Below are 57021 nucleotides of genomic sequence, written 5' to 3'. Positions count from 1 at the left end.
TGGACCGCGCTAAGAATAGTCACTTAGAGATCGTGGTCCAGCGGCAACTCTGCCTCGACCGTCACGTAGGTGCGCGCAAGAATAGTCACTTAGAGATCGTGGTCCAGTAGAGGGACTTCCTGGCGGATCGTGTTAATCCGACATGACAGCGCTCTTGAGCGATGGTTTTCGATTACACTTGCGGCCAATGAAATGGCAGCCGAGATCCCAACCTTTCCGGCCTGTCGAACAACGCGTTTCCAGATCTTGGGGGAGAAGGAACTCGCACGGTAATCGGCGAGCTGGACCTCGGTGCTGCGTCTCGGAACCGGTCGTTCCGGGGCGCCCGGATCGGCCGAGAACCACCATTCGTTCAGCGATCGCGGCGCGGTTATCACCATGGCCGCGCGACCACCCAGGGAGCGGTTCAGGTTTCCGTCCGGAACCGGTCGCCTCCATGGCGTGCATTTGTGGATGCCATGCGTAGCTGTGATGGCGACATGCCCAGGGTTCGCTTGAACATTGTCGCAAAGGCGCTGGGGCTGTTGTAGCCCGATTCGAAGGCGACTTCGGTGATCGAGGCGCCCGCGCTGAGCCGGGAAACCGCTGCGTTCAGCCGTGCCCGGGCGCGCCAGGTGTTGAAGCTGATGCCGATCTCGCGCCGGAACGACCGGGTGAAGGTTCGCCGTCCCATTCCGGCGACCCGCGCCGCCTGGTCGATCGTCCAGTCGCGCTCCAGCTGGCCCAGCGCTTCCTGGCAAAGGCGCAGCAGCCGCGGATCGCGCGGCGCCGGAATCTGAAGCGTCGGCGCGCCCTGCTGGGACATCAGCCACAAGACCTCTTCGGCGATGAGGTCCATCAGCAGGCCATCGCGGCTTTCCTGCACATAGGCCTCGGGCAGGCTGGCGGCGGCCATCATCATTTCGCGCAGGAGCCCGGAGACCGGTATCGTGCCCAACCTGCCGGCTTTCGCCTTGTCGGGCGGCAGCGCCAGGTAGAGCGTCATCACGCTCGAGTCGCGATGCACCCGCATGTCGTGGACCGTGCCTGCCGGGATAAGCAGCGTCGTCTGCGGCGGGACGTTGTAGATCGCGTCGCCCGCGGTGAACGAAAGCATGCCCGAGAGCACATAGGCCAGCTCCGCGCGGCGATGCGAGTGGCGCAGGATCGTCAATTCAGCGGGCAGGGTAGAGGTCCGCACAAGAACGCGGCGCGGCGCATTATCGCAATTAAAGGCCGGGTGGAATCGCTCCATACCGAATTTTTATCATGCGCGTTCGCGAGGGCTATCACCTTCTTGCGTCGCAACGGAAATATTGTGGCGATGCAGCAAAAATGACGCACCGTTCATGTTCTGATGAATCCGCAAAATAGCTATTAAAAATCAGTAAGTTAACAGGCGAAAAATACACTCCGAAATGGTGCTATTGCACCGATTGGAGCGTGTTTCGCGGATTTGGGTGCCGGGTCATGGTCGGATTGTGCAGGTGCAAAAATTGGCCCGCACGCGAAGAATAATGGCCCGCCGGCGAGAGCGGCGCACGGAATTGTTACTCATGATGTCCGGGCTTGAAATATGATGTCGGGACGAAGGCCGACTCAGAAACAATATAACGCCGAGCAATAAAACCGGCCGCCTGCGCAGCATTCGCGCAGTTGATGGCGGCTGCACTTAGGGGATTCAAAATCAAAAGTCGAGCCCGTGGGTGAATGTGCCCATGGATTTCGATGTCTATTGAACAAGGGGGCAAATTTTGAAGAAGAGCTTCTATGGCGCCGCTTCCGTCGTCGCGCTGATCTGCGCATCGTCCGCCCATGCACAGCAGGTTGACGAGCAGACGGAACCCGCCGCCGCGCCGACCGAGATCGTCGTGACCGGGTCGCGCGTTGCCCGCACCGAGTTCGACAATCCGACCCCCACCACCGTGATCGGCGCCGATCGGATCGAGCAGACGGGCCTGAACGACGTCGGCGACGTGCTGCTCCAGATGCCGCAGATCAGCGTCGGCCTGGGCGCCAGCAACGATACCTTCCAGCGCGACATCGGCGCCAGCTTCATCAACCTGCGCGGCCTCGGGACCAATCGCACGCTCGTGCTGGTCAACGGGCGCCGGCGCGTGTCCGGCTCGCGCGACGGTTCGCAGGTCGACGTGTCGTCGATCCCGTCGTCGATGGTCGAGCGGATCGAGATCATCACCGGCGGCGCTTCGGCGGTCTATGGCGCGGACGCCGTCTCTGGCGTGGTCAACATCATCCTCAAGGATGACTATGAAGGGCTCAACCTCGCCGGCCGGTATGGCATTTCGGCGCGCGGCGATGGCGCCACCTACATGCTTTCGGGCAGCGGCGGCGGCAAGTTCGCCGACGGTCGCGGTTCGGCCAGCCTCGGCCTGACCTACCAGAAGAGCGACATCCTGCGGTACACCGACCGCGACTATACCTATGGGGACGGCGCGCTGAGCTTTGTCAGCAACCCGGCCAATACCGGTCCGGCGGACGGCATCGCCGACCGGATCGTGATCAACTCCCCGCATACGATCGGCAATTCCTATCAGCCGACCTTCGTCGTCGGCGGCCGCCGTTATTTCTACGACAACGGCCTGGTGCCGCTTAACAACCCCAATTGCTACAGCACGGTCTGCAGCGGCGGGAAATATGGCTATGACAGCCGCGAGCGGAACCTGCGCAACCCGCGCGAGGCGTTCGCCGCGATGGGCTCGGTGAACTACGAGATCACGCCGGCGATCACCGCCTATGCCAACTTCGAATTCTCCTATTCGAGCTCCGACACCAACGGGCAGAGCTATTTCGACAGCACGCTGACGCTGCGCCGCGACAACCCCACGCTGCCCAGCGCGGTGACCGCGCTGATGGATGCCAACAACCTCTCGACGCTGACCGTCGGCTATGAGGGCGAGGACATCTACGGCAACAAGCGCTATGTGAATTCGCGCTACACCTACACGGCAGTCGGTGGCCTGCGCGGCAAGCTGACCGACCGGTTCAACTGGGAGGCCTTCTACCAGTACGGACGGCGCGACCAGAACTACAAGGTCTTCAACACCCGCATCGAAAGCCGCTTCTTCGAAGCCATCGACGCGGTCCTCGACACGACGACGAACCAGATCGTCTGCCGCAGTGCGACGGCGCGTGCCGCCGGCTGCACTCCGATCAGCATCTTCAACGGCCGGCTGACCGACGCGCAACAGGCCTATTACCAGTACACCTTCCAGCGCGACGTCACCAACGAGCAGACGCTCGCGGGCATCCAGGCGACCGGCTCGCTGTTCGATCTGCCCGGCGGGCCGCTGAGCGTCGCGGTGGGCGCCGAGTACCGCAAGGACCGGCTCCAGTCCGTGGACGACGGCATGGGTGCGCGCGGCCTGCTGTATCGTACCGACAATGGCGGCGGCCCGGTCGATGCCAGCAGCGACGTGAAGGAGGTCTTTGCCGAGCTCGTCGTCCCCGTGCTCAAGGACGTTCCCTTCTTCCGCTCGCTCCAGGTCGAGGGCGCGGCGCGCTATTCCGACTATAACACGATCGGAAGCACGATGGCGTGGAAGCTGGGCGGCGAATGGGCGCCGATCGATGCGCTGCGCTTCCGCGTTACCCGCTCGCGCAGCGTCCGCGCGCCGAACATCGTCGAGCTGTACAGCCCCGACACGCTCGGCACGCTGAACATCACCTTCGATCCGTGCGACGCCACGCAGATCAACCTGGCGCCGAACCGACTGGCCAATTGCCGTGCCCTGGGCGTTCCGGTCGGCTGGGTCGATCCGGCTGCGGCGCTCGCGCTGCCGACGGCGCTGGGCGGCAACCCGGACCTGACCGAGGAAACCTCCAACTCCTGGACCGCGGGCGTGGTGTTCAACCCCGTGCGCAACCTGCGCCTGTCGGTCGACTATTGGCAGATCCGGATCGACAACGCGATCCAGACGCTCGACGGAAACACGATCGTCGACAATTGCGTCGACTCGGCGAGCCTCGACAACGCGTTCTGCGCGCTCGTCACGCGCGGCGGCCTTGCCGGGGTCAACGATCCGTATGTCGTGTCGAACATCGACCTGCGCCAGATCAACATCGGCCGGCTCGATGCACGCGGCATCGACGTGGCGCTCAACTATAGCACCAAGCTGGATGGCATCAGCTCGAAGCTGGGCGGCCGCCTGAGCCTGGGCGCGACGGTGACCTATCTCGACAAGCTGGAAGAGCTGGTCGACATCAACGATCCGGCGAGCCTGCTGATCGAAGATGGCGAGTTCGACGATCCGACTTGGCGCGGTACGTTCAACATTGCCTACAGCGATGGCGGCCTGAACCTGGCCTGGAACACCCGCTATGTCGGCAAGTCGAGCCTCGATGTGCAGCGCACGTCGGAATATAACGGCTTCCTGAAGGTCGATCAGCGCTTCTATCACGACGTTTTCGCCAGCTATAAGCTGCCCAGCGACTTCACGCTGCAGTTCGGCATCAACAATCTGTTCGACACCAAGCCCCCGCGCACGCCGTCCACCTACACCGGCGCGTTCGATGGCTCGCTGTACGACAATATTGGCCGTTCCTTCTACATCGGGTTCTCCAAGAACTTCTGATCGATCGATCGCTCGCCGGATCGGGTGGCGCACCACTCCTTCCGGCGAGCGCCCTGTCTAATTTCCGGCCCGCAAGCCTCTGCCGGCGGGTGCAATGTCGAGGATAGTCGATGATGAGATCAACCCGCCTGGCTGCTCTGCTGGCCGCCACTGCCGCGATTGCGCTTTCGCCTGCCGCTCAGGCGCAGGACAGCTATCGGCTTCCGCCCAAGGAAGTCGTCGACATCCTCGATATTGCGCCGCCGCCTGAGGCCAGCGCGAGCCCGGACGGCCGCTGGCTGGTGCTCACCGCGCTCAAGGGCATGCCGACCATCGAAGACCGCGCCGCGCCGATGCAGAAGCTCGGCGGCGTGCGCGTCAATGTCGCGACCAACGGGCCCTATGATCTCAAGCCCTACGACCTGAACTCCTCCTATACCGGGCAGGGCACCGGCTATCAGCTGGTCGACCTGAAGAGCGGCAAGAAGCTCGACCTGAAGGTGCCCGACGCGAAGCTGGGGCCGCCGATGTGGTCGCCCGACAGCAGCCGCTTTGCGTTCCTGCACACCACGGCCAAGGGCATCGAGCTCTGGATCGCCGATGTGGCGACCGGCGTGGCCAAGCCGCTCTCCGGCCCGACGATCAACGCCGCGCGCAGCATCGACTATCAGTCCGATGGTCCCTGCCAGTGGCTCGGCAACGCCAAGCTGATGTGCCATTTCGTGCCCGAGGGCCGTGGCGCGGTGCCGGTCATGCCCGTGCCGACCGGCCCGGCCGTCCAGGAGACGGATGGCAAGAAGGCGCCGGTGTGGACCTTCACCAACCTGCTCACCAGCAAGTTCGATGAAAAGCTGTACGACTATTACATGACGTCGCAGCCGATGGTCGTCGATGTGGGCACCGGTGCCGCTACGCCGTTCGGCAAGCCGGGCATCTTCCAGGAGCTGACGCCGTCGGCCGACGGGAAGTATCTGCTCTCGGTGCGGATCGTCCCGCCCTATTCCTATCTCGTGCCGGCCAGCCGCTTCCCCAAGGAAGTCGACATTCTGGCGCTAGACGGCACCGTGGTGAAGCATGTCGCCAGCGTCGCCACCAACAATGGCGGCCCGGAGAGCCTGGGCTGGGCGGGCAGCGGCGCGCGCGGCTTCCAGTGGCGCCCCTCGGCCGATCCGGCGCTGCTCTATGTCACGACGCTCGACAACGGCAATCCCAAGCAGGAAGCCAAGGATCGCGACAGCGTGATGCTGCTCGAGGCACCGTTCACCGGCGCGCCGAAGGAACTCCTCCGCACCACCGATCGCATCGAATCGAGCGGCCCCGGCTATCAGGCGCGCGAGCTGTTCGCCTTCACCGAAGACGCCAAGCAGGCGCTGGTCAAGCAGTTCGCCTGGGGCACCCGCGAGACCAAGATGTGGCTGATCGGCACCAGCGGCGAAGGCGCCAAGCCGGAGCTTCTCTGGTCGCACAATGACGATGACTGGTATGGCGATCCCGGCACGCCGGTGACCAAGACGGTGAATGGCCAGACCGTGCTTCGCCAGGACGGCAACACGATCTACCTAGCCAGCGAAGGCGGATCGCCCGACGGCGATCATCCCTTCCTGTCGCGCTTCGACCTCGGCACCAAGAAGACCGAGCGGCTGTTCACCACCAAGGGCGAGAACTTCGAAGAGATCGTCGACGTGCTCGACGACAAGGCCAGCCAGATCGTCACGCGCTACGAAACCAGCCTGACGCCGGCCAACTATTATCTCCTCAACCTGGGTGCCGGCGCCAAGAAGACTGCGCTGACCGCGATCGCGCGGCCGAAGACGGCGCTCAGCTATTCGAGCAAGGAGCTGATCAACTACACCCGCGCCGACGGCGTTCCGCTCAGCGGCACGCTGTACCTTCCGCCCAACTACAAGAAGGGCGATCGGGTGCCGACGATCGTGTGGGCCTATCCGCGCGAATTCGCCGATCTGAAGGGCGCGGGGCAGGTGCGCGGCACTTCCTATGCCTATTCGGGCGTCTCGCCGCGCACGCCGACCGACTATATGCTGTTCCTCACCCAGGGCTATGCGGTGCTGGCCGATGCCTCGATGCCGATCGTCGGCGGCCTGCAGGCCAACGACACCTATGTCGAGCAACTGGTGGCCAACGCCAAGGCGGCGACCGACATGCTCGTCGCCAAGGGGGTTGCCGATCCGAAGAAGATCGGTGTCGCCGGCCTCAGCTATGGCGCGTTCATGACGCTCAACCTGCTGGCCAACAGCGATCTGTTCGCGGCGGGCTATGCGCTCAACGGCGCGTACAACCGCACGCTGACGCCGTTCGGCTTCCAGCGCGAGCGGCGGACCTATTGGGAAGCGCCCGACGTCTATACCAAGATGTCGCCGTTCATGAACGCCCCGAAGATCAATGAGCCGGTGCTTCTGTTCCATGGCGAGGCCGACAGCAACACGGGCACGTTCCCGATCCAGACCCAGCGCCTCTACCATGCGCTGAAGGGCCTGGGCGGGACGGCGAAGGTCGAGATGCTGCCGCTCGAGGATCATATCTATGCGGCGCGCGAGACCCGTCTCCACGTGCTCGCAGAAGCATTCGACTGGTTCGACAAATATGTGAAGAATGCGAAATAGGCCGGGCAAGGCCTAGTCGTTGATCCACTGGCGAGCGGCGGTCCGGTGGCCGCCGCTCGCTTCGCTTACAGCACCCGGGCGGAGCCTTGCCGCCGATGGAGGAAATCTGCCCATGTCAGTGCGCACCCTGCTTCTTGCAACGGCGCTCGTCTCGGCTCCGCTGGCCGCCGCCGCGCAGCAGGCGGCCCCGCCTTCGGTGACGGCGCCGGCCAGCTTCTTCAAGCAGCCGGTGGGCAGCGACTATTTCCTCGCCAACTATTCGGAATACGAAGCCTATCTGAAGCGGCTGGCGAGCGAATCCGATCGGATGAAGCTGGTCGATATCGGCAAGACCGCGGAAGGGCGGACGCAGTGGGTCGCGATCGTCTCGTCGCCGGCCAATCTCGCGCGCCTCGAAGAATATCGCACGATCGCCGAAAAGCTCGCCCGCGGGCGGCCCAGCGAAGCCGAGGCGCAGCAATTGGCGCGCAGCGGCAAGGCGATCGTGTGGATCGACGCCGGCATGCACGCCACCGAAACGGTGACCTCGCAGGGCCAGATCCAGGTCCTCCACCGCATGCTCAGCCAGTCGGATCCCGAGACGATGCGGATGCTGGACGACTGCATCATCCTGTTCGGCCACGACAATCCGGACGGCATGGAGCTGGTCAGCAACTGGTACATGCGGCACGCCGATCCTAAGGCCCGCGAGTTCGCCACCTTGCCGCGGCTCTACCAGAAATATATCGGCCACGATAACAACCGCGACAGCTTCATGGCGCAGATGCCCGAGACGGAAAACGTCAACCGCATGCTGTTCCGCGAATGGTATCCGCAGATCGTCTATAACCAGCATCAGACCGGGCCGGAGGGCATGGTGGTGTTCGTCCCGCCGTTCCGCGACCCGTTCAACTTCAACTATGATCCGATCGTGATGTCGCAGCTGAGCGAGGTCGGCTTTGCGATGCATTCGCGGCTGATCTCCGAGGGCAAGGCGGGGTCGGGCATGCGCAGCGCCGCGCGCTATTCGACCTGGCACAATGGCATGGAGCGCTCGATCTCCTATTTCCACAACGCCATCGGCCTGCTGACCGAGATCATCGGCGGGCCGACCCCGGCGAAGATCCCGCTGGTCCCGTCGACGCAATTGCCGCGCGGAGACGAGATGATGCCGATCGCCCCGCGCGACTGGCGCCTGCAGGATTCGCTCGACTATCAGTGGAGCCTCGATCGCGCGGTGATCGACTATGCCTCGCGCAACCGCGAAAGGCTGTTGTTCAACATCTGGCGGATGGCGGCGAACAGCATCGCGCGCGGCAGCCGCGATAGCTGGACCATCACGCCGGCCAAGGTCGACCGTCTGTCCAATGCGGCAACGCTCAAGGCAGAGGGCGGGGAGGGGGCCCGCGGCCCGAAGAAGATCGATCCCGCGCTCTACGACAAGCTGCTGCGCGTGCCGGAAGAGCGCGATCCGCGTGCCTATGTGATCCCCGCGGCCCAGCGCGACATGCCGACCGCGATCGCGTTCCTCAACGCGCTGATCAAGGCGGGCGTGGAAGTCGAACGCGCGGATCAACCCTTCACGGCCGGCGGAAAGACCTATGCGGCGGGCTCCTATATCGTGCGCGCGGCGCAGGCCTATCGGCCGCACGTGCTCGACATGTTCGAGCCGCAGGATCACCCGCACGATACCGAATTCCCCGGCGGCCCGCCGACGCCGCCCTACGATATCACCGGCTATACGCTCGCCTATCAGATGGGCATCGGCTTCGACCGGCTGCTCGACGAAGCCCCGCCGCCGCAGACGCCCGTCACCGGGTTGATGACGCCGCCGCCCGGGCACGTGACGGGCTCGGGCGCGGCGGGCTGGCTGGTAGGCCACGAGACCAACAACAGCTTCATCCTCACCAACCGCTTGCTCAAGGCGGGCGTCCAGGCGCGCTGGCTGTCGCAGGCAACGACAGCGGACGGCGTCACGCTGCAGCCCGGTGCCTTGTGGGTGCCGGCGTCTCCGGCGGCGAAGGCGACGATAGAACAGGCAGTGAAGGAGCTGGGCATCGATGCCCTTGCGGTCTCCACGGCGCCGACGGGGCCGAGCATTGCGCTCAAGCCCGTTCGGATCGGGCTGGTCGATCGCTGGGGCGGCCTGATCTCCGCGGGGTGGACGCGGTGGCTGCTCGAGCGATTCGAATTTCCCTTCGAGCAGGTGTTTCCACAGCGGCTCGATGCGGGGAATCTGAAGCGCGACTATGACGTGCTGCTGTTCACCGACGATGCGCTCCCGGCCAAGGGCGCATGGGGATCGGATCGCGCCGCAAAGCAGCCCGAGGCCAAGGACACGCCGGCCGAGATGCGGGCGATGCTCGGCAGCATAACCGACGAGAAGACGGTGCCCGTGATCGCGCAGTTCGTGAAGCAGGGCGGCGCGGCAGTCACGATCGGCAGTTCCGGCCGGCTCGCCGAGCTGCTCGACGCACCGCTTGCCGCCGCGCTCTCCCGCGAGGAAGAAGGCAAGCAGCGGCCACTGCCGACGACCAGCTTCTACATCCCCGGATCCTTGCTGCGCGCGCGCGTGGATACCACGCAGCCGCTGGCCTATGGCCTGCCGTCCGAAGTCGACATGTTCTTCAACTCTTCGCAGAGCTTCGTGCCGGTCGGCAGCCAGGCCTCGGCGCGCAGGGTGTCCTGGTTCGAGGGGAGGAACCTGCTGCGGAGCGGCTGGGCGGTCGGGCAGGAGCGCCTGGCCGGCACGATCGTGGTCGCCGATGTCGATATCGGCAAGGGCAAGCTGTTCGTTATGGGCCCCGAGGTCGCGCAGCGCGCCCAATCCTACGGCACCTTCAAATTCCTGTTCAACGCGCTGCTTTACGGTGCCGCGGAGCGGTGATCGCGAAAGGCGCCATGTCATAAGGCATTGGCGTCGCCCCGGCGCCGCGTAAGGCGCCGCGCTTCGGCGCGCTCGGCGCCTTGCCGGCGCGCCGGGCGCAGCCATTTTCGTCAAACGCCCTCGATTTCATCGCAAGGCATAGCGACGAAGCGATAAATTCAGCGACTTCCAAAAGATGGCAGGGGCGCTCGGATTCGAACCGAGGGCCTTCGGTTTTGGAGACCGACGCTCTAACCAGCTGAGCTACGCCCCTGTGCGGTGGGTGGCTCTAGCGGGGACTGGCGGCCGGGGCAAGCCAGTTCCGCCAGCCTTTTTTCAGGCAGCCGCGCTTGCGCCGCCTTGCGGACGGATCGCCAGGGCGCGGGCTTCCTGCACGGGCAGGGGACGGCCGAAATAATAGCCCTGCACCTTGGTGCAGCCGAGCTGCTGAACCATGTGGTGCTCCTCCTCGGTTTCCACGCCCTCGGCCGTGGTCGCCATGCCCAGGCTGTCGGCAAGCGCCACCACCGCGCGGATGATCGCGATCGCCTCCTTGGTGCCCTTCGATGCGCCCTGCACGAAGCTGCGGTCGATCTTGATCGAACTGAACCGGGTGTGCGCCAGATAGCCGAGCGAGGAATAGCCGGTGCCGAAATCGTCGAGGCTCAGCCGCACGCCGAGCTCGAGCACCTTTTCCAGCACATGGATCGCCTGGGTGCCCTCGCGCATGAACACACTCTCGGTCACTTCCAGCTCGAGCCGCTCGGCGGGCAGGCCCGACTGGGCCAGCGCCTGCGCCACCATCGTGGCGAAGCTCGGCGAGTGGAGCTGCTCGGGGCTGACGTTCACCGCGACGCGGATATGCGTGTCCCACTTGGCCGCTTCCTGGCAGGCGGTGCGCAGCACCCATTCGCCGATCTGCGGGATCAGCCGGGCATCCTCGGCCAGCGGCACGAACTTGGCGGGCGAGATCACGCCGAACTCGGGGTGCGTCCAGCGCAGCAGCGCCTCGAACCCGGCCAGCGAGCCGGTGTCGGCCTTCACCACCGGCTGGTAGTTGAGGTGCATCTCGCCATTCTCGATCGCGGTGCGCAGCGCGATTTCGAGCACGCGGCGCTCCTCGGCGGCCATGTGGAGCTGCGGTTCGTAGCAATGGAAGGCGCCGCCGCCGCTATCCTTCGAGCGATAGAGCGCGAGGTCGGCCGAGCGGATCAGCATCTCGGCGGTGCGCCCGTCGCGCGGGCCGACCGCGAGGCCGACCGAGGCGCCGATGAACAGCGTGTTCTGGTCGATCTCATAGGGCCGCGAGACCGTGTCGATGATCGCCTGCGCGAGCCGCTCGATGCCCGCGGTGTCGGTCGCGTCGCGCACCACCACGGCGAACTCGTCGCCGCCGAGGCGCCCGACCATCTCGTTCTCGCTCATCAGCTGCTTCAGCCGTTCGGAGACGCGCATCAGCAGCCGGTCGCCCACCGGGTGGCCCAGCGTGTCGTTCACTGCCTTGAAGCGATCGAGGTCGATCATCATGAAGGCGCAGCGCGAGCCCCATTTCTCGGCCTCGCCCATCGCCCGCGCCAGCGTCTCGTTGAGCAGAAGGCGGTTGGGCAGGCCGGTCAGCGTGTCGAAGCGCGCCATCTTGCTGATCTGGTCGGCAGACTTGCGCGCCTCGGTCACGTCGGAGCCGACGCCGCGGAAGCCGATGAACGCGCCGCCCTCGTCGAAACGTGGGCTGGCGGACATTTCCCACCAGCGCTCCTCGCCGTTGACGAGCACGGGCAGCAACAGGTCGTGGAACGGCTCGCGCGTCTTCAGCCGCTCGGCCAGCTCGCGCAGGCCGGCGGCGAAATTGCCGTCTTCCCAGGTTGGTCCGGCCAGCACCTGGAGAAAGGGGGTGCCGTTGATCGTCTTGGGATCGACGCCCAGCGACTTGGAGAAGCGTGGATTGGCGCGGGCGACGCGGCGCTGCGCGTCGATTTCCCACAGCCAGTCGGCCTCGCCCTCGCGCTCGGTCTCGCGCAGGAGCAGGCTCAGCGTCTCGTCGCGGTCGGCAATGGCGATCTCGCCCGCGCGGATCACCACCAGCGCCTTGCCGCGGGCAAAGGTCGCCATGGCGAGCAGCACGGTGAACAGCGCGGCGGCGGCGGCCAGCATCGGCGAGGCGATCAGCGACAGCGTCACCACGAGCGCGGTGCCGACGATCGAGACGAAGGAAATGGTGGCGAGCGGCAGCGCCGCCATGGCGACCGCGCTGGCGGTCATCAGCAGCGACAGCACGATCCACAGGCCGAGCGCGGCGCTGGCGTCGACCGCATGGCCAAAGGCGAGGGGCGGGATCGACCAGACCGCGCCCAACGCGATGCCGTCGAGCAAGGTGTCGCGCACATCGCCGATCGAGGCGGTCACTGCCTCGCGGTGGCGGCGTGCGAGGCGGCGAAAGGCCACCGCGACGGCCACTGCCGCCACCAGCGCGCCCCAGCTCGCCAGCTGCCAGATCGGCACCAGCGGCGCGAGGATCATGGTGACGAGCGATGCGCCGATCACATTGGCGGCGAGCATGAACAGCGCCAGCTGGCTGCCGGCGTGCAACTGGGCAGCGCGGATCGGCCCCCAGTCGGTCGTATCCGCCGGGTCGTACAGGCCCAGGAGCGCTCGCGCATCGATGCGCGGCCGGGCGAATTGCGAGGTCGTCTGGCTGGTCACCCAAAGGGTGTAGCGCGGCGGTGGTTAGCGAGAGGTTAGGCGGGCACCCGGAAAACGCCGATTTTTCTCGTCCTTATGCCGGATTGCCGGCTTCCGGCATCAGCCGCGAGGGCCAGCCGATGCGGATCAGCAGCCCGTCCGGCCCGGCGATCCCCACTTCGTACAGGCCCCATTCGCGGTGCCGCAGCACCCCGCCGGGGCGGATGATCAGGTCGTCGACCCGGGCGGCGATGGCATCGACTTCGGGCGTGCGGATGAACACGCCGAACGGATTGTTCTCCGTCGGCACGCGCCATGGCCCCGATCCTGCCTGGGTGAGATGCAGCTCGCAGCCCCAGCCCTGGAGGATGTAATATTGCCCGTCGCCGCCCACCCGTTCGAAGCCCAGCCGCTCCCAGAAGGGCAGCGCGCCCGGCAGGTCGTTATGCGGCACGATCGCGAACGCGCCTGTGGTGGTGGGAATCGGCATCGAGAGGTCTCCAAGAACCTTGGCTCTGCCTAGCGCTCTCGATCGTCACCCCGGCCTTGTGCCGGGGTCCACCATGCCGTGTGCGTTGGGGCAGGAGCCTCTTGTCCAACATGTGCCGCGCAGTGGACCCCGGCACAAGGCCGGGGTGACGGGAGAAAAGCATATCTCGCGTCCGGCTCCTGGTCATTGTGTTTCAAATATATGATCCATATACGCTACATATACGAATCATATATGGAGTCGCCCGATGGGCATCGTGAACATCGAAGAGGAACTGCACGACCAGCTGCGCCGCGCGAGCAAGGTGTCGGTCCGCTCGATCAACGCGCAGGCCGCGTTCTGGATACGGATCGGCATGCTGTGCGAGACCAATCCCACGCTAAGCTTCAACGAGATCATCGAGCGCGAGCTGCGCGAGGCGGGGGTCTCGGCGCCACCGCTCACCTTGGTGGCGCATGACCAAGCAGCCTGAGGAAGTCGCGCTGCTGGCCGAATCCGGCCGGCTGCTCGCTTCGGTGTTCGGCCTGCTCGATCGCACCCCGCTGGCGGGCAGGTCGACGCTCGAGATCGATGCGATGGTCGAGCGGTTCATCACGGACGAACTGCACGCACGCCCTGCGAGCAAGGGTCAGTATGGCTTTGAATTCGTGCTTAATTCCTCGGTGAACGAGGTGGTCTGCCACGGCGTGCCCTCGCCATCGGACGTGCTGTGCGACGGCGACATCGTCAATTTCGACATCACGCTGGAGAAGAACGGCTACATCGCCGATTCGAGCAAGACCTATCAGGTCGGCGAGGTCGCGCCAGCCGCCCGGCGGCTCGTCCAGGGCACCTATGAGGCGATGTGGCTGGGCATCGCCGCGGTGCGCCCCGGCGCCCGCACCGGCGATATCGGCTGGGCGATCGAGCGTCATGCCAAGCGGCTCGGCTATTCGGTGGTGCGCGAATATTGCGGGCACGGCATCGGCCGCGAGATGCACGAGGACCCGCAGATCCTCCATTTCGGCCGCCCCGGCACCGGGGTGGCGCTGCGCGAAGGCATGGTCTTCACGATCGAGCCGATGCTCAACCGCGGCCGCCGCGGCGTGCGTACCGAGGAGGATGGCTGGACGGTGGTGACGCAGGACGGCTCGCTCTCCGCCCAGTTCGAGCACACGGTGGCGGTGACCGCCACGGGCGTGCGCGTGCTGACGCTGCGGCCGGAGGAAGCGGGCATGCTTCGGCGGATGAAGCTGGCGGCCTGAGCCGAGGCAGCAGTCGTCATCCCGGCGAAAGCCGGGATCTCATGCGGCTCTTTTTCCCGCGCCTTCGCCTGAGATCCCGGCTTTCGCCGGGATGACGACTGGATTGCAACGTGGGTCAGCAAAGCAAACCCCGTCATGCTGAACTCGTTTCAGCATCCAACCTGCCACAAACGATATCGCTCGTGGAGGTTTGGACCCTGAAACAAGTTCAGGGTGACGATGAAATTGACAGGAGGCGCCCCGACGGCGACCGTCGGGGCCTATGCCTTACGCAGCCAGCGCGTAGGGCTTGATCTCGCCGTTCAGATATAGGTTGCGCGCCTTGGCGCGGCTCAGCTTGCCCGAACTGGTGCGGGGCAGGGTGCGCGGCGGCACCAGTTCGATCACGCAGTTCATGCCGGTCACCGAGCGGACGCGCTCGCGGATCTCGTCGCGCAGGCGCAGGCGCTCCTGCTCGTCCGAAGTGCGGCACTGCACCAGCACCGCCGGCGTCTCTTCGCCGCCCGGGGTGGTGATCGCGAAGGCGGCGACGTCGCCCTGCTTGAACGCCGGCAGCTGCTCCACGGCCCATTCGATATCCTGGGGCCAGTGGTTCTTGCCGTTGATGATGATCATGTCCTTGGCGCGGCCGACGATATAGATGTAGCCGTCGCTCATGTAGCCCATGTCGCCGGTGTCGAGCCAACCGTCCTTCAGGCAGGCATCGGTTGCCTCCTGGTCGCGGAAATAGCCGACCATCACGCTCGGGCCCTTGCACCAGACCTTGCCGATCGCCTTTTCGGGAAGCGGCGTGCCGTCTTCCTCGCGGATCTCGATCGTCATGTCGCGGGCAGGCACGCCGCAATTGACGATCGCGCGGAAGCGCTGCGGGCGGTCGCCGCGGGCGACTTCGCCGCCGGAGAGCTGGGTCTCCTCGACCAGCTCGACCATGATGCCTTCGCCCGGCGGCATGATCGAGACGGCGAGGGTGGCTTCCGCAAGGCCGTAGCTCGGCAGGAAGGCGCTGGCCTTGAAGCCCGCATCGGCGAACGCGTCGACGAACGACTGCATCACGTCGGGGCGGATCATGTCGGCGCCGTTGCCGGCGACGCGCCAGCGGCTCAGATCGAAGCGCTCGCTCGCCTTGGTCTGGCTCGACATGCGGCGCGCGCAGATGTCGTAGCCGAAGGTCGGCGAGTAGCTGAGCGTCGTGCCCGGGTTGCGGCTGATGAGGTCGAGCCAGGCGAGCGGGCGCCGGGCGAAGTCCTCGGTCTTCAGGTAATCGGTCGAGACCTGGTTGGCGACGACCGAGAGCAGGCAGCCGACCAAGCCCATGTCATGGTACCAGGGCAGCCAGGAGACGCAGCGATCGCCTTCGCCGACGTTCATGCCGTGGCTGTGCGCGGCCAGGTTGTTGAGCAGCGCATGGTGGGTGATCGCCACGCCGTGCGGGAAGCGGGTCGAGCCGCTCGAATATTGGAGATAGGCGATGTCGTCGGTCTTCGCCTTGGGCAGCTCGGTCGCCACCGCCTCGCGCTGGCCGAACTCGGACCAGTCGATGCCCGGAACGTCGTTGGCGCGCGCGGCCTCGGCGCACATCGCGCCGATTTCGGGCGGGTAGATCAGCATTGCCGGGTCGCAGCTCTGCAGCTGGACGCTGAGCTGGTCGATATAGGACTGGGCGCCGCCGAAGCTGGTCGGCAGCGGCAGCGGCACCGGCCAGGCGCCGGCATAGATGCAGCCGAAGAACAGCGAAGCGAATTCGGTGCCGGTCTCGGCGATCAGCGCGATACGGTCGTCGGGCTTCACGCCGGCCGCGATCAGGCGCTGGGCCTGCTTCAGCGAATCCTCGCGCAGCTCCGCGAACGGATAGGGGCGCACGAGATTCCCGCGCGCATCGTGGAAGTTGAGCCCGCGCTTGCCCTTGGCGGCATAGTCGAGCGCTTCGCCCAGCGTGTCGAAATCCGCGAGGCGACGCGGCAGGCTGTCGTCGGTGGGCGTAGGCGCGAGCATTCCCGCTTCCTTTTCAGCCTCGAGCGATCCCGTAACGTCCAATTCCATTCTTTATTCCGTGCCCCTGCGTGGTAGCCAACGTCGTGCCCCCACGACATATTTTGAGGCTAGCCTCTGCTACGCACTGTCGTTCAAAATCGGTTGCCACTGTGGCACAATCATGGCGCATGCCTGCCCCGAGACGCCCCCTGCCACCGCTGAATAGCGCCGATCTGGAGCGTTACGCGCTCCGCTATGTCGAACGTTACGCTACGACAAGGGCTAAACTGGCGGCCTATCTGTCCCGCAAATTGCGCGAGCGCGGCTGGGCGGAGGAAAAAATGCCCGAGGTGGAGGGGCTTGCCGATCGGTTCGCCGAGCTCGGCTATGTCAACGACCGGCTCTACGCCGAATCCAAGGCCGGCGCGATGGCGCGGCGGGGGCTGGGCGCGCGCCGGGTGCGCGAGGCACTGCGCTTCGCCGGGGTGGAGGAAGCCGACACGGCGGCGCTCGCGCCGGCGATCGAGGCCGAGGCGCGGGCCAGCGCGCTCGCCTTTGCCCGGCGCAAGCGGATCGGCCCCTTTGCCCGCGAGGCGGCCGATCGCGCGCTGATCGAGAAGCAGATGGCGGCGATGATCCGCGCCGGCCACGCCCCATCGCTGGCCCGTGCGATCCTCAGAATGGCGCCGGGGGATGACCCGGAAGCCACACTTTTCGACGACTGATACCTGCCAGCAACAAATGCAATTCCATTTATGGAAAATACTATGTTAGGGTCTCCCTCCGGGGGAACGGAAAATGCGTGCTGACCAACAGGTTGCGCAGAACGAGTATATAGACGCACCGAACTTGGCCGAGGGGATTGGCGAGGACCGCGCGGATGACGGTCAGGTCTTCGCCGGTGTCGTAAAATGGTTCGACGTCACACGGGGATTCGGCTTTCTCGTCGCCGACGACGCCGCCGTGGGCGACATTCTCATCCATTTCACCGTGCTCCAGGATCATGGCCGTCGCTCGCTGCCCGAGGGGGCTCGGGTCGAGTGCACCGTGGTCAAGCGCCAGCGCGGCCTGCAGGCGCGCGAGATTCTCTCGATCGACCTCAGCCAGGCGGTCGAGGTGCCCAAGCGCCCGGCCGAGCGAGTCGACCGGCTGCGGATGATCGATTCCGCCGGCCCGTTCGAATCGGTGACGGTCAAGTGGTTCAATCGCCTAAAGGGCTATGGATTCCTGGTGCGCGCGTCCGACTCGGCGGATATATTCGTCCATATGGAGACCTTGCGCCGCGCGGAGATCGAGGAAGTCGAGCCCGGCCAGCCGCTCAGCGCGCGCATCGTCGATGGCGAAAAAGGGCCGCTCGCGGTGGCGGTCGAAAGGACCGGCTGATCAAATGACGTTCGTGCGTGGGTTGGGGGCGGTGCTTGCCGCCTCGGGGTTGCTCGTCTCCGGCGTATCGCGGGGCGAGCCGCTGGGTGCGCCGGTCGCGGCGCAGGGCGTCCGCAAGACCGACGTGACGATCGACAGCGCCGGCGGACAGCACGTCTTCCATGCCGAACTTGCCCGGACCGCCGCCGAACAGGAGCGCGGGCTGATGTTTCGCACCAACATCCCCCAGGACGGCGGCATGCTGTTCGCGCCCTATCCGGCGGACGGCCCGCCGCGCGAGGCGCGCTTCTGGATGAAGAACACGCCCACCGCGCTCGACATCCTGTTCATCCGCGGCGACGGCACCATCGCCCGCATCGCCGAGAATGCCGTGCCCTATTCGGAGGAGACCCTGGTCTCGGGCGAGCCGGTGGCGGCGGTGCTCGAGGTGAATGCCGGCGTTTCGGCGCGGCTCGGCATCAAGGCCGGCGACAAGGTGCGCTGGGCGAAGCAGTAAGCATTGCCTCGCCCGGCACTCCCGGCTAATCGGCGGCCATGGGTCTCAATCTCAATCCCTTCACCTGGTGGAACGGCGCCACCTTCGGCACCTGGATGGGCCTGCGCGGCAAGACGCGCGTGGGCGAGGATCATCTGGGCAACGTCTATTATGAGGGCGGCAAGGACCCCAACGGCATCACCCGCCGCTGGGTGATCTACAACGGCTCGAACGACGCCAGCCGCGTGCCGCCCGAATGGTTCAGCTGGCTGCACCACCAGATCGATTCGGCGCCCGATCAGGCGTTGCCGGCCGCCAAGGCCTGGGAGATTCCCGGCGAAGTGAACCTTACCGGCTCGCAGCTCGCCTATCGCCCCAGCGGCGCGCTGGAGAAGGGCGGCCGCCGTGCCGCTGCCACCGGCGATTACGAGGCCTGGACGCCCGGCGCATGACCGTGCGCCACGCCGGAGCTGCCGCGGCCGGGCTGCTGCTCGCGCTCGGCGCATGCTCGGGCGGGGGCGGCGTGGCCAACAACACGACGAGCGACGAAGTCGTCACCACGGGCGGCGACTCGGACAAGGCCGAGGACGTCATCACCGTCGGCCGTGACGGCAAGGCGGTCGACGATGCGGCGCTGACGCCGATGAAGGACCGCGTCGCGGTGCTCGGCATCCTCAACAAGCGCAACGGCGAGGCGCGCGAGTTCAAGCTCAAGCCCGGCCAGGCCGTGCGGATCGGCGACGTGATCGTGCGCCTGCGCGCCTGCGACAAGACCGCCCCCTGGGAAGCGGACCAGCTCACCGGCGCCTTTGTCCAGGTGGACGTGCTCGAGCTCGACAAGCAGTGGCACCGCGTCCATTCGGGCTGGCTCTTCGCCGAGCGTCCCGCGCTCAACGTCGTCCAGCATCCGATCTACGACGTGTGGCCCAAGAGCTGCGCGATGACCTTCCGCGACAGCGGTCCTGATACCGTGCCGGCGCCGGCTGCGGGCGGATCGGGATCGGGCAACGTGTCGAGCGCGAAGAAGTCGCCGTCGACCGAAGGTGCGCCGAGCGAGAGCCCGGCGGCCGAGTCGCCCAGCGCGCCCGCCAGCAACGCGACATAGTCGTCGCGCGGGATCTCGATCGCGCCGAGCGTCGAGAGGTGATCGGTGATGAACTGGCAATCTAGCAGCGTGAACCCGCCGGCCTGAAGCCGCGCGACGAGGTGCGCAAAGGCGACCTTGGACGCATTTGGTACGCGGGTGACCATCGATTCGCCGAAGAACGCCCGTCCCAGCGCGAGGCCATAGAGGCCCCCAGCGAGTCGCTCGCCGTCCCAGCATTCGATCGAATGGGCGAAGCCGCGGCGGTGCAGCTCGAGGAAGACGCGCTCGATCGGGCCGTTGATCCAGGTGTCCGGCCTGTCCTCGGCACTTTCGGCGCACAGCCGGATGATCGGGCCGAACGCGGCGTCGACGGTCAGGCGGAAGCGGCCGGACTGGATCACCTTGCGCAGCGAGCGCGCGAAGTGGAAGCCGTCGAGCGGCAGCACCCCGCGCAGCTTGGGCTCGACCCAATAGACGCTCGCCGCCTCGCGGTGATCGGCCATCGGGAACACGCCCATGGCATAGGCGCGCAGCACCAGGTCGGGATCGAGCTCCTGCTGCGGGGGATGGGCGCGGCTCACCGATGTCTGCCCTGTGGCGCGGCCGGTATCGTCTGTCCCACGCCGTCCTTCAGGCTGTAGATCGCCACCGTCGCCAACGCGCGCTCTCCTTTCGGTTAGCCTCGCACGAAAAAGGGCCGGCGGGAATGCCCGCCGGCCCTTGATGAAACTCGGACTGCCGCGATCAGGCGTGGCAGACGCGCGAGCCCTTGCCGGGGATCTCGATCGTGGCGTTCTTGGAGGTGCCGGTGACCTTGAAGCCGCCCTCGGCGACGAAAGGCTCGCCAGCGGCCGGCGCCTTGAGCATCGTGCCCGGGCCGTCCTTGGTCTCCTTGATCAGCACCTGCTTGTCGCCCTGGTAGAAGTCAGCGAAGACGATGCTGTTGTCCTTGCAACGCATCGAGACCGAGGCGGCGATCGACGGCGGCAGCTCGACCTTCGGAGCGTTCTTCAGCGCTTCGGCCTGGGGGTCCTTGCTGACCGAGGTGACTTCCTCGGGCTTCTGTTCACAAGCCGCGAGCGAGAAGAGCACGGCGGCGGCGGCGAAAATGGGGGCTTTCTTCATAACGGGCGGGAGCTTTCGTTTACCTTGCAAGAATCGTCAAGCGATTCGTGTTATAGAGTTACATTCGGATTGTGCAGCGCAATAAGATCGCTGGTTTGTTGCGGATCAGTGACATCCACCGGTGTCATTCATGGAATTCGCTCATTTCCGGGATTCTTCCGAAGGCAATTTTTGTGCCGGCACGATCGATTCTGCCGCCCTGCAGCGGGCCGACGGACACAGCGTTGCGCCCGAACTTCTGGTTAATCCGGCCCATCGCGCGGCTGAGCGCGAGCGTGCGAGTCTCGCGCGCGAGCGGATCGTCTGGGGCGAGCGGCCGACGGTGCTTCGGGCCGGCCGGGGAAGGGCGATTCGGATCGGGTATCGACAAGGAACAATGCATGAACACATTCCCCCAGGACAGCCATTTTGGGTCATCCCAGGGTTGACCGGGTGCGGACAGGCTGTGCAGGGTCGGCGGCAGGAGGATGGTTAATGCGCGCACTCGCCCTGGCCTCGTTGCTGGCGCTTTCTGCTTGTGGTTCCAAGGAAAAGGCGGAGGAGCCGGTCGCCGCCACGCCGAGCCCGACCGGGCCGCATCTGGGGGATGTCTCGCTCGATCAGCCGCTGCGCGCCACCGACAATGCGCTGACCTGGTCGCTGGAAGTGGCGCCCGGATCGATCATGATGACGCGCTTCGCCGGGCACGGATCGCAAGGCAGCGTAAGCCAATTCTATCCGGTCGCGCCGCAACTGAGCGACGACAAGGCGGTGTGGACCACCAAGGACACGGCGGGCGCACCGGTGACGATCACGTTCACCAACACCCATTGCACCGAAGGCGGCGATCCCGCGATCGACCGGCCGCTGACCGCCGAAGTGAAGATCGGCGAGACGATGCTCCACGGCTGTGCCGGCGCCCGCCCGGCCGACGGGCTCAACTCGCAGCCGCTCGCCGAGCCGGGGAATGTCGCACTGGCGAATGACTCGGCGGCGGATGAAGTGGTCGGGAACGGGCATTGAGCACCCTTTGAGCCTTTCCCCGGCCTTCGCCGGGGAAAGAAGGTTGCGTCTTTCCGGGGAAGGGAGCCGCGGCCCGGCCTCCGGGGGGAGTAGGCCGGACCGCGGCGGCCGGCGGCGCCCTGGATCGCCGCCGGGAAGCCTTGCACCCTAGAGCGGGCGATCCTGCAGCGGCAGCGACGCGGTGCGGCCCTGCTGGCCGGCGGCGAGATCGACGAGATGGAGGAACTCGCTGCGCCAGCGTGCCTGCTGGCTGAAGCCCCATTGGCTCCCCGCCAGCCGCTTGATGTCGGCGTAGCTCCAGTCGCCGAGCAGATCGTCGCCGCGCAGCTTCTGGGCGAAGCCGGCGACCGCCACGGCAAAGGCCATGTCGCCGCGGGGCAGGGGCGCACCGCGCAACTGGCCGGCCTCGACCGGCCGGGTGATCAGCCGCGAGGCGCCGCCTTCGGGCAGCTTGTAGCGCAGCCGCACCTGGGCCAGCTCGCCGCCTCCGGCACCCAGGCCTTCACCGGCTGCCTGCGGGGCGCGATTGGCGGCGAAGTGGCGATCGGGCAGCCAGCCCCTGGTGCCCGCCGGCACGATCTCGTAGATCGCCGTCACCTGGTGCCCGGCACCGATATCGCCGGCATCGACCTTGTCGTTCTGGAAATCCTGCTCGCGCAGCGCGCGATTCTCATAGCCGATCAGGCGATACTGGCTAACCAGCGCGGGATTGAACTCCACCTGGACCTTCACGTCCTTCGCGATGGTGAACAGCGTTGACGACAGCTCGCTGTCGAGCACCTTGCGCGCCTCCTCGGCCCCGTCGACATAGGCATAGTTGCCGTTCCCCTTGTCGGCGATCGCTTCCATCATCGAGTCGTTGAGGTTGCCCTGGCCAAAGCCCAGTACCGTCAGGGTGACGCCGTCGTCGCGGTTCTTCTCGATCAGCTGTTCGAGCTGGCCCTGATCGGTGATGCCGACATTGAAATCGCCGTCGCTGGCCAGGATCACGCGGTTGATCCCATCCTCGCGGAAATTCTCGCGGGCCAGCGCATAGGCCAGCTCGATGCCTTCGCCGCCCGCAGTGGAGCCGCCGGCGCCGAGCTCGTCGAGGGCGCCGCGCACTTCGGCGGCGCTCGAGGTCGGCTCGAGCACCACGCCCGCGGCGCCGGCATAGACGACGATCGAGACATGATCCTGCGGCTTCATGTTCTCCGCGACCATTCCCAGCGCCTGCTTGACCAGCGGCAGCTTGTCGGGCTCGTCCATCGATCCCGAGACGTCGACCAGGAAGACGAGATTGGCGGGCGGGCGCTGGCTGCGTGCCAGGTCATAGCCGCGCAGCCCGACGCGGAGCAGCCGCGTCTCGGGGTTCCACGGCGTCTGCGCGACATCGGTGGTGACGCTAAACGGTGCACCGCGATCGCCCGGGGCGGGATAGTCGTAGCGGAAATAGTTGATCAGCTCCTCGGCGCGGACCGCGTCCTTCGGTGGTGTCTGGCCTTGGGTGAGGAAGCGGCGGACATTGGCATAGGCAGCGGTGTCGACATCGACGGCGAAGGTGGAGACGGGCTCCTGGGCGACCGAACGGATCGCGGCGACGTCGTTCTTCGCATAGCGCTCGCCCGGCTCGGCGGCAGCGTCGGTGGCTTCCACCATCTCCTGCGAGCCCGCCTGATAGGTCGATGTGCCCTCGTGGCTGTTGCAGCTTGCGAGAAGGATGGCCGGAATGGCCACGGAAATCAGCAACTTGACGCGCATGCAATCTCTCCTGCCTCAATCTTGCCATAAATGTGGCACGATTAAGGCAAAAGCGGCAAGCGGAAAATTCACAGGCTTTTGATGGGATTAAGCCACCAGGCTGCGCAGCGCCTCCCATGCCGGAAGCTTCCGGTCGAAGCCGATCGTGTGGAGCGGGCTGGACGACGGCAGGGCGATGATTCGGTAGTGCGCCGCCGCCGCGCCGAGCTGCCTTGTGCCGGTGCGGTGCGCGGTGCCGCCGTTGAAGGCGATGGCGCGCAGATCGGGCAGGGTGGCGGCGAGCGCTGCGATGTCGTGCCCCTCGACCTCGCGCAGCGCGGCATCAGTGCTGCCGGCTCGCCGGGCGCTGGCGACGACGTCCCACAGGCCGATATGCGCGGCACGGAGCGCGGCGAGGCGCGCGTCATAGTCGAGCGCGGTAAGGTCGCGCCCGGCGGCAGGGGAGATCAGCCGCCAGAACTGGTTCTGCGGATGCGCGTAGTAGCGCTGCTCGGCCAGCGAGCGCTCGCCCGGCAGCGATCCGAGGACGAGCAGGCGCGTGGTGGCGTCGACAACGGGCGGGAAGCTGTGCTTGCGGTCGGTCACGCGGCGATAATATCGGTCTTCGCGAAATCGTCGCCCTTGTAGAGCAGGGGCTCGGCAGTAGCCTTTGCCAGGGCGTAAGCGAAGCAGTCGCCGAAGTTCAGGCGGGCGGCGTGGCCGGAGCCGATGCCATATCGCTTATAGGCGGCATGACCGATCCGGGCTTGCACTTCGGTGACCGGCTCGATCTCGATCGAGCCCCGTTCCATCAGCAAGGCGAGCTGGTCATCCAGCTGGTGATTGCGTCGCACCAGGACGGCGGAAAGCTCGATCCAACTACCGCCGGAGATCACGCAACGCTCCGCGTCAACGATGGCTTCGACGAAGGATCGCGCCTCGGCCTCGCCGAGCAGGATAGCCATGATCGCCGAGGTATCGACGATCATTTGGGCAGGCCATGCTCGTCGTAAATCTCGTCCATGATCTCCTTCGAGGTCTTGCCGTGCCAGTCTGCAGGCATGGCCGCGCGGAACTCATGGCTGATCTCCATGATCTTCGTGATCAGCTCTTCGCGCTCTGCCTCGCGCCTGCGCGCCTTTTCCTCGAGTGCCTCGCGGATCGTGGCAGTGACAGATATGCCCAGTTCGTTCGAGAGTTCACGCGCCAGGCGGATCGTCTCGGCGTCCTTGATGTTGAGCTGCGCGCCCATCCTTCTACCTCCGGTCGCTGCCTTTCTACCATGGCTTGCACGGCCATGAAACGGGTGTAGCGTGGCGCCATGGCAGCCAAGATCACCCGCTACAGCGATTTCTGGCCCTTCTATCTGCGCGAGCATGCCAGGCCGTGGACGCGCGGCATGCACTATGTCGGAACCGTGCTGACGCTGTGGTTCCTGCTGCTTGCGCTCGGCGGGGCGGGATGGTGGTGGTGGCTGGCGATCCCGCTGGCGGGCTACGGCTTTGCCTGGGCCGCGCATTTCGGCGTCGAGCACAACCGGCCGGCGACCTTCACCTATCCGCTATGGTCGTTGGCGTCGGACTATCGGATGTTCTTCCTGTGGTTCGCCGGCAGGCTCGATCCGCATCTCCAGCGGGCAGGCGTGGCCGCCTAGCCCTCGGCCAGCACCTTGCCGCCCAGCCGGGTGAGCGCCGCAGCGAGCGGGCTGGCGGGATAGGGCATCGGTTCGGAAAGCAGGATCAGATCGGCGGCGCCGTCATGCTCGGCGGCGAGTGCGGCGATCGGCTCGGCGATGTCGAAGGTGAGGCTGGTCGAGGGATGGGCGTCGCGTTCGGCCTGCCAGCGGGCGTGGCGGATGCCGGCGGTCCAGAGCGACACGCCGCGGCCCTCGATCGCGACGAAGCCCAGTTCGCGGGCCTTGGCGGTGGTGCGCAGCAGGCGTCCGCCATCGGCGCAGTCGAGGTCGAGGATGCGCACCGAGCGGTGGCCGTGATTGCGAAGCTCGGCGAGCGCCTTGGCGATGCGGGCGTCGCAGGGGCCGTGTCGCGGTCCCTCGGGCTCGGTTGACAGGCCCGCGCGGCGCAGCAGGCCGCCGAGCGAGAATTGGGTGGCGGTCATCGGTTGTTCTCCTGGGTGTGGGATCCCGTCCTCAGCGACAGGGATCCCGGAATCCGGCGGTGGGCCGGGGTGCGCCATTCGTCTGCACGCGGACGAATGGCGCGAGGACGCGGGCGAGCACGATCCACATGCATCAGTGCGACAGGATCGAGCGGAGCGGATCGGTGGCGAGCACCATGCGCGATCCCGGGAAGGCGCGGCACTCGGACATCGCGAAGCGGATCGCCGCCTCGCGCGAGCGGAACAGCCCTTCGAGCAGGCCGTCCGCTTCCTGGACGACCCAGTGGCCGGCGCGGTCCTGGCCGACGCGCAACACATGTTCGGAACGCTGCACCATATGCACTCCTTCAGAGGTACGGAGGGCGAGATAGGAGCGGGCGCCATTAAGCTTCGAGAGGGAGTTTGGGCGCGGGCGTAAGCAAGGCGTAAAGCTCGTGGGGGGCGCCGGCTCAGTAGACGGGAGAGTCCCGCCGGGTCAGCACATATTGTTCCGGCCCGACATGGGTTCTCGACCAACCATCGCCTTCCGGCGGCTGGCTGGCGCTGCTGCCCGAGAGATCCATGCTCCACACATAGAGTTTGCTTGCCAGCACCTTGCGCAAATAGGCGGTCAGGGCAAAGGCGAGCGCCATGCCGAGCAGCGCAGAGCCGATCGGTTCGGGAAGGCCGAGATTGGGAAGGGCCAGGCGATGCCGCGCCAGCCACGGCCCATATTCCTGCGCCACCAGGCCCGTCGCCCAGCCGACGATGCACAGCCAGAAATAGTCCAGGCTCCGCGTCATCCAGATCTGGCTTCGCGATACCGAATAGACCCGGCTGCCGCGCTTGGAGAGGAATATCTTGTGGAGGTCGCCTTCGACTTCGCGCTCGAGCATGTCGATATGGTGCTCCCATACCTGCTGCCAATGGCGTCCGCCAGGTGCCCGAAATGGGAGATCAGCAGGCCTAATATGGCGAGCAGCAGGATGACGGGCAGGAACTGGCGTGCTTCGGGCCGAAAGGAGAGGCCAAGGGCTGCGAAGATGGCTGCCTGTGTCGTGAAGAAATAGGTGCCGCGCTTCCAGATCAGCTCGATCTCTGTCGTGCGCAATTCATATGCTCGGTCGAGCGCCGCTGCTTGCATCTCAGGTGTGAATAGCGCCGGATCGCCCGGATAGAGCAAACTCCGATACGCATTTCTGTTTTCGCTGAGATCTTCGAGCATCGCTCCACTCCCTCCGACCTTATCGCGGATCGAAAGCCCTGATAGCAATCCTTGTCGTGCGGAAGCTCTCGCTGCGCTTGCTCCCGCACCCATTCCCCTCCATCTAGCGGCCATGCATTCCACATCCGATACGCTGGCACTGATCGGCAACACGCCCTTGGTGCGCCTGAAGGGGCCGAGCGAGGCCACTGGCTGCGACATCTATGGCAAGTGCGAGTTCGCCAATCCCGGCGCCTCGGTGAAGGATCGGGCGGCGCTCTACATCGTCAACGACGCCGAGGAGCGCGGCGCGATCCAGCCGGGCGGCACGATCGTCGAGGGCACGGCGGGCAATACCGGCATCGGCCTGGCGCTGGTCGCCAACGCCAAGGGCTACAAGACGATCATCGTGATGCCCGAGACGCAGAGCCGCGAGAAGATGGACACGCTGCGCGCGCTCGGCGCTGAGCTGGTGCTGGTGCCGGCGGCACCCTATTCGAACCCGGGGCATTTCGTGCACACCTCGCGCCGCATCGCCGAGGAGACGCCGAACGCGATCTGGGCCAATCAGTTCGACAATATTGCCAACCGCAAGGCGCATATCCTGGGCACCGCCGAGGAGATCTGGGCGCAGATGGACGGGCGGATCGACGGCTTCACCTGCGCGGCGGGCACCGGCGGCACGATCGCCGGCGTGGGGTTGGGGCTCAAGGCGCGCGACGAGAAGGTGTGCATCGCGCTCAGCGACCCGCATGGCGCGGCGCTCTACAGCTATTATCAGTGCGGCGAGCTCAAGGCCGAGGGCAGCTCGGTGGCCGAGGGCATCGGCCAGGGGCGGATCACCGGCAACCTCGAAGGCGCGCCGATCGACGCCCAGTTCCGCATCTCCGACGAGGAAGGCCTCGAATGGGTCGAGCGGCTGCTCAAGGAGGAGGGGCTGTGCCTCGGCCTGTCCTCGGGCATCAACGTGGCGGGCGCGGTGCGGCTGGCGAAGCAGCTGGGACCGGGCAAGCGCGTAGCCACCATCTTGTGCGACACGGGTTTCCGTTATCTTTCAACGCTCTATAATGCCGAATGGCTGGCCGCCAAGGGATTGCCCGTGCCCGAATGGCTCGCGCGCGGGTGAACGACACGTCTCGACAATGGGGCGGTTGGGCGTTACATTTATGCAACAGATATGAGTGTGGGATCGCCTGAAGCCGCCCAGATGATGCAACGCGTGTTCGTTGGTCTGACCGGGCTCGCCGTCGTGACGGTGCTGATCGTGCTGGCAAGCGCGGTCGTCGCCTGGCGTTCGCAGGACCTGCCGGTCTCGGCGATCGGCGGCGCCAACAGCAGTGTCGTGGCCAACATCACCGGCGTGGGCAATTCGCTCGGCGAGAAGACCAAGGAAGAACCGCTCGCCGAACTCGGCGCGGCGCCCAGCACTACCTCGACCGAGAAGGTCGACGCCGCGGAGATCGCGCGGCAACAGCAGCAACAGGCGCAGCAGCAATAGGTAGCTGTTCCCCGGCGAAAGCCGGGGTCCAGGGTTTCTCTACCGTGTTGCTTGTGACCCTGGGCGCCGGCTTTCGCCGGGGAACTGCAGGGTAGGCTGCTCGCCTATTCCATCCACAACTGCTTCGAAAACCCGGCCGAAAAGCCTTGAATAGCTAACGAAACTGGTTAACGCGCGCCGATTTTCGCGGCGACTCGCCGGATTTCTGCGGTTTTTCGAAGATAGGCATCTGTCCCGCCGACTCCGCCTCTGCTATGCCTGATCCAGCGAAAAACGGGGAAATTGCGCCACTTGGCCCATTTTCCCGGGATGGCCGGGGATTTGGCCCCACTTCAGGAATTACCCTTAGCGATTGCGGGTTTCCCGTACCCGAATGCGAGAACAGATGCGAACAAAAGACGATTCAAACTGGTATATCGCCCAAAAACGGGGCTGAGTGGGGGAAATTCCCGCTCTATCCCCAATTCTCCCGTTGTATCCCCGAGCGCTTGTTGGTAAAACGAGATGCTTAAGAGGGGGCACACCCTTTTCATCGTCATTTTAAGCGCCGGAGCGGCCGTGGGGGTTGATTCCGGAGACGGGAAAGCTGTGCCCATTGGGGTTTTGGCGTGGCGGACAGGGAGCTCTTCGAGGGATTTGCGCTCCAGGCGGTCGACCAGAAGGGTCGCGTCGCCATTCCCGCAGACCTGCGCAACGCCGCCGAGCGCAATTCCGACATCCGCCAGATCGTCGTGGGCCTCCACCCGTTCGATCCGTGCCTCTCCGCGCACGACCTGAGCTGGTCCAAGGAAAAATACGACCGCATCGATCGCCGCGAGCAGCTCGACGCCGATCGCGGCACCGAGGTGGACTATCGCGCCAAGCGCCGCGCCTTCGGCCAGGTCGAGAAGGCGCCGTACGATGACTCGGGCCGCTTCGTGATCCCGCCCTTCTTCAAGATGAAGGCGGGCATCCAGAAATGGGCGCTGTTCTACGGCAGCGGCGAGACCTTCGACATCTGGGCGCCCGAGCGCCTGATGAGCGATCCGCAGGCAGACCCCACGCTGCGCGAGATCTGCGAGTATCTGTGCCAGGCGAAGGGAGTGACGCTGTGAGCTCCCCGACCGAGCCCCATATCCCCGTGCTGATGACCGAAGTGGTCGACGGCCTCGCCCCTGTGCCCGGCGAGCGCCATGTCGACTGCACCTTCGGCGCAGGCGGCTACACCAACGCCATCCTCGAGCGGGGTGCCGAGGTGGCCGCCTTCGATCGCGACCCCCGTGCGATCGAAGGCGGCCAAACTCTCGTCGCCCAGGCCAATGGCCATCTGATCCTGATCGAAGCCCCGTTCAGCCAGCTGGAGAGCGAGCTCGAGCGCCGCGGCCTCGTGCCCGTCGACGGCGTGACGATGGACATCGGCGTGTCGTCGATGCAGCTCGACCAGGCCGAGCGCGGCTTCTCCTTCCAGCAGGAAGGGCCGCTCGACATGCGCATGGCCGGCGAGGGGATGACCGCGGCCGAATGGCTGAACGAGGCGGACGAGGGCGACATCGCTGACGTGCTCTACGAGTTCGGCGAGGAGCCGCGCTCGCGCCGCGTGGCGAGCGCGATCGTCCGCGCGCGCCCGCTGGCGACGACGACCGACCTCGCCAATGTCGTCCGCAAGGCGCTCGGCCACAAGCCGCACGACAAGAAGGACCCGGCGACGCGGACCTTCCAGGCGGTGCGCATCTTCATCAACCGCGAGCTCGACGAGCTGGCGGAAGGCCTGGCCGCGGCCGAGCGCGTGCTCAAGCCCGGCGGCCGGCTGGCGGTGGTGACCTTCCACAGCCTGGAAGACCGGCTGGTCAAGCGTTTCCTGCGCGAGCGCAGCGGCAGCGAGCCCGCCGGTTCGCGCCACCGCCCGGCCGTCGGCCCGCGCGCCGAGCCCAGTTTCGAACCTCCCGCCAAGGCCGTGAAGCCGGGCGATGACGAGGTTGCCCGTAATCCGCGTGCCCGCTCGGCCACGCTGCGCGTCGCGCGGCGGACTGCAGCGGCGCCGTGGTCCAGTGAAGGAGTTGCGTGAGATGTCGGTTCAGAGCTTCAAGGGACTTGGGTGGTTCCTCTGCGGCGTTGTGGTGGCGCCGGCATGCTACATGGTCAACTCGCACGGCGCGGCCGAGCAGGCCCGGCTCAACGGGATGAAGACTGCGATCCTGCAGGCGCAGAAGGACATCCGCAGCCTGGAGACCGAGTTCCAGACGCGCGCGAACCTGGCGCAGATCGAGCGCTGGAACGGCGAGGTGCTGGCGCTTGCGGCGCCGGCTCCCGGCCAGTATCTGGCCGGCGAAACTGCGCTGGCCAGCCTCGACCAGCCCGCGCAGATTCAGAACGCTTCGCTGATCGTTCCGACCGGCGCGCCGGCGGCTCAGCCCGTCGCAGCGGTGGCGACGGCATCGGTCCAGCCGGTGCAGGCGGCCCCCGCAGCAGCGGCGCCGGCTTCGGGCAAGAGCGTGGCGCAGCAGGACAGGGAACTTCACGCACTCATGCAAAAGGCGGACAAGCGGGTGGCGATGGCCGACAAGGGCGTGCTCAGCACCTCGACCATCGATGACCTGAAGAAGCTGGCGCAGCGCGAGAAGCTGGCGCTCCGTTGATCGTCGTCGTCGCCCCGCCGGCCCGCAAGGGCCGTACGGGCGATGCCCGTCAGGCGCTTGTCGCCACCGCCCAGGTCCGCCTGATGATCCTGTCGATCCTGTTCGGGTTCGGCATGCTGCTCGTCGTCGGCAAGCTCGCCTTTCTCGCGATCTGGGCAGAGCCGGCGACGGCGCGCGACATCGCGACCACGCTGGTGCCGCCGCGCGGCGACATCGTCGACCGGCGCGGTGCGCCGCTCGCCCGCTCGATCGATGCCTGGACGATCGCGATCCACCCGAACCAGGTGATCGGCGACAAGGCCGAGCTGGCCAAGCAGCTCGCGGCGCTGATCCCCGATCAGAGCGCCGAGCGCTATTATGCGATCCTGAAGTCGAACACCGGCTTCGCCTATCTCAAGCGCAACGCGATGCCCGAGCTGGTGAGCCAGGTGAACGCGCTGGGCCAGCCGGCGGTCGAGTTCCAGCGCGAGAATGACCGGCTCTATCCGCAGTCGACGCTCGCTGCGCACGTGCTCGGCTATATCGATAGCACCGGCCATGGCCGCTACGGCATGGAGCAGGTGCTCGACGCGCAGCTCTCCGATCCCGCCAAGCGCGGCGAGCCGGTGGCGCTGTCGCTCGATCTGCGCGTGCAGGCGGCGCTGGAGAACGAGCTGGGCACCGCGATGACGCAGCTCCAGGCGCGCGGCGCCGCGGGCGTGATCCTCGATGTCGAGACCGGCGAAGTCATTGCGATGACGTCGCTTCCCGCCTTCAATCCCAACGCGATCGGCGGCCCGCCGCCGCGCAACAACGTGACGCAGAGCGTCTATGAGCTGGGGTCGACCTTCAAGCCGATCGCGGTTGCGGCGGCGATCGATACCGGCACGATCACCTCGATGTCGCGCCGCTTCGATGCGACGGTACCGCTCCAGATCGGCCGCTTCAAGATTCACGACGATCCGGGCGACGAGCAGTTCCGCTGGCTCAACATCCCGGAGACGCTGATCTATTCCTCGAACATCGCCACCGCGCGGATCGCCGACGAGCTGGGCGCGGAGAAGATGCAGGAGATCTTCCGTCGGCTCGGCTTCGACAAGAAGCCCGAGATCGAGCTGGGTGCGAGCGCGCGGCCGCTCTGGCCGTCGAGCTGGGGCCGGGTCACGGTAATGACTACCGCGTATGGCCATGGCATCGCGGTGACCCCGCTTCACCTCGCCACGGCCTATGCCGCGCTGGTCAATGGCGGGATCCTGCGCCCGGCGACGCTGCGCCGGGTCGATCCCGCGCGCCCGCCCCAGGGCACGCGCGTGTTCAAGCCGGAGACCAGCGCGCGGATGCGCCAGCTGCTGCGCCTGATCGTGCTCAAGGGCACCGGCCGCAAGGGCGATGCGCCCGGCTTCCGCATCGGCGGCAAGACCGGCACGGCGGAAGCTGCGAGCGAAGGTGGTTACGACAAGCATCGTAACGTTTCGACCTTCGCGGCGGCTTTCCCCATCGACGCGCCGCGCTATGTGATGATCGCCATGCTCGATTCGCCCAAAGCCAATCCCTCGATCGGCGTCTATCGCACCACCGCCGCCTGGACGGTGGCGCCGGTGGTCGGCCGCGTGGTGAGCCGTACCGGCTCGCTGCTGGGCGTGGTGCCTGACGCGAACCGCGATATCGACGAGCGCGAGCTGCTGCCGCTGATCTGGGCAGGCCCCGACGCCGACAAGAAGGATCCCGAATGAAACTCGGCGCGCTGACGGGGGGCGGGGAGAGCGCCGTCGTCACCGGATTTGCCATCGACCACCGCAAGGTCGCGCCCGGCACGATCTTCGGCGCCTTCGAAGGGGCGCGGTTCAACGGTGAGGACTTCATTGCCGATGCGGTGAAGGCCGGCGCGGTCGCGATCGTCGCCCGGCCCGGGGCGAAGGTGGAAGGCGCGCTTCACATCGCAGACGAGAATCCGCGCGAGAAGTTCGCCCGGCTGGCGGCGAAGTTCTTCGCGCCCTTCCCGGGCACCGCGGTGGCGGTGACGGGCACCAACGGCAAGACCTCCACCGTCGAGATGACCCGCCAGCTCTGGCGGATGCGCGGCTTCCACGCCGCCTCGATCGGGACGCTGGGCGTCACCACTGCGGACGACACGGTGAGCACCGGCCTCACCACGCCCGACATCGTCACCTTCCTCTCGAACGTCGCCGGGCTGGCGCGCGAGGGCGTGAGCCATGTCGCGTTCGAGGCCTCGTCGCACGGCCTCTCGCAATACCGGACCGAGGGCCTGCCGGTGAAGGCCGCGGCATTCACCAATCTCAGCCGCGATCACCTCGACTATCACGGCGACATGGAAACCTATTTCCACGCCAAGATGCGCCTGTTTGCCGATGTGCTCGACATGGACGGCGGCACGGCGGTGGTGTGGGCAGACGATCCCAATTCCCCGCGGATCGAGGATCTGGCGCGGGCGCGCGGCAACAAGCTGATCACCGTGGGCGAGCATGGCAGCACGCTGCGCCTGGTGGGCCGCGAGCCGACGCTGCTCGGCCAGGGGCTGGTGATCGAGGCCGAGGGCAAGACGCACAAGGTAAACCTGCCGCTGATCGGCGCCTATCAGGCCGCCAATGCGCTGGTCGCCGCCGGGCTGGTGATCGCGACGGGCGGCGACGTGGCGCAGACGCTGGGCGACCTCAGCCGGCTCCAGCCGGTGCGCGGGCGGCTCGAGCGCGCGGTGATCACCAAGGTCGGCGCGCCCGTCTATGTCGACTATGCGCACACCCCCGATGCACTGGAAGCGGCGATCTCGGCGCTCAAGCCGCACACCAGGGGCAAGCTGATCATCGTGTTCGGCGCCGGTGGCGACCGCGACACCGGCAAGCGCGCCCCGATGGGCCAGGCAGCGACGGCGGGCGCCGACGTGGTGATCGTCACCGACGACAATCCGCGCTCCGAGGATCCGGCGGCGATCCGCGCCCAGGTGCTTGAAGGCGCGCCGGGCGCGATCGAGATTGGCGGGCGCCGCGAGGCGATCAAGGCCGCGATCGACATGGCCGGGAGCGAGGACATCGTGCTGGTCGCCGGCAAGGGACACGAGCAGGGCCAGATCGTTGGCGACATGGTGCTGCCGTTCGACGACGTCTCCGTGGCGCGGGAGTGCGCGGCGTGAAGGCGGGCTTTTCCTTCTTAAGCCCCTCCCCTTCAGGGGAGGGGTTTGGGGTGGGGCATGTGTCTCACCGAGACTATCGCTCGCGGACGGCCCCCACCCCAACCCCTCCCCTGAAGGGGAGGGGCTTATGAGCGTTCGCCTTTGGACTTCCTCCGAGATCGCCCAGGCGACCGGCGGCACGGCGTCTGCGGACTTCGAAGTCTCGGGCGTCGCCTTTGATTCGCGCGAGGTGGGGCAGGGGGATCTGTTCCTCGCGCTCAAGGGCGAGACCACCGACGGGCACAAGTTCCTCGGCCAGACCTTCGCGCAGGGCGCGGCGGGCGCGGTCGTCTCGCAGCCGACCGACTATCCGCACGTCACCGTGGCGGACACCACCGCGGCGCTCGATGCGCTGGGCGTGGCGAGTCGTGCGCGGATGCAGGGCAAGGTGATCGGCGTCACCGGATCGGTCGGCAAGACCGGCACCAAGGAAGCGTTGTTCGCCGCGCTGGAGCGCAATGCCCCCGGCCATGCGCATCGCTCGGTCAAGAGCTACAACAACCATACCGGCGTGCCGCTCAGCCTCGCCCGGATGCCGCGCAATGCGCGGTTCGGCGTGTTCGAGATGGGCATGAACCACGCCGGCGAGCTGGCGGCGCTGACCCGGCTGGTGCGTCCGCACGTCGCGATCGTCACCACGATCGCCCCGGCGCATATGGGCTTTTTCGCCGATGAAGCGGCGATCGCCGATGCCAAGGGCGAGATCTTCCAGGGACTGGAGCCCGGCGGCACCGCGATCGTGCCCTTCGATAGCCCGCACCGTGACCGGCTGATCGCGGCGGCGAAGCCCTATGCGGCAAAGATCGTCAGCTTCGGTTTGGGCGAAGGCGCCGATTACCGCGCGGTCGAGACGATGCGCACGCGGACGGGGGGTACCTTCGTCACGGCGCGCTTCGGGCAGCGCGAGCTGAGCTTCACCCTCTCGCAGCCGGGCGCGCACTGGGTGTCGAACGCGATGGCGATCCTCGCCGCGGTCGATGCGGTGGGCGGCGACCTCGAGCTGGCGGGCCTTGCGCTTGCCGAGCTGGGCGGGCTGGCCGGGCGCGGCGCACGGCTGGTGGTGCCTACCGGCAGCGGCGAGGCGCTGGTGATCGACGAGAGCTACAACGCCAACCCCGCCTCTATGCGCGCGACGCTCGAGGTGCTGGCGCACGAGAAGGGCCGCAAGCTGGCGGTGCTCGGCGAGATGCGCGAGCTGGGCGAGCATTCGGCTGCCTTCCACGCCGAGCTCTCCGGCCCGATCGAGGCCGCCGGGGTGGATTATGCCATTCTCGTCGGCGAAGCGATGGCGCCGCTCGCGGAGGCGCTTGAGGGGCGCGTCGATTTCGTCCATGTGCCCGACGCGGCGACCGCGCTGGGCAGGCTCGATGACATGCTCCAGTCCGGCGACGCGGTTCTCATAAAAGGGTCGAACGGCGTGCGGCTTGGTACCGTGGTCGCGGCGTTGGCGGAAAGGGCACCTGCCTGATGTTGTACTGGATCGCGGACCTGCTCGGCTTCCCCGGGGTCTTCAATCTGTTCCGCTATCTCTCGTTCCGCACCGGCGGTGCGGTGGCGACGGCGCTGCTGCTCGGGCTGGTGATCGGGCCGCGCTTCATCGGCTGGCTGCGCGTCCGCCAGGGCAAGGGGCAGCCGATCCGCGACGATGGCCCGCAGAGCCATCTCGCCAAGCGTGGCACGCCGACGATGGGCGGGCTGATGATCCTCACCTCGCTCATGCTCTCGCTGCTTTTGTGGATGGACCTGCGCAACCCCTATGTCTGGGCGTGCATGTTCGTCACCTTCGGCTTCGGCATGATCGGCTTCCTCGACGATTACGACAAGGTGCGGAAGCAGAAGACCGCGGGCGTATCGGGCAAGGTGCGCCTGATCGGCGAGTTCGCGATCGCGGGCATCGCCGCGGCGATCATCTGCTCGCAGAACGGCACCCAGCTCTACGTGCCCTTCTTCAGCGGCTTCCATCCCGACATCAGCTATTTCTACATCGCCTTCGCCGCCTTCGTGATCGTCGCGTTCGGCAATGCGGTGAACCTCACTGACGGGCTCGACGGGCTGGCGACGATGCCGGTGGTGATCGCCAGCATGGCGTTCATGCTGATCGCGTACCTGGCCGGCAACAAGGTGTTCGCCACCTATCTGGGCATCCCCCACGTGCCGGGCGCCGGCGATCTGGCGATCTTCTGCGGCGCGATGGTCGGCGCGGGGCTGGCCTTCCTGTGGTTCAACGCGCCCCCGGCGGCGGTGTTCATGGGCGATACCGGCAGCCTGGCGCTGGGCGGCGCGCTCGGCACGATCGCCGTCACCACGCACCACGAGCTGGTCCTCGGCATCATCGGCGGCCTGTTCGTGATGGAGGCGCTCAGCGTCATCATCCAGGTGTTCTTCTTCAAGCGCACCGGCAAGCGCATCTTCAAGATGGCGCCGATCCACCACCATTTCGAGCAGCTCGGCTGGTCGGAGCCGACGGTCGTGATCCGCTTCTGGATCATCGCCTTCGTGCTGGCGCTGGCGGGTCTCGCGACGCTCAAGCTTCGGTGATCACCAGCACCACCTGGCGCGGCAAACGCTATGCGGTGCTCGGGCTTGCGCGCTCGGGGCTGGCGACGGTCGACGCGCTGGTGGCGTCGGGCGCCGAGGTCGTGGCGTGGGATTCCAGCGAGGTTGCGCGCACCAGGGTGCAGGGCGCCGAGCTTGCCGATCCCGTCGAGATCGACCTGACCGGCTTCGCCGGCATCGCGGTGTCGCCGGGCGTGCCGCTCAATACGCATCCGATCGCGCTCAAGGCAGCGACTGCGCACGTCCCCGTGATCGGCGACATCGAGCTGTTCGCCGAGGCCCGCGCCGAGATGCCCGCGCACCGCGTTGTCGGGATCACCGGCACCAACGGCAAGTCGACCACCACCGCGCTGATCCACCATATTATCGAGACCGCCGGCATTCCCGCGCGGCTTGGCGGCAATATCGGGCTGCCGATCCTGGGGCAGGAGCCGCTGCCCGAAGGCGGCGTCTATGTGCTCGAACTCAGCAGCTACCAGATCGACCTCACGCATAGTCTCAACTGCGATGTCGCGGTTTTGCTCAATATCACCCCCGATCATCTCGATCGCTATGCCGGTTTCGAATCCTATGCGGCATCGAAGGCGCGGCTGTTCGCGATGCAGAGCAAGGGCCATGCCGCGGTGATCGGCATCGGCGACGCGCCTTCCGCTGCGATCGCCCGCGAGGTCGCGGTGTCGGGGCGCAGCGAGGACCTGACGAAGATCGCGCCCGGCGTGTGCATGGACCAGTCGCGCTGGCCGGCGCTGCAGGGGCCGCACAACGCCCAGAACGCGCTTGCCGCGATCGCCGCCTGCGAGGCGCTCGGCATCTCGAAGGCCGCGATCGACAAGGGGCTGGAGAGCTTCCCCGGCCTGCCGCACCGCATGGAACGGGTGAAGACCATGAACGGCGTGCTGTTCGTCAACGACAGCAAGGCGACCAACGCCGATTCCACCGCCCCGGCGCTCTCGGCCTATCCGAAGATCCATTGGATCCTGGGCGGCAAGGCCAAGACCGACGATCTCGACGCGTGCCGGCCCGGTTTCCCGCATGTCGTGAAGGCCTATACGATCGGCGATGCGGGCGAGATGTTCGCCAAGCTGCTCGAAGGCGAGATGCCGGTCGAGCGCTCGGGCACGCTCGACGTCGCAGTGCAGAGCGCCGCGGCGCAGGCACAGCCGGGCGAGGTGGTGCTGCTGTCGCCGGCCTGCGCCTCGTTCGACCAGTTCAAGGATTATGAGGCGCGGGGCCAGGCCTTCCGCGATGCCGTGGAGGCATTGGGATGAGCGAGACCGTGCCGCAGGAAGCGGTGCCCGAGGCCCGCCGCCGCGGCCAGCCTCAATTGGGCCGCGCGAGCAAGACGCGCGCGGGCATGTGGTTCTGGGAAGTCGATCGCGTGCTGCTCACGCTGGCGCTGATGCTGATCGCGATCGGCCTGGTCGCCGTCGCCGCCGCGTCGCCCGCCACTGCGCGCCGCTATTCCGACGCCAGCCACATCATGCCGGCGATGCACTATTTCTGGCGCCAGCTCGTCTGGGTCTGCGTCTCGGTGCCGGTGCTGATCACCGTGTCGATGCTGCCGGTCACGCTGGCGCGGCGGCTGGCGCTGATCGGGGCGGGGGTCTTCATCGTCTGCCTCGCGCTGGTGCCGATCCTCGGCCACGAAGTGAACGGTGCCAAGCGCTGGATCGGCCCCGAGTTCGCCGCCTTCCAGCCTTCCGAGTTCCTCAAGCCGCTGTTCATCGTCTCCACCGCCTGGATGCTCAGCTTCCGCGCCAAGGATCCGCAGCTGCCGGTGCTGTTCATCACCGGCGGGCTCACCGCGCTGGTGGGTGTGCTGCTGATGCTCCAGCCGGACTTCGGCCAGACGATCGTGTTCGGCAGCGTGTGGCTGATCCTGCTGATGATCTCGGGCATTTCGCCGGCGGCGATCGCCGGGCTGGGCGGCACGGCGGTGGCCGGCGTGGTCGCGGCCTATCTCTTCTACGGCACCGCGCGCACCCGCATCGACAACTTCCTGTTCCCCACCAAGGACGCCGCGCTTGCCGAGCGCTACCAGGTGGAGATGGCGCACGACACGCTCACCTCGGGCGGGCTGCTCGGGCGCGGGCCGGGCAACGGCATCATGAAGTTCAAGCTGCCCGAGGGACACACCGACTATATCTTCTCGGTGATCGGGGAGGAGTTCGGGCTGATCGCCTGCGCCGTGATCGCCACGCTCTATTTCGCCATCGTCATCCGCGTGCTGATGAAGCTGCTCGACGAGGACGACGCCTTCCGCCTGCTCGCCGCGGCGGGGCTGGCGGCACAGTTCGGCGTGCAGTCGCTGATCAACATGGCGGTGAACACCGGCATCGCTCCGTCCAAGGGCATGACCTTGCCCTTCATTTCCTATGGCGGCTCGTCGATGATCGCGCTGGCGATCGGCTATGGGTTGCTGCTCGCCTTCACGCGCCGAAACCCGTATCTGAAGCGCTCGCCCTATACCGGCCGCTGGAGCACCAAAGCATGACTCAGTCCCGAAGCTATGTCCTCGCAGCCGGCGGCACCGGAGGGCATATGGTGCCCGCGGCCGCACTGGCGGCGGAGCTGGCCGAGCGGGGCCATCACGTCGCGCTGGTGAGCGACGATCGCGGCGTGCGCTTCCCCGGCCTGTTCGACGGCGTCGAGACGCATGTGCTTCCGGCCGGTCGGCTGGGCGGCGGCCCGCTCGGCTATATCCGCGCGGCGGGCAAGATCATGGCCGGCCGCTCGATGGCGCTGCGGCTCTACAAGGAACTCCAGCCCTCGGCGGTGATCGGGTTCGGCGGCTATCCGGCGCTGCCGGCGCTGCTCGCCGCGTTCCGCGCGGGCCTGCCGACGATCATCCACGAGCAGAACGCCGTGCTCGGCCGGGTCAACCGCTTCGTCGCCGGCCGCGTCGATGCGATCGCGACTTCCTATGATCAGGTCGACCGGCTCAAGCCCGGCTGGCAGGCCAAGACGCATCTCGTCGGCAATCCGGTGCGCGAGGCGGTGCTGGCGCTGCGCAGCCGGCCCTATCCGCTGCTCGAGGAGGACGGCATTTTCCGCGTGCTCGTCACCGGCGGCAGCCAGGGCGCAACCGTGCTCAGCCAGGTGGTGCCCGACGGGCTGGCGTTGCTTCCGGTCCATTTCCGCCGCCGGCTGCAGGTGACGCACCAGGCGCGGCTCGAGGATATCGAGACGGTGCGGGCGAAGTACCAGAACCACGGCATCCCGGCCGATGTCTCCACCTATATCACCGACATGGCCGACACGCTCGCCTGGTCGCACATCGTGATCGCGCGCGCCGGCGCTTCGACCATCTCGGAGCTGACCGCGGCGGGCCGCCCGGCGATCCTGGTGCCGCTGCCCAGCGCCACCGACGATCACCAGACTGCCAATGCGCGCGAGATCACCGCCGCCGGCGGCGCCCGCACGATCTCGCAAAAGGCGTTCACCGCGGCGGAGCTGGCCAAGCAGATCCAGAAGCTCGGGCTCGATACCCAGGGTCTCGAAAACGCCGCGGCCCGGGCGCGCAGCGTCGGCCGGCCCGACGCCACGCGCGATCTTGCCGATCTTGTCGAATCCATCGATGCGCCGGAGGCTCCGATCAAGGGCCAGCGCATCTCCATGCAGGGAAGGCCAGCGTTCGCATGAAGGGTGTCGCAAAGGACATCGGTACCATCCATTTCGTCGGTATCGGCGGCATCGGCATGTCGGGCATTGCCGAGGTGATGCACAATCTCGGCTATAGCGTGCAGGGTTCGGACGTGGCTGAGGGCTATGTCGTGCAGGGGCTGCGCAGTCGCGGCATTCCCGTCACCATCGGCCACAAGGCGGAGAATCTGGGCGATGCCGCGGTGGTGGTGGTCTCCACTGCGATCGTGCGCACCAATCCCGAGGTCGAGGCCGCCTATCAGCGCCGCATCCCCGTGGTGCGCCGCGCCGAAATGCTCGCCGAGCTGATGCGCCTCAAGTCGACCATCGCTGTGGCGGGCACGCACGGCAAGACGACGACGACCTCGATGGTCGCGGCGCTGCTCGATGCCGGCGGGGTGGATCCGACCGTGATCAACGGCGGCATCATCAACCAGTATGGCTCGAACGCGCGCCTCGGCGACAGCGAGTGGATGGTGGTCGAGGCCGACGAGAGCGACGGCAGCTTCCTGCGGCTCGACGGCACCTATGCCATCGTCACCAACATCGATCCCGAGCACCTCGACCATTATGGCTCGTTCGACCGGGCGAAGGACGCCTATGTCGAGTTCGTCGAGAACGTGCCTTTCTACGGTGCGGCGCTGCTCTGCCTCGATCATCCCGAGGTGCAGGCGATCATCCCGCGCGTCCGCGACCGCCGGATCGTGACCTATGGCTTTGCCGCCAGCGCCGATGTGCGCGGCGTCAACGTCACCCCGCATCATGGCGGCAACCGCTTCGAGGCGATCATCCGCAACCGCGACGGCACCACCCGCTCGATCGAGGGGATCGAGCTGCCGATGCCGGGCCGCCACAATGTCCAGAACGCGCTCGCCGCGATCGGTGTGGCGCTCGAGCTGGGCATCCCCGATGCGACGATCCAGCAGGGCTTCGCCAAGTTCGGCGGCGTCAAGCGGCGCTTCACCAAGGTCGGCGAAGTGAACGGCGTCACGATTATCGACGATTACGGCCACCACCCGGTCGAGATTCGCGCGGTGCTGGCGGCGGCGCGCGAGAGCGCCGAGGGCAGGGTGATCGCCGTCGTCCAGCCGCACCGCTTCACGCGGCTGAGCAATTTGATGGACGAGTTCGCCCAGGCCTTCAACGACGCCGACATGGTTTATGTCACGCCGGTCTATGCCGCGGGCGAGCTGCCGATCGACAGGGTGAATTCCGATGCGCTGGTCGAGAATGTCCAGCGGCGCGGCCACCGCGCGGTCGCTTCGATCGATAGCGAGGATGCGTTGGCGCGCACGCTCGCCGGGGTGATCCAGCCACGCGACATGGTGATCTGCCTCGGTGCAGGCGACATCACCAAATGGGCCGCCAACCTTGCCGGCGCGATCGAGGACGCGAAGGCGGAGAGCGCGGCGTGAGCCAGGTCGCCACCGCGCTCCCTCCCGTGCGCGGCAAGCTGACTTCAGGTGCGCCGCTGGCGCCGCTCGTCTGGTTCAAGAGCGGCGGCGCTGCCGAGTGGTTGTTCGAGCCGGCCGATGCCGAAGACCTGTCGGCCTTCCTGGCGGCGCTCGATCCCGAAGTGCCGGTGATGGGGCTGGGCCTCGGCTCGAACATGATCGTGCGTGACGGCGGCGTGCCGGGCGTGGTGGTTCGGCTCGGCAAGGCCTTTGCCGGGGTCGAGCAGCTCGATCCGACGACCTTGCGCTGCGGCGGCGGGGCCTCGGGCATCCTGGTTTCGTCCAAGGCGCGCGACGCCGGTATCGGCGGCGTGGAATTCCTGCGCTCGATCCCCGGCACGGTCGGGGGCTTCGTGCGGATGAACGGCGGCGCCTATGGCCGCGAGGTCAAGGACGTGCTGGTCGAGTGCGAGGTCGTGCTGCGTTCGGGCGCGCGGCGCGTGCTTGAACTGGCGGCGCTGGGCTATACCTATCGTCACAGCGAACTGCCCGAAGGCGCGATCGTGATCAGCGCGACCTTCCGCGGGCATGCCGAGGAACCGGCGGTGATCCAGGCCGAGATGGACCGCATCGCCGCGGCGCGCGAGGAATCGCAGCCGCTGCGCTCGAAGACCGGCGGCTCGACCTTCAAGAACCCGGACGGGCACAAGGCCTGGGCGCTGATCGATGCGGCCGGCTGCCGCGGCCTGATGCGCGGCGATGCGCAGGTCAGCGAAAAACACTGCAATTTCCTGCTCAATCTGGGCAATGCTAGCTCGGCAGACATCGAGGCGCTGGGCGAGGACGTCCGCGCCAAGGTGAAGGCGCAGTCGGGGGTTGAGCTGGAGTGGGAAATCCAGCGGATAGGGATCGATAAGTGAGCAAGTTGCACGTCGCCGTATTGATGGGTGGCTGGTCGGCGGAGCGCGAGGTGTCGCTGATGTCCGGCGCGGGCATCGCCGACGCGCTGGAAAGCCTGGGGCACCAGGTAACTCGCATCGACATGGACCGCGACGTCGCCGCGAAGATCGCGGCGGCGAAGCCCGATGTGGTGTTCAACGCGCTGCATGGCACCCCGGGCGAGGACGGCACGGTGCAGGGCATGCTCGACCTGATGGGCGTGCGCTATACGCATTCGGGGCTGGTCACCTCGGTGATCGCGATCGACAAGCAGCTGACCAAGCAGGCGCTGGTGCCGCACGGCATCTCGATGCCCGGCGGTCGCATGGTGAAGACCGAGGAGCTGCACCAGGCCGATCCGCTGCCGCGCCCCTATGTGCTCAAGCCGGTCAACGAAGGCTCGTCGGTGGGCGTCGCCATCGTCACCAAGGAAGGCAATTACGGCAATCCGATCGCGCCCGATGCGCGGGGCCCGTGGCAGGAGTTCGACGAGCTGCTCGCCGAGCCGTTCATCCGCGGGCGCGAACTGACCACCGCGGTGTTGGCCGGCGAGGCGCTCGGCGTCACCGAATTGAAGCCCAAGAGCGGCTTCTACGACTATGACGCCAAATACACCGACGGGCTGACCGAGCATGTCTGCCCGGCCGAGATCCCCGACGAGATCGCCGAGGCGTGCAAACGCATCGCGCTCGAGGCGCACAAGCTGCTCGGCTGCAAGGGCACCTCGCGCTCCGATTTCCGCTGGGACGACAGCATGGGCCTTGCAGGACTGTTCCTGCTCGAAGTGAACACCCAGCCGGGCATGACGCCCTTGAGCCTGGTGCCCGAGCAGGCGCGCCACCTCGGCATCTCCTATCCCGAGCTGTGCCAGCGCATCGTCGATGAGGCGCTGGGCGAGGTGGATCGCGGATGAGCCGGCCTCCCGCCAAGCGGACGGCCACCCGTCGCGGGGCGAAGCCGGCGCCGAAGCGCAAGCAGCAGGCGCGGCGCAAGCAGCCCGGGCTGATGGACCAGTTGCTCGCCGCGCTGCCGTTCAGCCAGGCGACGCTCACCCGCATCGCGACCTGGGGCATCGTCGGCATGTTCGGCATCGGCGCGGTCACCGTCGCCACCTGGTTCGGCGTGCCGCAGATCATCGGCACCGGCGCGGCCCAGGCGGTGGGCGAGGCGGGGCTGCGCGTCGACACCATCCAGATCAACGGCCTCAAGCGGATGGACCGCATGACCGTCTATCAGCAGGTGCTCGATCAGAATGCCCGCGCGATGCCGCTGGTCAACCTGGCCGATGTCCGCGCCAAGCTGCTAGCCTATCCGTGGATCAAGGACGCCCGCGTCTCGCGCCGGCTGCCCGACAAGCTGCTGATCGACATCGTCGAGCGCGAGCCCGCGGCGATCTGGCAGAATCACGGCCAGCTGATGCTGATCGATCCCAGCGGCGTGCCGCTCGAGCCGGTCTCGCGCGAGGCGATGCCCGATCTGCCGCTGCTGATCGGCGACGGCGCCAATTCGATGGAGCCCGCCCGCCGCGACCTGATGGACAGCGCGCCTGCGCTCAAGCCGCTGGTCCGCGCCGCCACCTGGGTGGGCAACCGCCGCTGGGACATCATCTTCGACACCGGCGAGAAGCTCCAGCTCCCCGAAGGCGAGGGCGAGGCCAAGACGGCGCTCAAGACCTTTGCCGAAAAGGACGGTGCGCTGCGCCTGCTCGGTCGCGGCAATCTGGGGTTCGACATGCGCGATCCCGACAGCGGCAACCTGGTCGTGCGCCGGCCCGCGGCGATCGGCGCACCGCCTGCAACCGGATTATGATGAATTCCGGAGTTGCCATTGGGCGAAAAGACTGATTCATAAGGTTGAATCTGCAGTTAAGCGTTTTTGGGGTATAGGGGCACATGGCGAAGGCAGCACCGGAAGGTCTGATCACGGCATTGGACGTTGGCTCGTCCAAGGTTTCGGCGCTGATCGCGCAGAAGGCCGATGACGGCACTTTGGTGGTGCTCGGCACCGGCCAGCGCGAGAGCCGCGGCGTCAAGCGCGGCTATGTCGCCGACATGCACGCGACCGAGCTGGCGATCCGCGAGGCGGTCGAGCAGGCCGAGCGCATCGCCGGGCAGAATATCGAAGACGTCTGGGTCAGCTTCTCCGCCGGCGGCCTGATCTCCGACATCGTGCGCCTTGAATCGGATCTCGGCGGCCACCGCATCGAGCAGAACGACATCGACGAGCTGCTCAAGGCCGGCCGCGACGCGATCGATCCGCAGGGCAAGATGGTGCTCCATGCCCAGCCGACCCGCTACACGGTCGACGGCCTGGCCGGCGTACGCCGCCCGCTCGGGCTCCATGCCGAGCGGCTGGGCGTCGACATCCATGTCGTCGCGACCGACGGCGCACCGGTGCGCAACCTCGATCACTGCGTCCGCTCGGCGCATCTCGAAGTCCGGTCGATCATCGCCGCGCCGGTCGCGACGGGCCTGGCCTGCCTCACCGACGAGGAGCGCGAGCTCGGCGTCGCGCTGGTCGAGATCGGCGCAGGCGTCACCAATGTCTCGGTCTTCTCGCAGGGCGTGCTGTCGGGGCTCGCCTCGATCGCGATGGGCTCGGCCGACATCACCGACGACATCGCCTCGGCCTTCGGCACCGCGCGCGCCTGGGCAGAGCGCACCAAGTGCTTCCACGGCTCGGCGAACCTGAGCCCGCGCGACAATCACGAGATGATCGACGTGGTGCCCGCCATCCCCGATGACGGTGCCGAGGGTCCGCGCATCACCAAGGCGCAGCTCAACGCGATCATCCGCAAGCGGCTGGAGCGGCTGATGGCCGAGATCCAGAAGGAGCTGAAGAAGCTGAGCTTCGAGGATCCCGCCGGCCGCCAGATCGTCCTCACCGGCGGCGGCGCCGAGCTGAAGGGCGTGGCCGACTATGCCCAGCAGTTCCTCGGCAGCGCGGTGCGCGTCGGCCGGCCCAAGGGGCTGGTGGCGCTGCCCGAGGCGCATGCGGGGCCTGCCTTCGCCACGCTGGCGGGCCTGGCGCGCTTCGCGGCGGCCGATCCGATCGACCTGCGCGCGCTCGAGCCGAATCATCAGCTGGTGACCAAGGCGAGCCCGGGAGCCCTGATGCAGCGGCTAATCGCGGCGTTCCGGGCGAATTATTAGAAGAAATGCGTTGGTAACTTCGCGTTCCCTCTAGAGTCGCCCCCGGCGTTCGTGCAGAACGGGAGCCAGATTACGCGCCTGTGACAGCCACCCGGGCGCAGGGAGAACAAGGCGATGAGTATCGATTTCCTTCCGCCCGACGTGGACGAGCTGACCCCGAAGATCACCGTAGTCGGTGTGGGCGGCGCGGGCGGCAATGCGATCGCGAACATGATCCGCGCCGACGTGCAGGGCGTCGACTTCATCGTCGCCAACACGGATGCGCAGGCGCTCAAGCAGTCGAGCGCCGGCCACCGCATCCAGCTGGGCGCCAAGATCACCCAGGGCCTGGGCGCCGGCTCGCGGCCCGAGATCGGCCGCGCCGCCGCTGAAGAGACCATCGACAGCGTCCAGAAGGCGCTCGAAGGCGCGCACATGGTGTTCATCGCCGCCGGCATGGGCGGCGGCACCGGCACCGGCGCTGCCCCGGTCATCGCCAAGGCGGCGCGCGACATGGGCATCCTCACAGTGGGTGTCGTGACCAAGCCCTTCGCCTTCGAAGGCAAGCGCCGCGCGACTTCGGCCGAGGCAGGCATCGACGAGCTCCAGAAGTATGTCGATACGCTGATCGTCATCCCGAACCAGAACCTGTTCCTGATCGCCAATGCGAACACGACCTTCAAGGAAGCGTTCGAGATGGCCGACGAGGTGCTGCAGCAGGGCGTGCGCGGCATCACCGATCTGATGGTCATGCCCGGCCTCATCAACCTCGACTTCGCCGACGTCCGCTCGGTGATGCAGGAGATGGGCAAGGCGATGATGGGCACCGGCGAGGCCGAGGGCGACGACCGCGCGCTCATCGCCGCGCAGAAGGCGATCGCCAACCCGCTGCTCGACGGCGTCTCGATGAACGGCGCCAAGGGCGTGATCGTCTCGATCACCGGCGGCGAGGACATGCGCCTGCTCGAAGTCGACGAGGCGGCGAACCACATCCGCGAGCTGGTCGATCCGGACGCGAACATCATCTGGGGCTCGGCCTTCAATCCGGAGCTCGAGGGCAAGATCCGCGTCTCGGTCGTCGCGACCGGCATCGATGCCGATGCGCAGCCGGTGGCCGCGCCGCGCGCCGCCGAGCAGCCGCGTGTCTTCTCCTTCTCCACCCCGCGCCGCACCGCGGCTGCCGAGCCGGCCGCCGCGGCCGCGCCGGAGCCCGATGTCGCGCCGCAGCCCGTGGCAGAGGAGGCGCCGCTCGCGCCGCCGGTGCCCGAGGCCTATCAGCCCGAAGCGCCCGAGGATCTCGCACCGCTCACTCCGCCGGTTCCCGAAGCCTATTCGCCCGAGCCGCAGGCCCAGGCCGAGCCGGCCCAGGCGAGCTGGGTCGATGACGGCAAGGACGCCGACGAGGACGAGCTGGTGCTTGGTGCCGACAGCCTGGTTCCCGAAGCGCCCGCCGCGCCGATCGACGAACCGGCAGCACCCGTACCGACCTCGCGCCGTCGCTGGCTGACCGGTGGCGACGACGAGGAAGCCGCGCCTTCGATCCCGGCCGAGAAGCCGGCGAAGAAGAGCGGCGGCACGCTGTTCGAGCGCATGGCGATGGCGTCGCGCGGCGCGTCGAAGTCCGACGATGACGACGACAAGGATCCGCTCGACATCCCGCGCTTCCTGCGCAGCCAGAACAACCAGTAAGCCATTGGTCGCCGGCCGGCCTCGCTTCGGCGAGCCGGCCGGCCCCGTCCATTGGCGGTTCAGCGTAACGAAGCGCAAGCTGGCGGGGACATGAACCGGATTCCTTTTATCGGCGCCGCAGCGCTTGCCCTGATCGCGGGCGCGGCCCCCGCTTTCGCCCAGACCGAAATCGTCGCCCGGCCCAATCCCGATGCGGATCGACTGGCCAACGATATCCGTACGCTTGCCAGCGATCCGCGCGACGTGCGCACGCTGCTCGATGCCGGGATGACCAGCGCGCGGCTGGGCGACACGTCCGCCGCGCTTGCCTTTTTCCAGCGCGCCGAAGCGCTCGAGCCGGGCAATCCCCGGATCGCGGCGGGCCGCGGTATGGCGCTGGTCCGGCTCGAACGGCCGGGCGAGGCGCTGCGCCTGTTCCAGGAAGCCGAGGCCAAGGGCGTGCCGGCGCGCGAATATGCCGCCGATCGCGCCTTTGCCTATGATCTGCTCGGCCAGCCCGGGCTCGCCCAGCGCGACTACAAGCTGGCGCTCTCGGCGGATCGCGACGATGAGACGGTGCGCCGCTATGCGCTGTCGCAGGGCATCACCGGCGACCGCGAAGAGGCGATGCGCACGCTGGAGCCGCTGCTTCGCCGCAGCGATCGCGCCGCGTGGCGCGCGCGTGCCTTCATCCTGGCGATGAGCGGCGATACGGCGGGCGCGGAGAAGATCGCCGCCAGCATGATGCCGGGAACCATGGGGCAGGCGCTGTCGCCCTTCTTCCGCCGCCTGGCGACCTTGGGCCCGGCCGATCGCGCCTTTGCCGTGCATTTCGGCGAACTTTCGCCCACCCAGGCGCGGATTGCCGATGCCCGGCTGGCGCCCGATCTGCCGCGCTATGTACCGGCGCCCCGGCCGGTGCAGGTCGCCGCCGTCCAGCCCGCGCCGGCGCCTGCGCCCGAGCCCAAGGGCAGGGACCGTCGTTCGAAAAAGGATCGCGAGCGCGACGAGAAGCTCGCCGCCATCGCCGCGGCGCGCCAGCCGGCGGCGCCTGCGCCCCAGCCGGCGCCCGATGCCGATCTGCCGCCGCCGCCGCGCTTCGTGCAGCCCGCCCAAGCGATCGTCCAGCCGATCCCGACACCCAGGCGCGAGGACGAGCCGAACGAAGTCGTCGAGCGCAAGCCTGTGCCGACTCCGACGCCCGCGCCGGTCCGTGTGGCTTCGGCCCCGGTGCGCGTGACGCCGGCCCCGGCGCCCACGCCAGCGCCGACTCCCACGCCCAGCTTCACGCCGGCGCCCGCCGCGGCCACGCTGGCCCGCGCCGAGTCGGTGGTGGTGCGCCCGGCGCCGCGCCCCGAGCCTGCGCCGCCGGGCCCGGCCAGGGTGGGGCAGGAGGATTCGGTCCTCGCTGCGATCGTCGGCGGAATCACCATTCCGGCGGAGGAACTCGCCACTGTAACGGCCACGCCGACCGATCCCGTGCCGGTCTCCGCGCCCGAGCCTGAGCCCGTGCGCGTCGTCGAGACGAGACCCGCGCCGGCACCGCCCAAGCCGGAGCCGAAGCCGGTCGCGGCCAAGCCCGATCCGAAGAAGCCGGATCCCAAGGCCAAGACCGCGGCTGAGGATGCCAAGGAGGGCACCAAGCCCGATCCCAAGGCGAAGAAGCCCGAGCCCAAGAAGCCCGATCCGGCCAAGACCGATCCGGCACGCGTCTGGGTGCAGGTGGCGGGCGGCGCCAACCCGGATACGCTGGCCAAGGCCTGGAAGGGCGTGGTCACCAAGGCGCCCGCCGCGATGAAGGGCAAGTCCGCCTGGACCACCCCGCTGCGCGCCACCAACCGCGTGCTCGCCGGCCCGTTCAAGACCGGCGCGGAAGCTCAGGCCTTCGTCAACACGCTGGGCAAGGCCGGCGTCTCCGCCTTCGTGTTCACCAGCGAAGCCGGGCAGAAGGTAACCAAGCTGGCGCTGTAATCCCTCGGGCATCCAGTTATTGGCGTCACCCCCGCGAAAGCGGGGGCCCATCTCCTGAGCTATCTCAATTTACTGCCGCTGCGATTGTGGCGCGCACACGAGATGGGTCCCCGCTTTCGCGGGGATGACGAATGGGTGGATGACGGAGAGCTGGAGGGCTGTTACGGCACCCCGGTGAAAGCAATTTCCTCCTGGGCCTCCACCCCCGAAGCCAGCCGCGGTCGCCTCCATTCCGAGCCCGGCGGCACCGCGCGGGGCCCGCGCGACGCGTTCCAGCGCGACCGCGACCGGATCATCCACTCGATCAGCTTCCGCCGCCTGCGCCACAAGACCCAGGTGTTCATGGCGCCCGACGGCGATCATTTCCGCGTGCGGCTCACCCACAGCCTCGAAGTCGCGCAGATCGGCCGCGCGATCGCCCGCACCCTGGGGCTCAACGAGGATCTGACCGAGGCGCTGTGCCTGGCGCACGACATCGGCCATCCGCCCTTCGGCCATGCCGGCGAGAAGGCGCTGAACGAGGCGCTGGCCGGGCAGGGGGGCTTCGATCACAACGGCAACACGCTGCGCACGCTGACTGCGATCGAGCGGCCCTATCCGGCATGGGACGGGCTCAACCTCACCTGGGACATGCTCGAAGGGCTGGCCAAGCATAACGGCCCGGTGACGCATCCCGAATGGGCGCTGGCCGAGGCGGATGCCGCCTTCCCGCTCGAGCTCGAGAGCTGGGCCTCGCTCGAGGCGCAGGTCGCGGCGATCGCCGACGACATCGCCTATGACAATCACGATATCGACGACGGGCTGCGCGCCGGGCTGCTCCAGCTCGACCAGCTGTTCGAAGTGCCGATGATCGCCGAGGGCTGGCGCCAGGTGGAGGCGAAATTCCCCGGCGGGGAGCGGCGGCGGCTGGTGAGCGAGCTGATCCGCGCCCAGATTGGCGCGATGGTCAACGACCTGATCGACGCGACGCAGGGCCGGATCGCCGAGAGCGGGGTGGAGACGGTCGCCGATGTGCGCGCCGCCGGCCAGGTGCTCGCGCATTTCTCCGATGGGATGCGCGAGGCCGAGCGCGGGCTCAAGCGCTTCATGTACGCCAATCTCTACCACCATCCGAGCCAGCTCGCAGCGGCCGACGCGGCGCATACGGTGGTGGCGGGGCTGTTCGCCGCCTATCGCGCCGATCCCGGCCTGATGCCAGCCGAATGGGCCGGCGCGCTGCCGGCCGAGGAGCCGGCGCGCAGCCGCCACATCGCCGATTTCATCGCCGGCATGACCGATCGCTATGCGATCGCGCGCTACCGCGAACTGGTCGGCACGATCGACCTGCCCGAGGGCTTCTGACGCCCGGGCAAGAAAAAGGGCCGGAGCGTCACCGCCCCGGCCCGATTTTTTCCTGGTGGAAGGCTCAGCGCGCCGCGACCTGCGACGGGGCCTTCTCCTTGGGCGCGCGGAACGAGACGCGCGTGCTGTTGACGTAACCGTCGACCCAGCCGTTCTGGACCGACAGGCGGAACTCGCCGCCTTCGCTGGTCTTGCCCTCGAGAACCTGGGCCTTGTCCTTGTTCGTCACCGAATAGGTGTAGGTCACGCCTTCATGGGTGAAGGTGCGGTCGCCGGCGAACGCGGCGGGAGCGGCGAAGGTCAGGACGGCGGCAGCGGCCGTGAAAAAGAATTTCGTCACGATCTTTCTCCTTGTTGATAAAGAAGCCAGATCGGCATCCAGTGTGTTCTGTTCTTGCGCCAACTTATGTTGCGACGCAGCAAAAACGACAATCGCAAAGGCTGGAAGGTACGGTTGCACGAAACGCAAGCGGCGAAAGGAAGGGTTGCGGCGTTGAACCGAATTGGTGGCAAACTTCTGCGACAGTTTAGGCGTAGCCCGGACACATAAGCTCACAGGGGAACCGTATGACGGACGCCAGTATCGCGCTTAACCGCTTCGGGCTCGGCGCCAGGCCGGGCGAGGATGCCGGGAGCGATCCCCGCAAATGGCTCGCCGGGCAGATCGAGCGTTTCGATCCAAAGCCGCAGGCGATCGCCGCGCAGCCCCCGAGCGCGCAGGTCGCGCAGGCGCTCGGCGATTTCTACGAGCGCCAGCGGCTGCTCCGCCAGGCCGAGGGTCCCCGCCGCGAGCGCCAGCCCCAGCCTGCCGGGCCGGCGCAGCCCGCCGGCGCCAAGCCGGCCATGGCCGAAGGCGCGACGATGCAGGACATGCAGGGCGCCCCGGCGATGCAGGAAGGCATGACCGCCAGGCCCGCCGGCGCCCAGATGCAGGGCATGCAGGACATGCAGGGCAAGCCCGCCGGCAAGAAGCTCTATGAGGGCGAGGATGCCGCGATGATCGCCCGGCGCGAGGCGGGGCGCGAGCAGCGGCAATATTATGTCGGCATGGTCTCCGCCCGCGCGCTGACCGCGATCACTTCGCCCACGCCCTTTGCCGAACGGCTCGTCCATTTCTGGGCGAACCATTTCGCCGTCTCGGCCGACAAGCTCGAGCTGGTCGGGCTTTCGGGCACGCTGGAGTTCGAGGCGATCCGCCCGCATGTGATGGGCAAGTTCGGCGACATGCTCAACGCGGTCGAGCGCCACCCGGCGATGCTGCTCTATCTCGACCAGGCGGTGTCGGTGGGGCCGAACAGCGCGATCGCGCAGCGCCAGCGCGGCCGGCGCAGCGGCCTCAACGAGAATCTGGCGCGCGAGATCATGGAGCTCCACACGCTCGGCGTGCGCAGTGTCTATACCCAGGCGGACGTCACCGAGTTCGCCCGCGCGATGACCGGCTTCACCGTTGCCGGGATCGGCCGCGGGCCGGGCGCACGCCTCACCGATGGCGCGCCGGGCAGCTTCTATTTCGCCGATCGGCTGCACGAGCCGGGCACGCGCACGATCCTGGGCAAGCAATGGAGCCAGCAGGGCGAGCATCAGGCCGCCGCGGTGCTCGACCATCTCGCCACCCATCCGGCGACCGCGCACCATATCGCGACCAAGCTTGCCCGCCATTTCGCCAGCGACGATCCGCCCGCGCCGCTGGTCGCGCGGCTCGAAAAGGCATTCCTGTCTTCGGGCGGCGACCTGCCCACGGTCTATCGCGCGCTGATCGCCGCGCCCGAATGCTGGGCGCCCAAGCCGGCCAAGTTCAAGTCGCCCTGGGAATGGTCGATCTCGGCGATGCGCGCGCTCGGCACCCAGCAGGTCCAGCCCCAGGCCGTGAACGGGCTGATGGGCCAGCTCGGCCAGCCGACCTGGAAGCCGGGCTCGCCCGCGGGCTGGGACGATGTCGCCGGCGCCTGGGCCGGGCCCGACGCGGTGATGCGCCGGGTCGAGGCGGCCGAGCGCATGGCCGCGCGCGCCCGCGACACGATCGACGCGCGCCAGCGCGCCGCCCAGCTCTTCCCCGATGCGCTGAGCGCCGGCACCGCCCAGTCGATCGCCCGCGCCGAGAGCCCGGGCCAGGGCCTCGCCCTGATGCTCGTCTCTCCCGAATTCATGCGGAGGTAAGCCCGATGACCGCACTTTCCCGTCGCAACTTCGTGGGGCTCGGTGCCTCCGCCATGCTCGCCACTGCCTTTGGCTCGCGCATCGCCTTTGCCCGGGCGGCGACCGAGCGGCGCTTCGTCTTCATCATCCAGCGCGGCGCGGCTGACGGGCTGCACACCGTCGCACCGGTGGGCGACCCCGCCTATGCCGGCCAGCGCGGCCAGCTCGCCGAGGATTTCGCCTCGGCGCCCAGGCTCAACGACATGTTCGCGCTGCACCCGTCGATGAAGAACATCTACGGCCTCTATGGCGCCAAGCAGGCGCTGTTCCTCCACGCCGTCGCTTCGCCCTATCGCGACCGCTCGCACTTCGACGGGCAGAACGTGCTCGAGACCGGCGGCACCTCGGCCTATCAGCTCAAGGATGGATGGCTCAACCGGCTGCTGACCATGCTGCCCGCCGACGACAAGGCGATCGCGCTCGCCGCCACCGTGCCGATGGCGCTGCGCGGCCCGGTCGAGGTGGCGAGCTATGCGCCGTCGTCGCTGCCCGATGCCTCGGACGACCTGCTGATGCGGGTCAGCCAGATGTACCAGCAGGACGCGCAGCTCCACGGCATCTGGGAACAGGCCACCGCGACCAAGGTGCTGACCAACGACCTCGCCTCGGACAATGGCAAGAACGCCGCCGACACCGGCGCGCTCACCGCCAAGATGCTCTCGGCGCCGGGCGGCTCGCGCATCGCGATGATCGAGACCGGCGGCTGGGACACGCATGCCGGGCAGAAGGGCCGCCTTGCCGGCCAGCTCAACGGCCTCGATAAGATGATCGGCGAGCTGCAAAAGGGCCTCGGCCCGCTCTGGGCCAACACCGTGGTGCTCGTCGCCACCGAGTTCGGCCGCACGGTGAAGGTCAACGGCACCCAGGGCACCGATCACGGCACCGCATCCTGCGCGATGCTGATGGGCGGCGCGGTCAACGGGGGCAGGGTGCTCGCCGACTGGCCGGGCCTCGCCGATGCCGCGCTCTACGAGAATCGCGACCTCAAGCCCACCACCGGGCTCGACACGGTGATCAGTTCGACGCTGTCCGCGCATTTCGGGCTGGTGCCGCAGAGCGCCGCGAAGAAGCTGTTCCCCGAGCTCCAGGCGGCGCGGCCGCTCCAGGACCTGCTGCGCGCCTGACGGGAACCCGGCCTTAACCTGCGATCGGCCATAGCGGCGGGATCGCAGGTTGAGGCTCGCCTTTGTCCACGCCGCCGGTTTCGCAATCCCCGCTCCGCATCGCGCTCGCCGCTCTCGGCAAGTGCATGCTGGCGCTCGCGATCTTCTCGGGCATTTTCGGCACCTATATGTGGATGCGCGCGCGCGAGCCGCTGCCCGGGGCGTCGCAGAAGCAGGGCGCCTGCGTGCTGTGGTTCGTCGGCAGCTCGTCGATGAGCCGCTGGGCCTCGCTCCAGCAGGACCTCTCTCCCTGGTATGCGCAGAATCGCGGCATCGCCGGCGCCACCATGTCGGAGCTGAACCTCCATTTCGCGCATGACGAGGCGAAGCGGGCGCCCCAGGCGATCGTCTATTATGCCGGCGACAACGACCTCGCCTTTGGCCGCAGCGTCGCCGACACGGTCGCCGATCTGCGCGCCTTCCTCGAGATCAAGTCGAAGCTGTTCGGCAAGACCCCGGTGTTCCTGATCTCGCTCAAGCCCAGCCCCACCCGCTGGGAGCAGCGCGTGGCGCAGGACCAGTACAACGCCGCGGCGAAGGCGATCGCGCTGGCGCGAACCGACATCGCCTATGTCGATATCGTGCCGTTGCTGCTCGAAAACGGCCGGCCGGGGCCCTTCTTCAAGGAAGACGGACTGCACCTCAACGACGAAGGCTATCGCCGCTGGAAGGTCGCGCTGCGCCGCACGCTCGATGCGCGGTTCAAGCCCGAAGTGGTAGAGCGCTGCAATCCGGATCGCAGTTAAATCGGCGATCACGCCATTTTGGTTCGAAACCGGAATAATCGCTTAACATATCGCGCCTAGACCGGACGCCGTCGAACAGCACTTCGCAGCGCTGAGGGGGCGATCTTGCAAGGCGAGCGTATAGCCGGGCTGGATAACTGGCGGGCATTGTTGATGCTTGCGGGCCTGTTCCTGCATGCGACGATGGTGCAGGAAGCCGATATTCCGCTGTTCGATCTGATCGCCCGGATCTCCGCCAATTTCCGCATGGGCGCCTTTTTCGCGGTCGCCGGGCTGCTCAGCCTCTATGCGATCCGCAAGCGGGGTGCCGATGCCTGGCTGGCGCGGCGCAGCTTCCAGATCGGCGTTCCCACGGCATTCGGCCTGTTCGTGCTGGCACCGTTGATGAGCGTGGTCCTCAGCTGGCACTGGTATGGCAGCCTGATGCCGCCGCTGCCGGCGCTCGGCTGGTGGCATTTCTGGTTCCTGGTCGATCTGCTGCTCTATGCCCCGATCACCTGGTGGATCTATCGCGCCGATCGCGCGCAGGGCATCTTCGCGCGGATCGATGCCTGGGCGGAGCAGAGCCGCCCCTCGGTCACGCTCACCATCCTGTCGGTCGGCGGCGTGTCGCTCCTGCTCGTGCAGGCGGTGGCGACGGCGGCGGCCCTGGCAGGGCCCTGGCAGAACGCGGTTTGGACGCTCCACCAGATCGTCAGCTATGCGCCGCTCTATCTCTCCGGACTCGTGCTGGCCGGCTCGCCCGTGCTGCTTCGGCGCGTCACTGCGCGCACCGGGCCGGCGCTCAACGTGCTGGCGCTGGTCTTCGGCCTGTGCCTGGCATCGCGGCTGCTGCCGGGGCAGGGCGACAGCCTGTTCGCCACGCCGATGAGCCCGCTCAACCTCGTCACCACCACGCTGTGCCCGCCTGCCGTCACGGTGCTGATCCTGCGATCGGCGCTGCTGATCCGCGAGACGCCGCCGATGTTCCGCCGCGTCGCCGATGCCGCGTTCACGATCTACATGCTGCACTTCCCGATCATCCTGCTGCTCGACATGCTGCTCGATCCGCTGCGGCTCGATCCCTATGCCGCCTATGCGTTGACGGTGGGGCTGGCCGGCTGGCTTTCCTACCGCGCACACCGCGTGATCGTGCGGCGATCCCCGCTCGCGGCATTGCTGCTCAACGGCGCCGATCCAGGGAAGGCGCGGGCAGTGGCTGCCGAGTGAGTCGCGCCAACTCAAGAAACATACATTCTTGATTGCATGTAAATGTAAGCCTAGCCTCTGACGACCGACGGAGATCGGCGATCAGGGGAGGAATATCTGCGCATCCGCGCACGACGCGGTGCGCCCGGCGAACAGCCCTGTCCCTGATGCCTTTCTGCGCGGCCGAACCGTTCGGCCCGGCGCTGTCCACGCGGTTCGAAGGAGAAGAACGACAAGCGCAAGGAGAGGCAGATGAAGAGAGTGTCCCAGGCGATATTCGCGACGCTGGTTTCCGCCGCAGCATTGGCCGCCGCCCAGCCGGCCGCGGCGCAATCCGTCCCCAACGCGCCGACCGGCCCGGTCGAGACGCAATATTACGCCAATGGATCGTTCGCGACGACCCAGCTGCGCTCCGCCGCGGCCTGCGATTCCAAGGGCAATCAGTGCGACGTCTTCTATCCGTCGAACATCGCCTCGCTGACCACGCGGTTGCCGCTGGTGGTCTGGGCCAACGGCACGGGCTCGACGCCGGACAACTACACCGTCTGGCTCAAGCATCTCGCGAGCTGGGGCTTCGTCGTCGTGGCCACGCGCGACCAGCAGACCGGCTATGGCAATACCGTGCTCGATTCGCTTGCCTATATGCAGGCGGAGGAGGCCAATCCGGCGAGCCCCTTCTATCACCGCATCGATTTCACCCATGTCGGCGCGGCGGGCCATTCGCAGGGTGCCTCCGGCGCCGCCAACGCGATGTTCCACTCCGGCGGCGCGATCCGCACCGCGGTGACGTTCGAGCTGCCCAGCCAGACCTGGTGCAACCCGGCGGACAATTGCCTGCTCACGCCCACGCTCACGGGCGGTTCGGGATCGATCTTCTATGTCAGCGGCACCGCCGACAGCCTGATCGCGCCCGACACGCAGAGCGGCGGCACCCAGCTCAATTCGCAGACCGCCTATTACAACGCCACTCCGGCCGCGATGCAGAAGGCCAAGGGGCTGCTGAAGGGTGCCAATCACAACGACGTTACCGGCACGCCCGGCTGCGGCCTGCTCGGCTTCCTCAAATCCTGCGCCAACGGCGTGTACGGCTATCTCGGCTTTCCCACCGCCTGGCTCGCCTGGCAGCTCAAGGGCGACGCGACCGCGGGCGCCGCGTTCAAGAGCGGCACCGGTGAGTTCTTCACTGCCACGGCCTGGCAGGGCCGGGTCTCCAACATTCCCTGATCGCCGCTGGTCGCGGGGGGGGGGCGGGGGGGGCGGGGCCCGCGGCGCCGGCGGGGGGCGGTGGCGGCGGCGGGCGGGGGGGGGGGGTGCT

General features: G+C 67.3%; 52 protein-coding genes, 1 tRNA gene, 1 pseudogene and 1 CRISPR repeat array (1 of these 55 only partly in view). Of the genes and pseudogenes, 37 read left to right on the top strand and 17 right to left on the bottom strand.

Annotation, left to right across the window (positions count from 1 at the left end):
• Positions 1-114: direct repeats of the CRISPR family, unit length 36 nt; unit sequence AGAATAGTCACTTAGAGATCGTGGTCCAGCGGCAAC (it extends 1176 nt beyond the left edge of the window).
• Positions 115-406: 292 nt separating this feature from the next.
• Positions 407-1153: an AraC family transcriptional regulator gene (locus P6144_RS09315; protein ID WP_277767480.1), complete on the bottom strand. Its 747-nt coding sequence runs from the start codon at positions 1151-1153 to the stop codon at positions 407-409.
• Positions 1154-1733: 580 nt separating this feature from the next.
• Between P6144_RS09315 and P6144_RS09310 the strand changes: the two genes are divergently transcribed.
• The 3 genes from P6144_RS09310 to P6144_RS09300 all read left to right on the top strand — a co-directional run bounded on the left by P6144_RS09310 (position 1734) and on the right by P6144_RS09300 (position 10037).
• Entirely contained in the window at positions 1734-4571 is a 2838-nt protein-coding gene (locus P6144_RS09310; protein ID WP_277767479.1) for a TonB-dependent receptor, read from the top strand.
• A 110-nt stretch (positions 4572-4681) separates the two neighbouring features.
• A complete protein-coding gene (locus P6144_RS09305; RefSeq protein ID WP_277767478.1) occupies positions 4682-7171 on the top strand; it encodes a prolyl oligopeptidase family serine peptidase in 2490 nt (829 codons plus the stop codon).
• A 112-nt stretch (positions 7172-7283) separates the two neighbouring features.
• Positions 7284-10037: a M14 family metallopeptidase gene (locus P6144_RS09300; RefSeq protein WP_277767477.1), complete on the top strand. Its 2754-nt coding sequence runs from the start codon at positions 7284-7286 to the stop codon at positions 10035-10037.
• Between the two features lie 176 nt (positions 10038-10213).
• Here P6144_RS09300 and P6144_RS09295 read toward each other — a convergent pair.
• From P6144_RS09295 to P6144_RS09285, 3 genes are all read right to left on the bottom strand, one after another.
• A tRNA-Trp gene (locus P6144_RS09295) sits at positions 10214-10290 on the bottom strand.
• Between the two features lie 62 nt (positions 10291-10352).
• The gene (locus P6144_RS09290) at positions 10353-12716 is read right to left on the bottom strand and encodes a GGDEF and EAL domain-containing protein (protein WP_277767476.1); all 2364 of its coding nucleotides are present in this window, start codon (positions 12714-12716) and stop codon (positions 10353-10355) included.
• A gap of 73 nt (positions 12717-12789) precedes the next feature.
• A complete protein-coding gene (locus tag P6144_RS09285) occupies positions 12790-13185 on the bottom strand; it encodes a glyoxalase (protein ID WP_277767475.1) in 396 nt (131 codons plus the stop codon).
• Between the two features lie 247 nt (positions 13186-13432).
• Between P6144_RS09285 and P6144_RS09280 the strand changes: the two genes are divergently transcribed.
• A complete protein-coding gene (locus P6144_RS09280) occupies positions 13433-13657 on the top strand; it encodes a ParD-like family protein (RefSeq protein WP_277767474.1) in 225 nt (74 codons plus the stop codon).
• The gene (map, locus tag P6144_RS09275) at positions 13641-14429 is read left to right on the top strand and encodes a type I methionyl aminopeptidase (RefSeq protein ID WP_277767473.1); all 789 of its coding nucleotides are present in this window, start codon (positions 13641-13643) and stop codon (positions 14427-14429) included. The genes P6144_RS09280 and map overlap by 17 nt, the downstream gene beginning before the upstream one ends.
• A 267-nt stretch (positions 14430-14696) precedes the next feature.
• On the opposite strand, the gene P6144_RS09270 is transcribed toward map, so the two are convergent.
• The gene (locus P6144_RS09270) at positions 14697-16469 is read right to left on the bottom strand and encodes a fatty acyl-AMP ligase (protein WP_277767472.1); all 1773 of its coding nucleotides are present in this window, start codon (positions 16467-16469) and stop codon (positions 14697-14699) included.
• Positions 16470-16741: 272 nt separating this feature from the next.
• On the opposite strand from P6144_RS09270, the gene P6144_RS09265 reads away from it, so the two are divergent.
• The 5 genes and pseudogenes from P6144_RS09265 to P6144_RS20435 form a co-directional block, all read left to right on the top strand.
• Positions 16742-17125: a RecX family transcriptional regulator gene (locus P6144_RS09265; RefSeq protein ID WP_347275573.1), complete on the top strand. Its 384-nt coding sequence runs from the start codon at positions 16742-16744 to the stop codon at positions 17123-17125.
• A 73-nt stretch (positions 17126-17198) separates the two neighbouring features.
• A complete protein-coding gene (locus P6144_RS09260; protein WP_277767470.1) occupies positions 17199-17783 on the top strand; it encodes a cold shock protein in 585 nt (194 codons plus the stop codon).
• 4 nt (positions 17784-17787) lie between these two features.
• Positions 17788-18279 carry a DUF192 domain-containing protein gene (locus P6144_RS09255; protein WP_277767469.1) on the top strand — a complete coding sequence of 164 codons (492 nt, stop codon included), beginning with the start codon at positions 17788-17790 and terminating at the stop codon, positions 18277-18279.
• Between the two features lie 38 nt (positions 18280-18317).
• On the top strand, positions 18318-18710 hold the full coding sequence (locus P6144_RS09250; RefSeq protein WP_277767468.1) for an NADH:ubiquinone oxidoreductase subunit NDUFA12: 393 nt from the start codon (positions 18318-18320) through the stop codon (positions 18708-18710).
• Positions 18707-19135, top strand: a pseudogene (locus P6144_RS20435) (DUF2155 domain-containing protein); the annotation flags it as partial. The gene P6144_RS09250 and the pseudogene P6144_RS20435, both read left to right, overlap by 4 nt.
• A gap of 35 nt (positions 19136-19170) precedes the next feature.
• Here the strand turns inward: P6144_RS20435 and aat are convergent.
• From aat to P6144_RS09230, 3 genes are all read right to left on the bottom strand, one after another.
• Positions 19171-19926: a leucyl/phenylalanyl-tRNA--protein transferase gene (aat, locus tag P6144_RS09240; RefSeq protein WP_277767467.1), complete on the bottom strand. Its 756-nt coding sequence runs from the start codon at positions 19924-19926 to the stop codon at positions 19171-19173.
• A 163-nt stretch (positions 19927-20089) separates the two neighbouring features.
• Positions 20090-20470 carry a hypothetical protein gene (locus tag P6144_RS09235; RefSeq protein WP_277767466.1) on the bottom strand — a complete coding sequence of 127 codons (381 nt, stop codon included), beginning with the start codon at positions 20468-20470 and terminating at the stop codon, positions 20090-20092.
• Between the two features lie 124 nt (positions 20471-20594).
• Positions 20595-20954 (bottom strand): hypothetical protein, encoded by a 360-nt coding sequence (locus P6144_RS09230; RefSeq protein ID WP_277767465.1) that lies wholly within the window; start codon positions 20952-20954, stop codon positions 20595-20597.
• Here P6144_RS09230 and P6144_RS09225 point away from each other — a divergent pair.
• On the top strand, positions 20945-21472 hold the full coding sequence (locus tag P6144_RS09225; protein ID WP_277767464.1) for a hypothetical protein: 528 nt from the start codon (positions 20945-20947) through the stop codon (positions 21470-21472). The genes P6144_RS09230 and P6144_RS09225 overlap by 10 nt on opposite strands.
• Positions 21473-21619: 147 nt before the next feature.
• Here P6144_RS09225 and P6144_RS09220 read toward each other — a convergent pair whose 3' ends face one another.
• The 4 genes from P6144_RS09220 to P6144_RS09205 form a co-directional block, all read right to left on the bottom strand.
• Entirely contained in the window at positions 21620-23212 is a 1593-nt protein-coding gene (locus tag P6144_RS09220; RefSeq protein WP_277767463.1) for a VWA domain-containing protein, read from the bottom strand.
• A gap of 87 nt (positions 23213-23299) precedes the next feature.
• Positions 23300-23797 carry a DNA-deoxyinosine glycosylase gene (locus P6144_RS09215; protein WP_277767462.1) on the bottom strand — a complete coding sequence of 166 codons (498 nt, stop codon included), beginning with the start codon at positions 23795-23797 and terminating at the stop codon, positions 23300-23302.
• The gene (locus P6144_RS09210) at positions 23794-24180 is read right to left on the bottom strand and encodes a type II toxin-antitoxin system VapC family toxin (RefSeq protein WP_277767461.1); all 387 of its coding nucleotides are present in this window, start codon (positions 24178-24180) and stop codon (positions 23794-23796) included. The genes P6144_RS09215 and P6144_RS09210 overlap by 4 nt, the downstream gene beginning before the upstream one ends.
• Positions 24177-24443: a type II toxin-antitoxin system VapB family antitoxin gene (locus P6144_RS09205; RefSeq protein WP_277767460.1), complete on the bottom strand. Its 267-nt coding sequence runs from the start codon at positions 24441-24443 to the stop codon at positions 24177-24179. Before P6144_RS09205 ends, P6144_RS09210 begins: the two co-directional genes overlap by 4 nt.
• 69 nt (positions 24444-24512) lie before the next feature.
• Between P6144_RS09205 and P6144_RS09200 the strand changes: the two genes are divergently transcribed.
• Positions 24513-24845 carry a DUF962 domain-containing protein gene (locus P6144_RS09200; protein WP_277767459.1) on the top strand — a complete coding sequence of 111 codons (333 nt, stop codon included), beginning with the start codon at positions 24513-24515 and terminating at the stop codon, positions 24843-24845.
• Here P6144_RS09200 and P6144_RS09195 read toward each other — a convergent pair.
• From P6144_RS09195 to P6144_RS09180, 4 genes are all read right to left on the bottom strand, one after another.
• The gene (locus P6144_RS09195) at positions 24842-25309 is read right to left on the bottom strand and encodes a hypothetical protein (protein ID WP_277767458.1); all 468 of its coding nucleotides are present in this window, start codon (positions 25307-25309) and stop codon (positions 24842-24844) included. The genes P6144_RS09200 and P6144_RS09195 overlap by 4 nt on opposite strands.
• A gap of 133 nt (positions 25310-25442) precedes the next feature.
• Positions 25443-25646 carry a hypothetical protein gene (locus P6144_RS09190; protein ID WP_277767457.1) on the bottom strand — a complete coding sequence of 68 codons (204 nt, stop codon included), beginning with the start codon at positions 25644-25646 and terminating at the stop codon, positions 25443-25445.
• Positions 25647-25758: 112 nt separating this feature from the next.
• A complete protein-coding gene (locus tag P6144_RS09185) occupies positions 25759-26091 on the bottom strand; it encodes a hypothetical protein (RefSeq protein ID WP_277767456.1) in 333 nt (110 codons plus the stop codon).
• Positions 26088-26513 carry a hypothetical protein gene (locus P6144_RS09180; protein ID WP_277767455.1) on the bottom strand — a complete coding sequence of 142 codons (426 nt, stop codon included), beginning with the start codon at positions 26511-26513 and terminating at the stop codon, positions 26088-26090. The genes P6144_RS09185 and P6144_RS09180 overlap by 4 nt, the downstream gene beginning before the upstream one ends.
• 112 nt (positions 26514-26625) lie before the next feature.
• Here P6144_RS09180 and P6144_RS09175 point away from each other — a divergent pair, with 112 nt between their 5' ends.
• The 20 genes from P6144_RS09175 (at position 26626) to P6144_RS09080 (ending at position 50413) form a co-directional block, all read left to right on the top strand.
• A complete protein-coding gene (locus tag P6144_RS09175; protein ID WP_277767454.1) occupies positions 26626-27618 on the top strand; it encodes a cysteine synthase A in 993 nt (330 codons plus the stop codon).
• A gap of 51 nt (positions 27619-27669) precedes the next feature.
• Positions 27670-27990: a hypothetical protein gene (locus tag P6144_RS09170; protein ID WP_277767453.1), complete on the top strand. Its 321-nt coding sequence runs from the start codon at positions 27670-27672 to the stop codon at positions 27988-27990.
• A gap of 608 nt (positions 27991-28598) precedes the next feature.
• The gene (locus tag P6144_RS09165) at positions 28599-29084 is read left to right on the top strand and encodes a division/cell wall cluster transcriptional repressor MraZ (protein WP_116842477.1); all 486 of its coding nucleotides are present in this window, start codon (positions 28599-28601) and stop codon (positions 29082-29084) included.
• Positions 29081-30034 carry a 16S rRNA (cytosine(1402)-N(4))-methyltransferase RsmH gene (gene rsmH, locus P6144_RS09160; protein WP_277767452.1) on the top strand — a complete coding sequence of 318 codons (954 nt, stop codon included), beginning with the start codon at positions 29081-29083 and terminating at the stop codon, positions 30032-30034. Before P6144_RS09165 ends, rsmH begins: the two co-directional genes overlap by 4 nt.
• Position 30035: 1 nt before the next feature.
• Complete coding sequence (locus P6144_RS09155) at positions 30036-30605, top strand: hypothetical protein (RefSeq protein ID WP_277767451.1); 570 nt, start codon at positions 30036-30038, stop codon at positions 30603-30605.
• Positions 30602-32317, top strand: coding sequence for a penicillin-binding protein 2 (locus P6144_RS09150; protein WP_277767450.1), 1716 nt, complete (start codon positions 30602-30604; stop codon positions 32315-32317). The genes P6144_RS09155 and P6144_RS09150 overlap by 4 nt, the downstream gene beginning before the upstream one ends.
• Positions 32314-33732: a UDP-N-acetylmuramoyl-L-alanyl-D-glutamate--2,6-diaminopimelate ligase gene (locus tag P6144_RS09145; RefSeq protein ID WP_277767449.1), complete on the top strand. Its 1419-nt coding sequence runs from the start codon at positions 32314-32316 to the stop codon at positions 33730-33732. Before P6144_RS09150 ends, P6144_RS09145 begins: the two co-directional genes overlap by 4 nt.
• A 127-nt stretch (positions 33733-33859) precedes the next feature.
• Entirely contained in the window at positions 33860-35239 is a 1380-nt protein-coding gene (murF, locus tag P6144_RS09140; RefSeq protein WP_277767448.1) for a UDP-N-acetylmuramoyl-tripeptide--D-alanyl-D-alanine ligase, read from the top strand.
• Positions 35239-36309 carry a phospho-N-acetylmuramoyl-pentapeptide-transferase gene (mraY, locus tag P6144_RS09135; protein ID WP_277767447.1) on the top strand — a complete coding sequence of 357 codons (1071 nt, stop codon included), beginning with the start codon at positions 35239-35241 and terminating at the stop codon, positions 36307-36309. Before murF ends, mraY begins: the two co-directional genes overlap by 1 nt.
• Positions 36306-37595 (top strand): UDP-N-acetylmuramoyl-L-alanine--D-glutamate ligase, encoded by a 1290-nt coding sequence (murD, locus tag P6144_RS09130; RefSeq protein WP_277767446.1) that lies wholly within the window; start codon positions 36306-36308, stop codon positions 37593-37595. The genes mraY and murD overlap by 4 nt, the downstream gene beginning before the upstream one ends.
• Positions 37592-38821 carry a putative peptidoglycan glycosyltransferase FtsW gene (locus tag P6144_RS09125; RefSeq protein WP_277767445.1) on the top strand — a complete coding sequence of 410 codons (1230 nt, stop codon included), beginning with the start codon at positions 37592-37594 and terminating at the stop codon, positions 38819-38821. Before murD ends, P6144_RS09125 begins: the two co-directional genes overlap by 4 nt.
• On the top strand, positions 38818-39969 hold the full coding sequence (gene murG, locus P6144_RS09120; RefSeq protein WP_277767444.1) for an undecaprenyldiphospho-muramoylpentapeptide beta-N-acetylglucosaminyltransferase: 1152 nt from the start codon (positions 38818-38820) through the stop codon (positions 39967-39969). Before P6144_RS09125 ends, murG begins: the two co-directional genes overlap by 4 nt.
• The gene (gene murC / locus P6144_RS09115) at positions 39966-41384 is read left to right on the top strand and encodes a UDP-N-acetylmuramate--L-alanine ligase (RefSeq protein WP_277767443.1); all 1419 of its coding nucleotides are present in this window, start codon (positions 39966-39968) and stop codon (positions 41382-41384) included. Before murG ends, murC begins: the two co-directional genes overlap by 4 nt.
• Positions 41381-42283: a UDP-N-acetylmuramate dehydrogenase gene (gene murB / locus P6144_RS09110; protein WP_277767442.1), complete on the top strand. Its 903-nt coding sequence runs from the start codon at positions 41381-41383 to the stop codon at positions 42281-42283. Before murC ends, murB begins: the two co-directional genes overlap by 4 nt.
• Entirely contained in the window at positions 42280-43215 is a 936-nt protein-coding gene (locus P6144_RS09105; protein ID WP_277767441.1) for a D-alanine--D-alanine ligase, read from the top strand. The genes murB and P6144_RS09105 overlap by 4 nt, the downstream gene beginning before the upstream one ends.
• Positions 43212-44111, top strand: coding sequence for an FtsQ-type POTRA domain-containing protein (locus tag P6144_RS09100; RefSeq protein ID WP_277767440.1), 900 nt, complete (start codon positions 43212-43214; stop codon positions 44109-44111). Before P6144_RS09105 ends, P6144_RS09100 begins: the two co-directional genes overlap by 4 nt.
• A gap of 83 nt (positions 44112-44194) precedes the next feature.
• A complete protein-coding gene (gene ftsA, locus P6144_RS09095) occupies positions 44195-45454 on the top strand; it encodes a cell division protein FtsA (protein WP_277767439.1) in 1260 nt (419 codons plus the stop codon).
• A 114-nt stretch (positions 45455-45568) separates the two neighbouring features.
• Positions 45569-47122 (top strand): cell division protein FtsZ, encoded by a 1554-nt coding sequence (gene ftsZ, locus P6144_RS09090; protein ID WP_277767438.1) that lies wholly within the window; start codon positions 45569-45571, stop codon positions 47120-47122.
• Between the two features lie 90 nt (positions 47123-47212).
• A complete protein-coding gene (locus tag P6144_RS09085; RefSeq protein WP_277767437.1) occupies positions 47213-49072 on the top strand; it encodes an SPOR domain-containing protein in 1860 nt (619 codons plus the stop codon).
• Between the two features lie 174 nt (positions 49073-49246).
• Positions 49247-50413, top strand: coding sequence for a deoxyguanosinetriphosphate triphosphohydrolase (locus tag P6144_RS09080; RefSeq protein ID WP_277767436.1), 1167 nt, complete (start codon positions 49247-49249; stop codon positions 50411-50413).
• 64 nt (positions 50414-50477) lie between these two features.
• Here the strand turns inward: P6144_RS09080 and P6144_RS09075 are convergent, their stop codons facing one another.
• Complete coding sequence (locus P6144_RS09075; RefSeq protein WP_277767435.1) at positions 50478-50753, bottom strand: hypothetical protein; 276 nt, start codon at positions 50751-50753, stop codon at positions 50478-50480.
• 227 nt (positions 50754-50980) lie between these two features.
• On the opposite strand from P6144_RS09075, the gene P6144_RS09070 reads away from it, so the two are divergent.
• The 5 genes from P6144_RS09070 to P6144_RS09050 all read left to right on the top strand — a co-directional run bounded on the left by P6144_RS09070 (position 50981) and on the right by P6144_RS09050 (position 56930).
• Entirely contained in the window at positions 50981-52570 is a 1590-nt protein-coding gene (locus P6144_RS09070) for a DUF1800 domain-containing protein (protein WP_277767434.1), read from the top strand.
• Positions 52571-52575: 5 nt separating this feature from the next.
• On the top strand, positions 52576-53733 hold the full coding sequence (locus tag P6144_RS09065) for a DUF1501 domain-containing protein (RefSeq protein WP_277767433.1): 1158 nt from the start codon (positions 52576-52578) through the stop codon (positions 53731-53733).
• A 62-nt stretch (positions 53734-53795) separates the two neighbouring features.
• The gene (locus P6144_RS09060; RefSeq protein ID WP_277767432.1) at positions 53796-54518 is read left to right on the top strand and encodes a GDSL-type esterase/lipase family protein; all 723 of its coding nucleotides are present in this window, start codon (positions 53796-53798) and stop codon (positions 54516-54518) included.
• Between the two features lie 105 nt (positions 54519-54623).
• Positions 54624-55727 carry an acyltransferase family protein gene (locus P6144_RS09055; protein WP_277767431.1) on the top strand — a complete coding sequence of 368 codons (1104 nt, stop codon included), beginning with the start codon at positions 54624-54626 and terminating at the stop codon, positions 55725-55727.
• Between the two features lie 231 nt (positions 55728-55958).
• Positions 55959-56930, top strand: a complete 972-nt coding sequence (locus P6144_RS09050) for a hypothetical protein (protein WP_277767430.1) — start codon at positions 55959-55961, stop codon at positions 56928-56930.
• Positions 56931-57021 lie beyond the last annotated feature (91 nt).

The organism is Sphingomonas sp. HITSZ_GF (genome assembly GCF_029543155.1).
Taxonomy (GTDB): Bacteria; Pseudomonadota; Alphaproteobacteria; order Sphingomonadales; family Sphingomonadaceae; genus Sphingomonas.
This window is presented reverse-complemented; position numbering and strand designations above follow the sequence as displayed.

What these genes read in the sequence shown, in the direction of transcription:
- P6144_RS09180 (WP_277767455.1), bottom strand. Translation starts at nt 26,513, where the DNA reads ATGCTCGAAGATCTCAGCGAAAACAGAAATGCGTATCGGAGTTTGCTC.
- P6144_RS09265 (WP_347275573.1), top strand. Translation starts at nt 16,742, where the DNA reads ATGCCCGAGGTGGAGGGGCTTGCCGATCGGTTCGCCGAGCTCGGCTAT.
- P6144_RS09125 (WP_277767445.1), top strand. Translation starts at nt 37,592, where the DNA reads ATGAGCGAGACCGTGCCGCAGGAAGCGGTGCCCGAGGCCCGCCGCCGC.
- P6144_RS09100 (WP_277767440.1), top strand. Translation starts at nt 43,212, where the DNA reads ATGAGCCGGCCTCCCGCCAAGCGGACGGCCACCCGTCGCGGGGCGAAG.
- P6144_RS09300 (WP_277767477.1), top strand. Translation starts at nt 7,284, where the DNA reads ATGTCAGTGCGCACCCTGCTTCTTGCAACGGCGCTCGTCTCGGCTCCG.
- P6144_RS09175 (WP_277767454.1), top strand. Translation starts at nt 26,626, where the DNA reads ATGCATTCCACATCCGATACGCTGGCACTGATCGGCAACACGCCCTTG.
- P6144_RS09085 (WP_277767437.1), top strand. Translation starts at nt 47,213, where the DNA reads ATGAACCGGATTCCTTTTATCGGCGCCGCAGCGCTTGCCCTGATCGCG.
- P6144_RS09065 (WP_277767433.1), top strand. Translation starts at nt 52,576, where the DNA reads ATGACCGCACTTTCCCGTCGCAACTTCGTGGGGCTCGGTGCCTCCGCC.
- murC (WP_277767443.1), top strand. Translation starts at nt 39,966, where the DNA reads ATGAAGGGTGTCGCAAAGGACATCGGTACCATCCATTTCGTCGGTATC.
- P6144_RS09220 (WP_277767463.1), bottom strand. Translation starts at nt 23,212, where the DNA reads ATGCGCGTCAAGTTGCTGATTTCCGTGGCCATTCCGGCCATCCTTCTC.
- P6144_RS09225 (WP_277767464.1), top strand. Translation starts at nt 20,945, where the DNA reads ATGCGCGCACTCGCCCTGGCCTCGTTGCTGGCGCTTTCTGCTTGTGGT.
- P6144_RS09070 (WP_277767434.1), top strand. Translation starts at nt 50,981, where the DNA reads ATGACGGACGCCAGTATCGCGCTTAACCGCTTCGGGCTCGGCGCCAGG.
- P6144_RS09285 (WP_277767475.1), bottom strand. Translation starts at nt 13,185, where the DNA reads ATGCCGATTCCCACCACCACAGGCGCGTTCGCGATCGTGCCGCATAAC.
- P6144_RS09235 (WP_277767466.1), bottom strand. Translation starts at nt 20,470, where the DNA reads ATGAAGAAAGCCCCCATTTTCGCCGCCGCCGCCGTGCTCTTCTCGCTC.
- P6144_RS09305 (WP_277767478.1), top strand. Translation starts at nt 4,682, where the DNA reads ATGATGAGATCAACCCGCCTGGCTGCTCTGCTGGCCGCCACTGCCGCG.
- P6144_RS09195 (WP_277767458.1), bottom strand. Translation starts at nt 25,309, where the DNA reads ATGACCGCCACCCAATTCTCGCTCGGCGGCCTGCTGCGCCGCGCGGGC.
- P6144_RS09250 (WP_277767468.1), top strand. Translation starts at nt 18,318, where the DNA reads ATGGGTCTCAATCTCAATCCCTTCACCTGGTGGAACGGCGCCACCTTC.
- P6144_RS09050 (WP_277767430.1), top strand. Translation starts at nt 55,959, where the DNA reads ATGAAGAGAGTGTCCCAGGCGATATTCGCGACGCTGGTTTCCGCCGCA.
- P6144_RS09155 (WP_277767451.1), top strand. Translation starts at nt 30,036, where the DNA reads ATGTCGGTTCAGAGCTTCAAGGGACTTGGGTGGTTCCTCTGCGGCGTT.
- P6144_RS09145 (WP_277767449.1), top strand. Translation starts at nt 32,314, where the DNA reads ATGAAACTCGGCGCGCTGACGGGGGGCGGGGAGAGCGCCGTCGTCACC.
- P6144_RS09190 (WP_277767457.1), bottom strand. Translation starts at nt 25,646, where the DNA reads ATGGTGCAGCGTTCCGAACATGTGTTGCGCGTCGGCCAGGACCGCGCC.
- P6144_RS09210 (WP_277767461.1), bottom strand. Translation starts at nt 24,180, where the DNA reads ATGATCGTCGATACCTCGGCGATCATGGCTATCCTGCTCGGCGAGGCC.
- ftsA (WP_277767439.1), top strand. Translation starts at nt 44,195, where the DNA reads ATGGCGAAGGCAGCACCGGAAGGTCTGATCACGGCATTGGACGTTGGC.
- P6144_RS09200 (WP_277767459.1), top strand. Translation starts at nt 24,513, where the DNA reads ATGGCAGCCAAGATCACCCGCTACAGCGATTTCTGGCCCTTCTATCTG.
- P6144_RS09255 (WP_277767469.1), top strand. Translation starts at nt 17,788, where the DNA reads ATGACGTTCGTGCGTGGGTTGGGGGCGGTGCTTGCCGCCTCGGGGTTG.
- P6144_RS09270 (WP_277767472.1), bottom strand. Translation starts at nt 16,469, where the DNA reads ATGGAATTGGACGTTACGGGATCGCTCGAGGCTGAAAAGGAAGCGGGA.
- murF (WP_277767448.1), top strand. Translation starts at nt 33,860, where the DNA reads ATGAGCGTTCGCCTTTGGACTTCCTCCGAGATCGCCCAGGCGACCGGC.
- P6144_RS09205 (WP_277767460.1), bottom strand. Translation starts at nt 24,443, where the DNA reads ATGGGCGCGCAGCTCAACATCAAGGACGCCGAGACGATCCGCCTGGCG.
- P6144_RS09170 (WP_277767453.1), top strand. Translation starts at nt 27,670, where the DNA reads ATGAGTGTGGGATCGCCTGAAGCCGCCCAGATGATGCAACGCGTGTTC.
- P6144_RS09185 (WP_277767456.1), bottom strand. Translation starts at nt 26,091, where the DNA reads ATGACGCGGAGCCTGGACTATTTCTGGCTGTGCATCGTCGGCTGGGCG.
- mraY (WP_277767447.1), top strand. Translation starts at nt 35,239, where the DNA reads ATGTTGTACTGGATCGCGGACCTGCTCGGCTTCCCCGGGGTCTTCAAT.
- map (WP_277767473.1), top strand. Translation starts at nt 13,641, where the DNA reads ATGACCAAGCAGCCTGAGGAAGTCGCGCTGCTGGCCGAATCCGGCCGG.
- P6144_RS09260 (WP_277767470.1), top strand. Translation starts at nt 17,199, where the DNA reads ATGCGTGCTGACCAACAGGTTGCGCAGAACGAGTATATAGACGCACCG.
- P6144_RS09280 (WP_277767474.1), top strand. Translation starts at nt 13,433, where the DNA reads ATGGGCATCGTGAACATCGAAGAGGAACTGCACGACCAGCTGCGCCGC.
- ftsZ (WP_277767438.1), top strand. Translation starts at nt 45,569, where the DNA reads ATGAGTATCGATTTCCTTCCGCCCGACGTGGACGAGCTGACCCCGAAG.
- murG (WP_277767444.1), top strand. Translation starts at nt 38,818, where the DNA reads ATGACTCAGTCCCGAAGCTATGTCCTCGCAGCCGGCGGCACCGGAGGG.